At 69.1% G+C, this 50,350-nt stretch carries 46 protein-coding genes; 38 read left to right on the forward strand and 8 right to left on the reverse strand.

What is annotated here, in order from left to right:
* Positions 1-979 precede the first annotated feature (979 nt).
* Complete coding sequence (locus HCC78_RS20180; RefSeq protein ID WP_172330601.1) at positions 980-1,789, reverse strand: hypothetical protein; 810 nt, start codon at positions 1,787-1,789, stop codon at positions 980-982.
* Positions 1,786-4,089 carry a glycosyl transferase family 1 gene (locus HCC78_RS20185; protein ID WP_172330602.1) on the reverse strand — a complete coding sequence of 768 codons (2,304 nt, stop codon included), beginning with the start codon at positions 4,087-4,089 and terminating at the stop codon, positions 1,786-1,788. The genes HCC78_RS20180 and HCC78_RS20185 overlap by 4 nt, the downstream gene beginning before the upstream one ends.
* Before the next feature lie 190 nt (positions 4,090-4,279).
* On the opposite strand from HCC78_RS20185, the gene HCC78_RS20190 reads away from it, so the two are divergent.
* The 13 genes from HCC78_RS20190 (at position 4,280) to HCC78_RS20250 (ending at position 18,276) form a co-directional block, all read left to right on the forward strand.
* The gene (locus tag HCC78_RS20190; protein WP_172330603.1) at positions 4,280-5,386 is read left to right on the forward strand and encodes a glycosyltransferase family 2 protein; all 1,107 of its coding nucleotides are present in this window, start codon (positions 4,280-4,282) and stop codon (positions 5,384-5,386) included.
* Between the two features lie 92 nt (positions 5,387-5,478).
* On the forward strand, positions 5,479-6,699 hold the full coding sequence (locus HCC78_RS20195) for an NAD-dependent epimerase/dehydratase family protein (RefSeq protein ID WP_172330604.1): 1,221 nt from the start codon (positions 5,479-5,481) through the stop codon (positions 6,697-6,699).
* Positions 6,700-7,533 carry a glycosyltransferase gene (locus tag HCC78_RS20200; protein ID WP_371743870.1) on the forward strand — a complete coding sequence of 278 codons (834 nt, stop codon included), beginning with the start codon at positions 6,700-6,702 and terminating at the stop codon, positions 7,531-7,533. It begins immediately after the preceding gene.
* Positions 7,530-8,393, forward strand: coding sequence for an NAD(P)-dependent oxidoreductase (locus HCC78_RS20205; protein ID WP_172330605.1), 864 nt, complete (start codon positions 7,530-7,532; stop codon positions 8,391-8,393). Before HCC78_RS20200 ends, HCC78_RS20205 begins: the two co-directional genes overlap by 4 nt.
* A 137-nt stretch (positions 8,394-8,530) precedes the next feature.
* Entirely contained in the window at positions 8,531-9,955 is a 1,425-nt protein-coding gene (locus tag HCC78_RS20210) for an aldehyde dehydrogenase family protein (RefSeq protein ID WP_371743871.1), read from the forward strand.
* 127 nt (positions 9,956-10,082) lie between these two features.
* Positions 10,083-12,500 carry a heavy metal translocating P-type ATPase gene (locus HCC78_RS20215; RefSeq protein WP_172330607.1) on the forward strand — a complete coding sequence of 806 codons (2,418 nt, stop codon included), beginning with the start codon at positions 10,083-10,085 and terminating at the stop codon, positions 12,498-12,500.
* Between the two features lie 168 nt (positions 12,501-12,668).
* The gene (locus HCC78_RS20220; protein WP_172330608.1) at positions 12,669-13,151 is read left to right on the forward strand and encodes a nucleoside deaminase; all 483 of its coding nucleotides are present in this window, start codon (positions 12,669-12,671) and stop codon (positions 13,149-13,151) included.
* 1 nt (position 13,152) lies between these two features.
* Positions 13,153-13,395, forward strand: coding sequence for an acylphosphatase (locus HCC78_RS20225; RefSeq protein ID WP_172330609.1), 243 nt, complete (start codon positions 13,153-13,155; stop codon positions 13,393-13,395).
* A 16-nt stretch (positions 13,396-13,411) separates the two neighbouring features.
* On the forward strand, positions 13,412-14,020 hold the full coding sequence (locus HCC78_RS20230) for a Rieske (2Fe-2S) protein (RefSeq protein WP_172330610.1): 609 nt from the start codon (positions 13,412-13,414) through the stop codon (positions 14,018-14,020).
* Complete coding sequence (locus HCC78_RS20235) at positions 14,017-14,853, forward strand: aromatic ring-hydroxylating dioxygenase subunit alpha (RefSeq protein ID WP_172330611.1); 837 nt, start codon at positions 14,017-14,019, stop codon at positions 14,851-14,853. The genes HCC78_RS20230 and HCC78_RS20235 overlap by 4 nt, the downstream gene beginning before the upstream one ends.
* Entirely contained in the window at positions 14,850-15,506 is a 657-nt protein-coding gene (locus HCC78_RS20240; protein WP_172330612.1) for a glutathione S-transferase family protein, read from the forward strand. The genes HCC78_RS20235 and HCC78_RS20240 overlap by 4 nt, the downstream gene beginning before the upstream one ends.
* Positions 15,507-15,631: 125 nt before the next feature.
* On the forward strand, positions 15,632-17,263 hold the full coding sequence (locus HCC78_RS20245; RefSeq protein WP_172330613.1) for an alpha-D-glucose phosphate-specific phosphoglucomutase: 1,632 nt from the start codon (positions 15,632-15,634) through the stop codon (positions 17,261-17,263).
* Between the two features lie 137 nt (positions 17,264-17,400).
* Positions 17,401-18,276, forward strand: a complete 876-nt coding sequence (locus HCC78_RS20250; protein WP_172330614.1) for a hypothetical protein — start codon at positions 17,401-17,403, stop codon at positions 18,274-18,276.
* A 34-nt stretch (positions 18,277-18,310) separates the two neighbouring features.
* Here HCC78_RS20250 and HCC78_RS20255 read toward each other — a convergent pair whose 3' ends face one another.
* The 5 genes from HCC78_RS20255 to HCC78_RS20275 form a co-directional block, all read right to left on the reverse strand.
* Complete coding sequence (locus tag HCC78_RS20255) at positions 18,311-18,844, reverse strand: SRPBCC family protein (protein ID WP_172330615.1); 534 nt, start codon at positions 18,842-18,844, stop codon at positions 18,311-18,313.
* On the reverse strand, positions 18,841-19,206 hold the full coding sequence (locus HCC78_RS20260) for a helix-turn-helix transcriptional regulator (RefSeq protein WP_172330616.1): 366 nt from the start codon (positions 19,204-19,206) through the stop codon (positions 18,841-18,843). Before HCC78_RS20260 ends, HCC78_RS20255 begins: the two co-directional genes overlap by 4 nt.
* A gap of 100 nt (positions 19,207-19,306) precedes the next feature.
* Complete coding sequence (locus tag HCC78_RS20265) at positions 19,307-20,563, reverse strand: ABC transporter permease subunit (protein WP_172330617.1); 1,257 nt, start codon at positions 20,561-20,563, stop codon at positions 19,307-19,309.
* Positions 20,560-21,336 carry an ATP-binding cassette domain-containing protein gene (locus HCC78_RS20270; RefSeq protein WP_371743872.1) on the reverse strand — a complete coding sequence of 259 codons (777 nt, stop codon included), beginning with the start codon at positions 21,334-21,336 and terminating at the stop codon, positions 20,560-20,562. The genes HCC78_RS20265 and HCC78_RS20270 overlap by 4 nt, the downstream gene beginning before the upstream one ends.
* A 90-nt stretch (positions 21,337-21,426) precedes the next feature.
* Positions 21,427-22,419 carry an ABC transporter substrate-binding protein gene (locus HCC78_RS20275; protein WP_172330619.1) on the reverse strand — a complete coding sequence of 331 codons (993 nt, stop codon included), beginning with the start codon at positions 22,417-22,419 and terminating at the stop codon, positions 21,427-21,429.
* Between the two features lie 283 nt (positions 22,420-22,702).
* Here HCC78_RS20275 and HCC78_RS20280 point away from each other — a divergent pair, with 283 nt between their 5' ends.
* From HCC78_RS20280 to HCC78_RS20390, 23 genes are all read left to right on the forward strand, one after another.
* Positions 22,703-24,082 carry an aspartate aminotransferase family protein gene (locus HCC78_RS20280; protein ID WP_172330620.1) on the forward strand — a complete coding sequence of 460 codons (1,380 nt, stop codon included), beginning with the start codon at positions 22,703-22,705 and terminating at the stop codon, positions 24,080-24,082.
* A gap of 102 nt (positions 24,083-24,184) precedes the next feature.
* Complete coding sequence (locus tag HCC78_RS20285; protein WP_172330621.1) at positions 24,185-25,645, forward strand: PLP-dependent aminotransferase family protein; 1,461 nt, start codon at positions 24,185-24,187, stop codon at positions 25,643-25,645.
* Between the two features lie 58 nt (positions 25,646-25,703).
* The gene (locus HCC78_RS20290; RefSeq protein ID WP_172330622.1) at positions 25,704-27,029 is read left to right on the forward strand and encodes an ATP-binding protein; all 1,326 of its coding nucleotides are present in this window, start codon (positions 25,704-25,706) and stop codon (positions 27,027-27,029) included.
* Entirely contained in the window at positions 27,026-28,018 is a 993-nt protein-coding gene (locus tag HCC78_RS20295) for a HupU protein (RefSeq protein ID WP_172330623.1), read from the forward strand. The genes HCC78_RS20290 and HCC78_RS20295 overlap by 4 nt, the downstream gene beginning before the upstream one ends.
* Positions 28,015-29,442, forward strand: coding sequence for a nickel-dependent hydrogenase large subunit (locus HCC78_RS20300; RefSeq protein ID WP_172330624.1), 1,428 nt, complete (start codon positions 28,015-28,017; stop codon positions 29,440-29,442). The genes HCC78_RS20295 and HCC78_RS20300 overlap by 4 nt, the downstream gene beginning before the upstream one ends.
* Positions 29,439-31,670, forward strand: coding sequence for a carbamoyltransferase HypF (gene hypF / locus HCC78_RS20305; protein ID WP_172330600.1), 2,232 nt, complete (start codon positions 29,439-29,441; stop codon positions 31,668-31,670). The genes HCC78_RS20300 and hypF overlap by 4 nt, the downstream gene beginning before the upstream one ends.
* Positions 31,671-31,873: 203 nt before the next feature.
* On the forward strand, positions 31,874-32,962 hold the full coding sequence (locus HCC78_RS20310; protein ID WP_172330625.1) for a hydrogenase small subunit: 1,089 nt from the start codon (positions 31,874-31,876) through the stop codon (positions 32,960-32,962).
* Positions 32,963-32,965: 3 nt separating this feature from the next.
* A complete protein-coding gene (locus HCC78_RS20315; RefSeq protein WP_172330626.1) occupies positions 32,966-34,759 on the forward strand; it encodes a nickel-dependent hydrogenase large subunit in 1,794 nt (597 codons plus the stop codon).
* A 14-nt stretch (positions 34,760-34,773) separates the two neighbouring features.
* On the forward strand, positions 34,774-34,965 hold the full coding sequence (locus HCC78_RS20320) for a DUF6732 family protein (protein WP_172330627.1): 192 nt from the start codon (positions 34,774-34,776) through the stop codon (positions 34,963-34,965).
* Positions 34,958-35,713, forward strand: a complete 756-nt coding sequence (gene cybH, locus HCC78_RS20325) for a Ni/Fe-hydrogenase, b-type cytochrome subunit (RefSeq protein WP_172330628.1) — start codon at positions 34,958-34,960, stop codon at positions 35,711-35,713. The genes HCC78_RS20320 and cybH overlap by 8 nt, the downstream gene beginning before the upstream one ends.
* Positions 35,714-36,001: 288 nt before the next feature.
* Positions 36,002-36,607: a HyaD/HybD family hydrogenase maturation endopeptidase gene (locus tag HCC78_RS20330; RefSeq protein ID WP_172330629.1), complete on the forward strand. Its 606-nt coding sequence runs from the start codon at positions 36,002-36,004 to the stop codon at positions 36,605-36,607.
* A gap of 3 nt (positions 36,608-36,610) precedes the next feature.
* Positions 36,611-36,931: a HypC/HybG/HupF family hydrogenase formation chaperone gene (locus HCC78_RS20335; RefSeq protein ID WP_172330630.1), complete on the forward strand. Its 321-nt coding sequence runs from the start codon at positions 36,611-36,613 to the stop codon at positions 36,929-36,931.
* Positions 36,932-36,938: 7 nt separating this feature from the next.
* On the forward strand, positions 36,939-37,319 hold the full coding sequence (locus HCC78_RS20340) for a hydrogenase accessory protein (protein WP_172330631.1): 381 nt from the start codon (positions 36,939-36,941) through the stop codon (positions 37,317-37,319).
* An 8-nt stretch (positions 37,320-37,327) separates the two neighbouring features.
* The gene (locus HCC78_RS20345) at positions 37,328-38,164 is read left to right on the forward strand and encodes a hydrogenase expression/formation protein (protein ID WP_172330632.1); all 837 of its coding nucleotides are present in this window, start codon (positions 37,328-37,330) and stop codon (positions 38,162-38,164) included.
* Positions 38,161-38,928 carry a [NiFe]-hydrogenase assembly chaperone HybE gene (gene hybE, locus HCC78_RS20350; protein ID WP_172330633.1) on the forward strand — a complete coding sequence of 256 codons (768 nt, stop codon included), beginning with the start codon at positions 38,161-38,163 and terminating at the stop codon, positions 38,926-38,928. Before HCC78_RS20345 ends, hybE begins: the two co-directional genes overlap by 4 nt.
* A gap of 2 nt (positions 38,929-38,930) precedes the next feature.
* Positions 38,931-39,761 carry a HupK protein gene (locus tag HCC78_RS20355; RefSeq protein WP_172330634.1) on the forward strand — a complete coding sequence of 277 codons (831 nt, stop codon included), beginning with the start codon at positions 38,931-38,933 and terminating at the stop codon, positions 39,759-39,761.
* Positions 39,754-40,095 carry a hydrogenase maturation nickel metallochaperone HypA gene (gene hypA, locus HCC78_RS20360; RefSeq protein WP_172330635.1) on the forward strand — a complete coding sequence of 114 codons (342 nt, stop codon included), beginning with the start codon at positions 39,754-39,756 and terminating at the stop codon, positions 40,093-40,095. The genes HCC78_RS20355 and hypA overlap by 8 nt, the downstream gene beginning before the upstream one ends.
* Positions 40,095-40,907 carry a hydrogenase nickel incorporation protein HypB gene (gene hypB / locus HCC78_RS20365; protein WP_172330636.1) on the forward strand — a complete coding sequence of 271 codons (813 nt, stop codon included), beginning with the start codon at positions 40,095-40,097 and terminating at the stop codon, positions 40,905-40,907. The genes hypA and hypB overlap by 1 nt, the downstream gene beginning before the upstream one ends.
* Entirely contained in the window at positions 40,904-42,370 is a 1,467-nt protein-coding gene (locus tag HCC78_RS20370; RefSeq protein WP_172330637.1) for a sigma-54 dependent transcriptional regulator, read from the forward strand. Before hypB ends, HCC78_RS20370 begins: the two co-directional genes overlap by 4 nt.
* Positions 42,371-42,373: 3 nt before the next feature.
* Complete coding sequence (hypC, locus tag HCC78_RS20375) at positions 42,374-42,664, forward strand: HypC/HybG/HupF family hydrogenase formation chaperone (protein ID WP_172330638.1); 291 nt, start codon at positions 42,374-42,376, stop codon at positions 42,662-42,664.
* Positions 42,661-43,797, forward strand: coding sequence for a hydrogenase formation protein HypD (hypD, locus tag HCC78_RS20380; protein ID WP_172330639.1), 1,137 nt, complete (start codon positions 42,661-42,663; stop codon positions 43,795-43,797). The genes hypC and hypD overlap by 4 nt, the downstream gene beginning before the upstream one ends.
* Positions 43,798-43,858: 61 nt before the next feature.
* Positions 43,859-44,890 carry a hydrogenase expression/formation protein HypE gene (gene hypE, locus HCC78_RS20385; protein WP_172330640.1) on the forward strand — a complete coding sequence of 344 codons (1,032 nt, stop codon included), beginning with the start codon at positions 43,859-43,861 and terminating at the stop codon, positions 44,888-44,890.
* Between the two features lie 142 nt (positions 44,891-45,032).
* The gene (locus HCC78_RS20390; protein ID WP_172330641.1) at positions 45,033-46,289 is read left to right on the forward strand and encodes a hypothetical protein; all 1,257 of its coding nucleotides are present in this window, start codon (positions 45,033-45,035) and stop codon (positions 46,287-46,289) included.
* A 3-nt stretch (positions 46,290-46,292) separates the two neighbouring features.
* Here the strand turns inward: HCC78_RS20390 and HCC78_RS20395 are convergent, their stop codons facing one another.
* Complete coding sequence (locus tag HCC78_RS20395) at positions 46,293-47,549, reverse strand: AcvB/VirJ family lysyl-phosphatidylglycerol hydrolase (protein WP_172330642.1); 1,257 nt, start codon at positions 47,547-47,549, stop codon at positions 46,293-46,295.
* 220 nt (positions 47,550-47,769) lie between these two features.
* On the opposite strand from HCC78_RS20395, the gene HCC78_RS20400 reads away from it, so the two are divergent.
* Positions 47,770-48,810 (forward strand): enoyl-CoA hydratase/isomerase family protein, encoded by a 1,041-nt coding sequence (locus HCC78_RS20400; protein WP_172330643.1) that lies wholly within the window; start codon positions 47,770-47,772, stop codon positions 48,808-48,810.
* Positions 48,811-48,854: 44 nt separating this feature from the next.
* The gene (locus HCC78_RS20405; RefSeq protein ID WP_172330644.1) at positions 48,855-50,063 is read left to right on the forward strand and encodes an NAD(P)/FAD-dependent oxidoreductase; all 1,209 of its coding nucleotides are present in this window, start codon (positions 48,855-48,857) and stop codon (positions 50,061-50,063) included.
* Positions 50,064-50,350: the final 287 nt, after the last annotated feature.

Consider the following 50,350-nt stretch of genomic DNA (forward strand, 5'->3'; position numbering starts at 1 on the left):
CGGGCTTCTCTCGTTTGCCTGCCATCGTCGTAGTCCTCCGTGATACGGGATAAACTATCCCAAGGGGTGGACCACTTCAGTGGGGCAAGACCACGGACAGGCACGGCCGCCGGGCACGCGGGAGCAGCGAAAGTGCCCGTGGCCGGCACCTTTGGCGCGGAGGCAGCGCCGAGATCAGCCGGACCCGGATCGGCGCCTGGCAAGCAGACGGGCGCCGGCGGCCCGCAATGTTGCCCTGCGGACTGCCAAGCCGGGCTCTGCACCTGCGAGATCCGGGTCTCCATGGGCGGGCGCGGAAACTGCCATGACAGGTCCGGGGCCGAGACATTCTCCAAGACCGTCGGGGCGGAGCCGATCCGGACGGCGCCACGGCAGGCACGCGGCCGAGCGGAAAGCGCCATCGCCAAATGCATCGGCCGTTTCCGCAGCCCCGCCGGACGGCAGCCGCCGCTCGGCGACCTGACCCCGCCGCCTCCGGCCGGAATTCCCGGGACGCCAGCGGAAAGCCATCCGACAATCAAGGGAAAAGTCCAGCAGCTGCTGACCGGCTGGTCGAAGGGGCAGGTGTCGCGCGCTTCCCCGCCGTCCTTGCAGCTCTTCGCGATGGCGGTGGCCATCCTGGCCGCCGTTCCGCAAATCGCCCTCTGGCACACGGACATGCTCTGCGGCCGTTGGGAGGACGGCCAACCCCATAGGCAACAGAATTTCATCGGCCTGTGCAGGTTCGAGGGACCCGGCCGAGTCGTCGCTCCGAGGCACGCGGCGGACAACCAGCCCTCGGGAAGGACGCGCTTCCGCGGCTTGTCTCTGCCATCCGCAACTGGCCAACCTCCTGCCTTTGGACGGCCTTTTCAGGGGGGCTGCACCGGTCGGCTCTTGCAAGCTTCACGACCAGAGGGGACGCGTTCTTCAGCAGCAAGGCTGAGCTCGGCACGCGCATGCTCCGCAAATCGTGCGCGCCAGGCTCAAGAAGCCGGAGTCAGGCAGCCCGAAGGTTGTCGAAGCTGAATTCCTCGCGGATATTGTCGTTCTGCGTCTTGAACAGCGCTTCGAGCCACTTGGTCCGTTCGCCCGTGCGGCCGTGATCGGGCAGGCCGGTCGTGGCATAGGCCAGCTTGAACATGTCGCGGATCTTTCCGCGCGGCACGCCGCTCGCTATGGCTTGCGCGATGTCCTCGCAATCGGAGACCCTGAGCGACGGATTCGCGCTGGCCCGCTCAATTTCCCATCTCATGGGGAAGCTGCCGATAAGCCCTTCGAGCGTGGCCCGGATCTGCCGGTGATGCGCGATGGCAAGCGGCCTGTCCGTTGTTCTCTGCCAGGCCTTCAGCCAGCCGAGCGGGGTGATCTGGCTGCGCCGCGCAACCGCGAATTCCTCGAAGCTCTGCCCGTCATAGGCCTGTCCTGTTTCCAGCCAGCCATCGAAATTCTGCTTCATGAACTGCGAGTAGTCGCCGTAGATGAACTCGGAGAAGGGCCGGAGGAAGATGACGACCTTCAGTGCCGCATTCGCCGCGGCGCAGGCCTCCGGCAGATGCGCCATCCGCGGCCCCATGGAGATCAGGTCCTCGTGCGACAGGATCACGGTATGGGCGTTGCCGAACATCCGGTCCATCGCCTCGGGCGACATGCCGAGGACCCGCAGCCCGTTGCCCGGATGGCGCGTGTCTGGGTCGGGATAGACGATGCCCTCGGCACAGAGTGCGGCGCGGTTGGCGATCATCACCCGCTGGAGATAGGTAGAGCCGCATTTCGGCGAACCGACATGGAGGATGAGCTGCCGCGTCATGCCACGCGCCTCGTGCCGGAGCCCGCTGCCGGATCGCGCAGCAATGCCGCCGTCACGTCGTCGAGGCTTTCACCGAGCGGCGACAGGTCGATGGCGCGCATGGCCGACGGCACGGGGGTTCCGGCGTCGTCCCAGGCTGCCGCGAGGGCGCGGGCGATCGCGGCGGGTTCGGGATCCGCCGAACGAATTAGAGGCGTCAGGCGCGACAGGTCCTTGGGGCCGAAGCTGTTGGTCACGACCCGAACCCCGGCGGCCGCCATTTCCAGGGGCAGGTGGCTGGGATGCGGCGAATGCATCAGCGCCAGTCCCAGGTCGACCGTCGTCAGGAAGGCGGGATACTCGTCCATCGGCAGCTTGCCCAGGCTCTGCAGGACCAGGCCGCCGGGCAGGAGGATCGGCTCATGCGCCAGCCCGACGGAGACGATCTCCGCTTCGTCCGGGGTCAGCCCTTCCGCGGCTGCGAATTCCGCCAGCGCCTCGATGCAGACGGGGAACATGTTGCGCGGAACTTCGGGTCGGCCATAGACTGCGATCCGGCGCTTGCGGCGTCCGTCCAGCCGGTCCAGCGCGGCATAGCGGCCGATGTCGATCGACGGCCGGAAGGCAAGATGCGGCCCGCCGCCGAAATCGTGGCCCTGTCCGGCGAAATAGTCGCGCAGCAGCGTGGTGTTGAAGATCGGGATGCAGGGCATGGCGTAGGTCTCGGTGGCCGCCGCGAAATCGGTGCCCCAGGCGTAGAAATTCGGTTCGTAATCCTGGATCAGGTAGTGGAACTTGTCCGTCTGCATGCCGGGCTGTGCCAGCAGGCGCCGCGCGACATGGGCGGTCCACCAGGCGGTCGCGACGATCATCTCGCGCGGGGAAAAGGCGATCTCCCCGGAGGTCACGCCGCAGACGGTCTCGATCCGCCGCAGCGTGGCATCGCGCAGTCCCGGAGCGATGCGTTCGCCGATGAAGGCGCGGCTGGCATGCGGGCTCAGCATCGGCAGATCGGTGGCGAGGAACCGGACGCGGCAGCCGCGTTCCGCCAAGCCGATCCCGAGCTGGAGCGCGGTGGCCACCCCGGCGAAGATCTCGGTCGGGTTGAGCGTCGGGAGCAGGACCGTGCAGCCGGGGGCGGCAGACGGGACGACCTTCGCGGTCCAGCGCTGCGACTTGCGCTGGTCGACATAGGCCTGCCAGGCCCTCCCGCCCGAGCCGCCGCCCTGGGGGCGCAGCAGTGCGCCGTTGCGCGGCGCCGCGCCGGGGGCCATGCTGTAGCCGAGATCGTCGAATTCCTTCAGGCGGTTGCTGAGGTCCAAGCGGAGCATGCGGCGCAGCGCCCAGACCATCCGCCCGGTCTTGACGATGCCCTGGCTGAGCGCGTGATCGGCCAGTTCCCCGTAGCCGCGCATGGCGAAGCCCGCCGCATCGCCGAAGAAGGCGAAGCCGGGTCCGAAATGGCGCAGATAGGGGCGCAGGACCTGCATCCTGCGGCGGTCGAAGGCTCCGGGTTCGGTGATCGCGATCTGGTCGGCCCGCAGCACCAGCGACTTCGCAAGGTAGCAGGACAGCGAGAAGCTGGCGAAACGGTGCCGCAGCCAGGCGCGCCCGAGGAACCGCTGGCGCGACCGGCCGTCCGTGCAGCCCACCGCATTTCCGCCATGCTGGCGGTAGTCCACGGTCGCCTCGCGCAGGCAGCGGACCGGACCCTTGGCGGCGGCGACGAGGGCAAGCCAGAGATCGTGGTAGTAGAACACGCCGGCCTGCTGCGGAAAGGGCAGGGCATGCGCGGCCACGTCGCTGGTGAAGACGGCGGTCATGCCGGTTACGGAATTGCGGTAGAGCAGCCGCCTCAGGCCGGTGGCGGGCGCGCGCTTCTCTCGCGCGAAGAGCGAGGGCGCGATGAGCGCGCCGCTGTCGTCGACCAGGCGCGCGTCGGTATGGACCAGCTGGCAGCCCGGCGTTGCGCAGAGCGCCGCGACCGAGCGCGCCAGCTTGTCGGCATCCCACACGTCGTCCTGGTCGCAGAGCGCGAAGAAATCGCCCTTGCCGGCAGTGCGCAGCGCTTCGGACAGGCCGAATTCGAAGGCGGCGACGGCATTGAGCTTCTTCGGCGGCAGGTGCAGCTCGGCCTCCAGCCCGGCCTCCCGGGCCGCCCGCCGCACAATCGCTCCGGAGGCAAGGTCGGCGATGACCGCATGCAGGCGCAGCGCGACCCCGGTCTGGGCGGCGAGGGAGGCCAGCTGTTCCTCCAGGTGGCGCGGCTGGGGGTCGTACACGGCCATGACGACCTGCACGGCAGGCAGGCGCGCCGTCATGCAGCACCCCCGATGGCCGCGCGCGCGGCAATGGCAATGGCTGCGGCAGCAGCGGGGCGGCGGTGGACTGGCTGCACTTCTATACCCTTCCGGTTCCTGGTTCTGGCACGGGCCGCACGAACGTCGGCAGGCCGATGAAAAATGGAAAAGGCTTAATTTTCCCTTAGATATCTGCCGCTACTGCAGATTCATGAGCAAACCGCCCGATTCCGCGCCGCCGCTGCCCGCCATGTTCGGCGCCCGGCTGCGCCCCCCTGCCGACGCCACCATCGCGGTCGTGCTGGTCAACTACAATTCCGGGCCGCAGCTGGCCCGGGCCCTGGCCTCCCTTGCCGAGCAGAGCCGCGCGCCGGACGAGATCGTGGTGGTGGACAACGGATCCACCGACGGGTCGCTGGGGCTGGTCGACTGGGGGCAGCATCCCGCGCTCCGGCTGCTCTGCCTGCGCGAGAACCGCGGCTTCGCGGCGGCGACCAATGCCGCGGTGCGGGCGGCCCGCTCGCAGTGGCTGGCAATGCTGAACTGCGATGCGATGGCGGCGCCCGACTGGCTTGAGGCGCTGGTGCAGGCGGCCGGGCGCCACCCCGGCTGCGCGGTCTTCGCTTCGGCGCAGGCCTCGATGGACCGGCCCTCGGTGCTCGACGGTGCAGGCGACGTCTATTCGGTGACCGGGCTCGCCTGGCGCGGCAGCTACGGCCGCCCGCTGGCCAGCATGCCGGGGGAGGGGCGCTGCTTCGGTGCCTGCGCGGCGGGGGCCTTCGTCTCGCGCCACCTGTTCCTGGAACTGGGCGGCTTCGAGGAGAGCTTCTTCTGCTATCTCGAGGACGTGGATTTCGCCTACCGGGCGCGGCTGGCCGGGCATGACTGCGTCTTCGTTCCCTCGGCGCGCATCCTGCACCGAAGCGGCGGCTGTTCGGGCGCAAAGAGCGACTGGACCCTGCGGATCAGCAGCCGCAACCGGCTGCGGCTCTACCTGCGCAACACGCCGCTGCTGCTGCTGCTGGCGACCTGGCCGTTCTTCCTGCTGGGGGTCTGGCTGTCGCTGGCGCAGGCGATGCGGCACCGCCGGGGCCGCGCCGTGCTTGGCGGGCTGGCCGACGGCCTGCGGCAGCTGCCGGCGACGCTGGACCAGCGCAGGAGCCTCGCGCCGCCGCTGCTGCCGCCGCCGGACGTCTGCGCTCTGCTCAGCTGGAACCCACTTGCCGTCATCGGCCGCCGCCACGGCGTGCGCCGCCTGCCCGTGCCGGTGCCGGTCCCGGCGGAAACCGGCCTCCCGCCGCCGCTTCCGGCGGGGTGAGACGAAAATGTCGCGCGGGGGGCGTCGCAAAACCGTCACGCTGAGGCTACATTAGGGCGCGAAACCGGCAAGCGACTATCGGGAGAAGACTCATGCGCATTGCAGTTCTGGGCGGAGACGGGTTTGTCGGGTGGCCGACGGTGCTGCATCTCTCCGAAGCGGGCCATGACGTCCACATCATCGACAACCTGTCGCGCCGCTGGATCGACACCGAGCTGGGGGTGCAGTCGCTGACGCCGATGGACAGCGTGCAGGAACGCTGCCGCATCTGGCACGAGGTGACCGGGCGGCGCATCCGCTTCCACCTGATCGACGTCGCCAAGGATTACGAGATCTTCAAGGCCTGGCTGACCGAACACAAGCCGGAGGCGATCATCCATTTCGCCGAGCAGCGCGCCGCGCCCTATTCGATGAAGACCGACCGCCACAAGGTCTACACCGTCAACAACAACGTAAACGCGACGCATAACGTGCTGGCGGCGATGGTGGAAACCGGGGTCGATGCGCATCTGGTGCATCTCGGCACCATGGGCGTCTACGGCTATTCGACGATCGGTGCCGCGATTCCCGAGGGCTACCTGCCGGTCGACATCGCCAAGCTCGACGGCGAGAAGGTGGAGCAGGAGATCCTGTATCCCACGCGCCCGGGCTCGGTCTATCACATGACCAAGTCGCTCGATCAGATCCTGTTCCAGTTCTACGCTCAGAATGATGGGCTGCGGATCACCGACCTGCACCAGGGTATCGTCTGGGGCACCCATACCGACCAGACGCGGCGCCATGCGCAGCTGATCAACCGCTTCGACTATGACGGAGATTACGGCACGGTGCTGAACCGCTTCCTGATCCAGGCAGCGATCGGCTATCCGCTGACCGTGCACGGCACCGGCGGCCAGACCCGCGCCTTCATCCATGTACAGGATTCGGTGCGCTGCATCGAGCTGGCTCTGGGCGACGCGCCGAAATCGGGCGACCGCGTGAAGATTTTCAACCAGATGACCGAGACCCACCGGGTCCGCGACCTGGCCGAGATGATCGCCAAGATGACCGGCGCCAAGGTGGCCTACCTGCCGAACCCGCGCAAGGAAGCCGCCGAGAACGACCTGATCGTGAGGAACGACCAGTTCCTGGAGCTCGGGCTCAACCCGACCACCCTGGCCGAAGGCCTGCTGGAGGAGGTCGTCGACGTCGCGAAGAAATTCGCGCACCGCGTCGACCGCTCGCGCGTTCCGGCGGTGTCGGGCTGGACCAAGGATCTCGGGGCGCGGGTCGAGCGCGATCCCGAGGGCAAGGCGCTGCGCGAGGTGAGCTGAGTGTCGGGCCTGCTGGCAGGCACGCCCCCGCTTTCCGAACATGCCTATGTGACCCTTGTGACCAATGCCGATTACGCCCGCGGGGCGGCGGCGCTGGTCCGGTCGCTGCGGCTGACCGGCACGCAGGCGGATTGCGTCGTGCTCTTTACCGGCGGCGTCGCCGATGCCGATCTGGCGGAGCTGCGCGCGCTCGGCGCACGGCTGGTGCGCACGGACCTGCTGGACACCTCGGAGGCGTTCAACGCCGCCCATGCGCGCAAGGCGCTGCATGGCGCGGCGCCCTTCACCAAGGGAGGGAAGCCGTCCTTCCACACGCCGCTCGACAATTTCGCCAAGCTGCGGCTGTGGCAGCTGACGGAATACGATTCGGTGGTCTTCATCGATGCCGACGCGATCGCCGTGCAGAATTGCGACAAGCTGTTTGGCTATCCGGAATTCTGTGCTGCGCCGAATGTCTATGAAAGCCTCGCGGATTTCGGCCGGATGAACAGCGGCGTCTTCACCGCCCGGCCCTCGGAGGCGACCTTCGAGGAGATGATGGAGGCGCTCGACTCGCCGGGCGCCTTCTGGCGGCGCACCGACCAGACCTTCCTGCAGAGCTTCTTCCCGGACTGGCACGGGCTGCCGGTCTACTTCAACATGCTGCAATACGTCTGGTTCGCGATGCCCGAGCTCTGGGACTGGAGCCAGATCCGCATCCTGCATTTCCAGTACGAGAAGCCCTGGCAGGAGCCGCATCCGAAAGCGGCCGAGCTTTCGCCGCTGATCGGTCTCTGGCAGCGGATTGCCGCCGGAGGCGGCATGCCGCCGCTGGCCGATCTGCCCCGGCCATGACCGTCTGGGCCGTCACCGGCGGCACCGGCCTGGTGGGCCGGTTCATCGTCGAGGACCTGCTGGCAGCGGGAGAGGAGGTCGTGGTCCTGAGCCGGACCCGGCTGCCCGATCCGCCCTTTTCCCGGCCGGTCGAGGTCCGGCCAGTTGTGCTCGACCGGGCGGCGGAGGCGGATGTCACCGGGGTGGACCGGCTGGTCCATTGCGCTTTCGACCATGTTGCGGGCCGCTACCGGGGCGGTGAGGGTGCCGATCCGGACGGGTTCCGGCGGCGCAATGTCGGCGGCTCTCTGGCGCTGTTCGAAGCGGCCCGCGCTGCGGGTGCGGCGGCGGCTGTCTTCCTGTCCTCGCGCGCCGTCTACGGCGGCTACCCGCCCGGCACGCTGCTGGCCGAAGACATGGCGCCGCGGCCCGACACGCTCTATGGCGAGGCCAAGCTGGCGGTGGAGGAGGGGCTGGCTGCGCTCGCCGGGCCCGGTTTCGCCGCGGCATCGATCCGGGCCACTGGCGTCTTCGGGGCCGGGCCGGGGCAGAAATGGCAGGCGCTGCTGGCTGATCACCTGGCCCGGCGGCCGGTGGCGCCGCGGGTGGCGACCGAGCTGCACGGCGCCGACCTGGCGGCGGCGGTGCGGCTGGTTGCGGGACGCACGGGCGTCTGGAACGCCTCGGATCTGGTGCTCGACCGGCGCGACCTGCTGGCGGAGGCGAATGCCGTGCTCGGCCGCGACCTGCCGCTGCCGGAGCGGGCGGATTCAGTCCAGGTCTCGGCGATGGATTGCACCCGGCTCAGGGCGCTCGGCTGGCAGCCGCGCGGCGGCGACCGGCTGCGGCGCGACCTGCCGGAGATGCTGGCGGCGCTCTGATCGGGTCACAATTGCCGGCAATCGGGCGGCGCGGCTTGACGCCGGGATGGCAAAGTTCTTTATCGCAGCATCCCTGGCCGCCGGATTCCCTTATGGACGACACCGTGATCACAGCGCCTGCCACGACCGGATTGCCCGTGACTGCACGGCGCGGCGGCTCTGCCGTGCTGCCCGGTCCTGCCGGCTGGGCGGATCCGGAGCGGCCGCGGCTGGTGCTGGTCGATCCCGCGACAGAGGCGCCGCGGGCGCTCCTGCCGCTGTCGCGCGGGGCCGAGGTGGCCGAGGCCGTTGCCCGGGCGCGCCGCGCGGTTGGCACCGGCGACCGGCTGGCGATCCTGGAGCGGCTGATCGGCGAGATCGAGGCCCGGCGCGAGGACATGGCCCAGGCGATTTCGCAGGACATGGGCTCGCCCATCGATTTCGCGCGGAGCAAGCAGGTGGAGGCCGCCTGCGACCACCTGCGCGCCACGCTGAACGCCGCCCGGACCATGGAGACGGTCAGCGAGATCGCCCCGGGGGGGCACGAGGTCGCTTACGAGCCTGCCGGGGTGGCCGCGCTGGTCACGCCCTGGAACTGGCCGCTGAACCAGGTGGCGCTGAAAGTCGGGGGCGCGCTGGCGGCGGGCTGCTCGATGATCCTGAAACCTTCGGAGCTGTCGACCGGCGCCGCGCTGATCTTCGCCGAATGCATGCAGGCCGCAGGCGCGCCCGAGGGGCTGTTCACAGTGCTCGCGGGCGACGGCGAGACGGGGCGGCTGCTGGCATCGCATCCCGATATCGGCATTGCCAGCTTCACCGGCTCGACCTCCGTCGGGCGCCAGATCGCGGCGGCGGCCGGGGCGAACCTGGTGCCGGTGCTGCTGGAACTCGGCGGCAAGTCGGCGAACCTGCTGTTTTCCGATTGCGACCTGGCCGTGGCGGTCAAGCAGGGCGTCGCTCATTGCTTCCGCAATTCGGGGCAGTCCTGCAACGCCGCTTCGCGGATGCTGGTGGCGCGCGAGGTCTATGGCGAGGCGGTCGCGCTGGCTGCTGCCGAGGCGGCGGAGTGGCGCATGGGCGCGCCGGCGGCGGCGGGCGGCCATCTCGGGCCGCTGGTGTCGCAGGCGCAGCACGATCGCGTGCAGACCCATATCGAAGCGGCGCTGGAAGACGGCGCGCGGCTGGTTGCCGGCGGTCCGGGCCGGGCGGAGGGATTCGCGCGCGGCTGGTATCCGCGCCCGACTGTCTTTGCCGACGTGACGCCGGAGATGCGGCTGTTCCGCGAGGAAGTCTTCGGCCCGGTGCTGTCGATCACGCCCTTCGACAGCGAAGAAGAGGCGGTCCGGCTGGCCAACGAGGGCGATTACGGGCTTGCAGGCTATGTCCAGACCGCCGATCCTGCGCGGCAGCGCCGCGTGGCCGCCGGCCTCAAGGTCGGGATGGTCCAGATCAACGGCCGAAGCCGGGCCGAGGGCGCGCCTTTCGGCGGCGTGCGCCAGTCGGGCCATGGCCGCGAAGCCGGCATCTGGGGCATCCGCGCCTTCCAGACGGTCAAGTCGGTGAGCGGCCTCGACCCGCTCTGAACGGGGCGATCACGAAAAAGAGAACGACCTTCCAGCAGCTGGAGCCCGGAATTGGCACGGGAACGGCTTGGCTTGCGGTGCTATGTATGGCGCCGCCGGTCGCCCCGGTGCTGCAAGGAGTTGTCCCATGTCGCTGCACGATCCCGTCAGTTTCCGTCTTGCCGGCCTCAATTGCGGGGCCTGCGTCGGCCGTGCCGAGAAGGCGCTGGCCGCGGTGCCCGGCGTCGAAGCGGTCCAGGTCAACCTGGCCACGCACACCGCCCAGGTGAAGGGCGGCACGGTCGCGGACTGGACGAAGGCGCTGTCGGAGGCGGGCTATCCGGCCGAGACATCGCGCGTCGTGCTGGATGTCGATGAAATGCATTGCGGCATGTGCGCGGCCAAGGTCACGCGGGCGCTGGAAAAGGTGCCGGGCGTGGTGGCGGCCTCGGTCAACCTGGCGGGGGGGCGCGCGGTGGTCGAGCTGCTCGACGGCGCGGCCGAGGTGCAGACCCTTGCCGCGGCTGCAAGCGGCGCGGGCTTCCCGGCGCGCCCCGCCAGCTTCGATGCGCCCGCGCCGAAGCAGGACAGCGAGGCGGCCGAACTGCGGCGCGACCTGGCCGTCGCGGCGGCGCTGACCCTGCCGGTCTTCCTGCTGGCGATGGGCGGGCACATGGTTCCGGCAGTCCACCGCTGGATCGGCGCCACGATCGGCACCACTGCCAGCTGGGCCATCCAGTTCGTGCTGACGACCGCGGTGCTGATCGGGCCGGGCCGGCGCTTCCACAGCCGGGGCTGGCCGGGCCTCCTGAAGGGCGCGCCCGACATGAACGCGCTGGTCGCGCTGGGGACCACCGCAGCCTGGGCCTATTCGACGGTTGCGCTGCTGCTGCCGGGGCTGCTGCCCGAGGGATCGCGCGAGGTCTATTTCGAGGCGGCGGCGGTGATCGTCACGCTGATCCTGCTGGGCCGCTGGCTGGAGGCGCGGGCCAAGGGCCGCACCGGCGCGGCGATCGCCCGCCTGACCGAACTGCGCCCGGACACGGCGACGCGCATCCGGCCGGACGGCAGCGAGGACGAGCTGCCGCTGGTGCAGATCGTCACCGGCGACCTGCTGCGGGTGCGCCCGGGCGCGCGGCTGCCGGTCGATGGCGAGGTTGCCGAAGGCGGCGGGCATGTCGACGAATCCATGCTGACCGGCGAGCCGCTGCCTGTGGAGAAGGGGCCCGGATCGAAGGTCACCGGAGGCACCGTGAACGGCACCGGCACGCTGGTGGTCCGCGCCACCGCGGTGGGCGCCGACACGGTGCTGAGCCGGATCATCGGCATGGTCGAGGAGGCGCAGGGCGCGCGGCTGCCGATCCAGGCGCTGGTCAACCGGGTGACGCTGTGGTTCGTGCCGGCGATCCTCGGCATCGCGGTGCTGACGGTTGCGGGCTGGCTGCTCTTCGGGCCGGAGCCGCGGCTGAGCCACGCGCTGGTCGCTGGGGTCGCTGTGCTGATCGTCGCCTGTCCCTGCGCGATGGGGCTGGCGACGCCGGTCTCGATCATGGTGGGCACCGGCCGCGCGGCCGAGCTGGGCGTGCTGTTCCGGCGCGGCGATGCGCTGCAATCTCTGGCGGGCGCCGACATCGTCGCCTTCGACAAGACCGGCACGCTGACCGAGGGCAAGCCCGAGCTGGTCTCGGTGGCCTGCGCCGAGGGCTGGAGCCGGGAGACGCTGCTGCCCATTGTGGCTGCAGCGGAGCAGGGATCGGAGCATCCGGTGGCGGCAGCGGTGCGGCGCGCGGCGGATGGCCCGCTGCCCGTGGCTGCGGATTTCGCCGCGGTGCCGGGGCAGGGGGTGCGCGCCGCGGTCGACGGCCGCGCCGTGCTGGCCGGGAACCGGGCGCTGCTGGCGGGACTCGACCTGGGCGCCTTGTCCGGGGCGGTGTCCGAAGCGGAAGCTGCCGGGCAGACCGTGCTGCTGGTCGCGGTCGACGGCGTCGCGGCGGGCGTGCTGGCGGTGGCGGACCGGCTGAAGCCCGACACGAAGGCCGCGCTGGAGCGGCTGCGCCGCGACGGGGTGCGGCTGGCCATGGTGACCGGCGACAGCCGCGCTGCGGCGGCGGCCGTCGCGTCGGAGCTGGGGATTTCCGAAGTCCATGCCGAGGTTCAGCCCGGGGCCAAGCGCGAGGTGCTGGAGGCGCTGAAGCGCCAGGGCCGCACCGCCTTCGTCGGCGACGGGATCAACGATGCGCCGGCATTGGCGGCGGCGGATATCGGCGTCGCGCTGGGAACCGGCACGGATGTCGCGGTCGAAAGCGCCGATGTCGTGCTGATGTCCGGCAGCCTGACCGGCGTGCCCGCGGCGTTCGAGGTCAGCCGCGCGACCCTGCGCAACATCCGCCAGAACCTCGCCTGGGCCTTCGGATACAACGTGGCGCTGATCCCGGTGGCGGCGGGGCTGCTCTATCCGGTGAACGGCACGCTGCTGTCGCCGATGCTGGCGGCGGGAGCGATGGCACTGTCCTCGGTCTTCGTGCTGTCGAACGCGCTGCGTCTGCGCCGCGCGGCGGGCAAGTGAGCGAAGGCCCGACCCGGCTGCCCTTCGGGGAAGAGTCCCGGCCGCAGCCGGATCGGGCCCGCGCGCCTGCCCCGGCATGGCGCGCCGGGGGCGAGCGGGTCGCAGGCGGGGGTGCTTGACGGCGGCGGGCAGGCGCGCGAGCCTGCGGCCGAGCCGGAGGAGTGTCCCATGTCCCGCGATGCCGACCTTGCCCATCTGGGCCGAACCATGGAACTCGCCGATGAGTCGGCGGCGGAAGGCAACCATCCCTTCGGCGCGATCCTCGTGGGCGCCGACGGCACGGTGCTGGGCGAGGCGAAGAACACCCATTCCACCGATGGCGGTCCGGGCCATGCCGAAGCGAATCTCGCCCGCGATGCCGCCCGCCGCCACGGCATTGCCACGCTGCGCGGTGCCACGCTCTATACCTCGGTCGAGCCCTGCACGATGTGTGCCGGCACGATCTACTGGGCCGGGATCGGCGCGGTGGTCTACGGCATGACCGAGAAGCGGCTGGCCGAACTGACCGGAGACGATCCGGAGAACCCGACCCAGGATTTGCCCTGCACTGCGGTCTTCGCCGCCGGGCGCCGGGCCATCGAGGTCCGCGGGCCGTTTCCCGAGCTGGAAGAGCGCATCGCGGCCCAGCATGCCGCCTTCTGGAAGGCGTGAGATGGGACCGGTGCCGCTGCTGATAACCGGGGAGGTCGCCGATGACGGATACCTCGACTGGATCCGCCACCGCGCGCGCATCCTCGATCTGCCTGCGGTCATCGCGCGGCTGTCGCCGCGGGAGATCCGCGTGACCGTCGAGGGGCCCGAGCCGCTGGTCGAGGCCATGGAAGCCGCCTGCAGCCTCGGCCCATCCAGCGTCCTCGTCGACCGGATCGAGCGGGAGGAGGCCGGCCGATGCTGATCCTCGGAGAGCTGTCATGACCACCCGGCCCGTCGCCCTGTCGCGCGACCTGCCGCCCGGACGGGTGCAGCGGGCCCATGCCGGGGGACAGGATCTGGCGCTGTGGCGCTCCGCCTCGGGGCGGCCCGCGGCCTGGGCCAACCGCTGCCCGCATCGCGGCATGCGGCTGAGCCATGGCTTCGTCCGCGGCGAGACGCTCGCCTGCCTCTATCACGGCTGGCAGTACGGGGCCGAGGGCGGCTGCACGCACATGCCGGCCCATCCCGGGCTGGAGCCTCCGGCGACGATCCGCGCCACGGCCTTCGACGTCGCCGAAGAGGGCGGCGTGATCTGGGTGGCGACGGAGGGCTACGCCCGCCCGCCGGAAATGCCCGAAGCGCTGCAGCCGCTGCGCAGCCTGACCTTCCGCTGCGACCTGGCCACGCTGGCCTGGGCCTGCGGGATGGCGCCCGACCGGCTGCTGTTCCTGCCCGACCATCCCAGCCTGGTGATCGCGCCGAACCCGGTCGGCGACGGCCTGACCGAGGCGCATGTGCTGACCGCGCCGCTTCCCGTGGAGGACCGGATCGCCGCCATGCACCGCACCGAGAGCCTGCGCCGCGCGGCAGAGGAGGCCTTCGCATGAGCCGCGACCACGCGCTCGACGACTGGTATCCGGTCGGCGACACGGTGCTGCCGCAGATCCGCGCCACGCGGCTGCTCGGCTCCGATCTGAGCGTCTCCTGGGACGGCGAGACCGCCGCGGTGACCGGGACGGACGGCACCGCCTGGCCGGTGCAGGTCCGCTATGACCACATCTGGACCTGCCTTGGCCCGTCGCCGCGGCCGCTCTTCGACATTCCGGAGGCGGAGCAGCCCGGACGCCGCCGCGTGCCCTGCGGGTCGGTGCGGGTGAAATGCTCGCCATTGCGCGCGGTGGAGAACTTCCTCGACATCGCGCATTTTCCCTATGTCCATACCGGCATCCTCGGTGCCGAGCCGCATACCGAGGTCTTCCCCTACGAGGTCAAGATCCGCGAGGAGGTGGACGAGGTCTGGGCCACCAAGGTCAGCTTCCACCAGCCCAAGGCGGCGAAATCGGCCGGAACGGGCGCCGACATCCGCTATGAATACCGGGTGCCGCATCCGATGGCGGCGGTGCTCTACAAGACCTGCCCGCCGCGCCCGGCGGAATGGGACGTGATCGCGATCTTCGTGCAGCCGGTGTCCGAGACCGAGTGCATCGCCTGGCCCTGGATGGCGCTCTACGACGACACGTCGAGCCAGGCCGAGCTGGTGCAGTTCCAGCAGGAGATCTTCCTGCAGGACCGATCCATCCTCGAGAACCAGATCCCGGTGCGGCTGCCGCTGGACCCGCGGATGGAGATTCCGACCCGCGCCGACCTGACCTCGGTCGCCTACCGGCGCTGGCTGAAACGCAGGGGCGCGGTCTACGGCGCGCTGTCGGAGGCGGAATGAGCTTCACTCTCTACAACCATGTGCTGGACGCGGATTGCTACAAGGTCCGGCTGATGGCGGCGCTGCTGGGCGTGAAGCCGGATCTGGCGGCGGTCGACATCCACCCGCGGCAGGAGAACCTGTCCGACGCCTTCCTCGCGCTCAACCCTGCCGGGACGCTGCCGGTCGCGGTGGCGGGCGACCTGGTGCTGCGCGACGCGCCGTCGATCCTCGTGTGGCTGGCGCTGACCGCCGACGTGACCGAGCGCTGGCATCCGCGCGATCCCGGGCCGATGGCCGGGCTCCAGCAATGGCTGGGCTTTTCCCACAGGCTGGCCGCAACCGCCGGGGCGGCCCGGCTGGAGGCGATGCTGGGCTGGCCCGCGCCCGAGGCCGCCGCCGCCGAGGCGGAGGATTGCCTGCGGCAGCTGGAGCTGCACCTGGCGCTCGGCCATCTGGAGGGACGCGACTGGCTGGTCGGGCGCCACCCGACGGTGGCCGACATCGCCTGTTTCGCCGATGTCGCGCTGTCGCCCGATGCAGGGCTGCTGCATGACGGCCTTCCCTTCGTCCGGGGCTGGCTCTGGCGCATCCGCGCGCTGCCCGATTTCCTGCCGATGCCGGGGATCGGGCCGCTGCACGAGCTTGCCGATCCGGCGACCGGACGGCGCTGACCCCGGCCCATTGGCCGCAGGGGGAGCCGCTTGAGCCGCCGCATCGCCGCGCTATTGTTTCGCCGAACCGGCCGGCAGGGCCGCGCGTTCGTGAGTGCGACGAGTAGGAATACCGAGGAGGACCGATGCAGGTCACCACAGTCAAGACGTCCCCGATCGAGGGGCAGAAGCCCGGCACCTCGGGCCTGCGCAAGAAGACCCGTGTCTTCATGGAGCCGCATTTCCTCGAGAATTTCGTGCAGTCGATCTGGAACGGCATCGGCGGCGTCGAGGGCAGGACGCTGGTTCTGGGCGGCGACGGCCGCTATTTCAACGAGCGCGCCGCGCAGGTGATCCTGCGCATGGCGGCTGCCTCGGGCGCGGCCAAGGTGATCGTCGGGCAGAACGCGATCCTGTCGACCCCGGCAGCCTCCAACATGATCCGCAAGCGCGAAGCCTTCGGCGGCATCATCATGTCCGCGAGCCACAATCCCGGCGGCATCGACGAGGATTTCGGCGTCAAGTACAACACCGCCAATGGCGGCCCGGCCCCCGAGGGCATCACCGACAAGATTTTCGCCGCGACCAAGGAGATCGCCGAGTACAGGATCCTCGAGGCGACGGATGTCGACCTGTCGACGGTGGGCGAGACCAGCCTCGGCGGCATGGCGATCGAGGTCGTCGACCCGGTCGCGGACTATGCCGAGCTGATGGAGAGCCTGTTCGACTTCGCGGCGATCAAGGCGCTGTTCGCCGGCGGCTTCGCCATGCGCTTCGACGCGATGCACGCCGTCACCGGCCCCTATGCGGCCGAGATCCTGGTGAACCGGCTGGGCGCCCCTGCGGAGACGGTGATGAACGCCGTGCCGAGCCCCGATTTCGGCGGCGGCCATCCGGATCCGAACCCGATCTGGGCCAAGCCGCTGGTCGATCTCGTCATGTCGGATGCGGCTCCTGATTTCGCCGCGGCCTCCGACGGCGACGGCGACCGCAACATGATCCTGGGCAAGGGCATCTACATCACGCCGTCGGACTCTCTGGCCGTGCTGGCCGCCAACGCCCATTATGCCCCGGCCTATGCCGGCGGGCTGGCGGGCGTCGCGCGCTCGATGCCGACCTCGGGCGCGCTCGACCGCGTGGCAGCGGCCAAGGGGCTCGACTGCTACGAGACGCCGACCGGCTGGAAGTTCTTCGGCAACCTTCTGGACGCGGGCAAGGCGACGCTCTGCGGCGAGGAAAGCGCCGGCACCGGTGCCGACCATGTGCGCGAGAAGGACGGCCTCTGGGCGGTGCTGCTGTGGCTGAACGTGCTGGCGGGCTCCGGCAAGTCGGTGAAGGAGCTGATGGCCGCGCATTGGGCCGAGTTCGGCCGCAACTACTATTCGCGCCATGACTACGAAGGCGTCGACAGCGCTGCCGCAAACGGCCTGATGGACCATGTCCGCGGCCAGTTCGCCACGCTGCCCGGCACCGTGATCGAAGGTCTGACCGTCGCGAGCGCCGACGAGTTCGCCTATGACGATCCGGTCGACGGCTCGCGCTCCGAAGGGCAGGGGCTGCGCATCGGCTTCGAGGGCGGCTCGCGGATCGTCATCCGCCTGTCGGGCACCGGCACTGTCGGCGCAACGATCCGGGTCTACCTGGAACTGGTCGAGACCGATCCGTCCGCGATGGACAAGGACCCGCAGGAGGCGCTGGCCGCGGTGATCTCCGCTGCCGAGACCATCGCAGAGATCAAGTCGCGCACCGGCCGCGAGGCACCTGACGTGATCACCTGATCTGACCGCCGGAACCGGAAGCAAGCGGGCCCTGGGGGCCCGCTTCTGTTTTGCGCGGCGGCGCGACGGAACCGGCGGGGACGGACGTTTGTTGTCAAACGGGTTGGGGGACCCAGAAAGACGACAAGGAAGACCCGATGTCCGATACACACGCCCATGACCACGGGCTTGCCCATGACCTGCCGAAGATGCTCGGCCGCCGCCGCCTGCTGGCGCTGATCGGCGGCCTCGGGCTGGGAACCGTTCCGGCGCTGCGCGCCTCCGCCGCCTGCGTTGCGCTGCCCTGGGAGACCGCCGGTCCCTATCCGGCGGACGGCAGCAACTCGAAATCCGGCCAGGTGGTCAATGCGCTGGCGCAGGAAGGTATCCTGCGCGAAGACCTGCGTCCGTCCTTCGGCGGTTTCGGCGGCGAGGCCGAGGGCGTCCCGCTGGAGCTGGAGCTGACGCTGCTGGCCGCAGACGGCTGCACCCCGCTGGCGGGCCATGCCGTCTATGTCTGGCATTGCAACGCGACCGGGCTCTATTCGCTCTATGACGAGACCGGGGCCAACTGGCTGCGCGGGCTAGGCGTCGCCGACGAAGCCGGCAAGGTGCGGTTCACGACCATCGTGCCCGGCTGCTATGACGGGCGCTGGCCGCATATCCATTTCGAGGTCTTCGAGACGGCAGGGGCCGCGGTCTCGGGCGAGGCCTCGCTGCTGACCGCCCAGATCGCGGTCCCGGAAACGGAGGCGGCGGCGGTCTACGGCGATGACGCGCGCTATTCCAACGGCACGCGCAACCTGGGCCGGATCACGATTCCCTCGGACAATGTCTTCGGAGACAATTCGGAGGCCGAGATCGCCCAGCAGACCCTGGCGATGGCCGGCAGCCCGGCGGAGGGCTACTCGGGCACGGTGGCGATCCCGGTGGATTTCGATGCGGACCGCAGCAGCGCCATGCCCGCGCCGCCGCCCGGCGGCTTCGGCGGGGACATGCCGCCGCCTCAGGGGGCGCGGCCGCAGGCGGACTGACGGGCAGCCCCCGGCCGGGCCGGGGACCCCTGCCTCACTCCGGCAGGCGCGCGTCGTAAGCGGCGCGCAAGCTGGCCCAGCTGTCCCAGAAGGGCGCCGGCGCCTCTCCGGCAAGCCGCGCGGCGAGGATGTCCAGATGCGCGTGCCAGCCGGCGCTGACCCCCAGCCGCGACCCGCGGTCCATCAGCCGCTTGTGCACCAGCACCAGCAGCACCTCGTCGCTTTTCGGTTCCAGCGTGATCCGCACCTCGCTGCCCGTGCCCCAAGTGAAGGCCAGCACTCGGTTTTGCACCGCTTCCAGCACCGTGCAGGCCATCGAATGTTCGGCGCCGAAGCCCTCGGGCTTCTCGCCCGGCGGATCGGTCAGCTCGTCATTGCGCCAGGTCAGGGTGAATTCCCGGCCGGCCTCGGGGACCAGATCGCCCATGGCCAGCCATTTGCGGCGCAGCTCGCTGTCGGTGAGGTAGCGCCAGATCCGCTCGGCGGGGCCGGGCAGGCGGCGGCGGATGGTCAGCTCCGTGGGGCCGGTGAGGGCGCCATAGGCGCTGTCCTGGATCATGTCCTTCATTCCTCTTCTCCTTCCTGTTGCTGCTGATCGTCGTCGTCTTCCGCGCGCAGGAGCGCCTCCAGCGCGTCGAGCCGTCCGGTCCAGAACCGGGAGTACCGGTCGAGCCAGCGATGCGCCTCGCCCAGAGGGTCCGGCGCAAGGCTGCAGACATGGGTCCGCCACTGGATCTCGCGCCGGACCAGCCCGGCGCGTTCGAGAACCTTGACGTGCTTCGACACCGCGGCGAGCGAGATGTCGAAAGGTTCGGCCAGCTCGCCGACCGTGTGCGCGCCATCGGCCAGCATGGCGATCATCTGCCGCCGCGTGGCATCGCCGAGCGCATGGAAGACAGCGTCGAGATCGGGTGATTCTGATTCTACCATGAGGTTGAATGTAACCCGGACCGGGCAATCATTCAACCATATCATGAAATGAAAGGGGCCGCCCCGGAGGGCGGCCCGCTCGCTGGAAGGGCGGGGCGCGTCAGGCGCGGCCCTTCCACGGCACCAGCCATTTCTCCGCCTTGCGCATCAGGATGTCGATGCCGTAGCCGATCACGCCGATCAGGATGATCCCCATGATGACGATGTCGGTCAGCTGGAATTTCGACGCGGCGATGATCATCATGCCGGCCCCCTTCTGCGCCGCGACCAGTTCCGCGGCGACGACCGTGCCCCAGCAGACCCCCATTGCCACCCGCGCGCCGGTGAAGATTTCCGGCAGCGAGTTCGGGATGATGACATGGCGCAGGATCTGCCAGCGCGAGGCGCCCAGGCTGTAGGCCGCGTGGATCTTGGTGATGTTCACCCCCGAGACGCCGGCCCGCGCCGCGATGGTCATGATCCAGAGCGCGGCAAGGAACAGCAGCACGATCTTGCCGGTCTCCCATATGCCGAACCAGATGATGACGAGCGGGATCAGCGCCAGCGGCGGCACCGGGCGCATGAATTCGACGATCGGGTCGAACCAGCCGCGGAACCATCCCGAAAGCCCCATCGCGTAGCCCAGCGGAATGCCCACCAGCGAGCCCAGCACGAAGCCCGCAATCACCCGCCAGAGCGACCAGCCCAGATGCTGCCACAGCGTGAAGTTCTGGTAGCCGTTGGTGGCGATCTCGACGAAGCGCTCGGCAACGGCCTCGGGGGAGGGCAGCCAGATCGGCTCCATCTGCCAGCCTTTCGAGGGCTCGAAGGACAGCGAGCCCTTGGGCGTCATGCTGACCGTGCCGTCGGCGACCTTCACCGGCGTGTCCGGGCTGATCGGCTTGCCGTCGACGGCGGTGACGGTCACGTCCTCGCCCTCGTCATTGCCGGTCACCTTGATCAGCGTGCTGCGCCAGGCGCCGACCGTGTCTGCGTCGTCCTTGGCGAAGCCGTCGCCCGGCATCGCCGCGGGCGCGTCCGGGCTGTCCTCCGGCGGGTGGACCAGCACGGTGACCGTGGCGGTATCCGTCGCGCCGCTGGCATCGGTGGCGGTGTAGGTGAATTGCGTGGTGCCGGTGAACGGCCCCGGGACATGCAGCGGCGAGATCACCGAGCCGGTGAAGGCGCCCCAGATCAGGAAGATGGTCGCGACCGAAATGATCGAGGCGACACGGTCGGGGCGCACGGCGCTTTCGTCGCCGAAGGTCACGGTCTTCAGCGAGGTGAAATCGTGCCGCGCCGCCATGTGCCGGCGGATGAAATGCACGATGGCCATCGCCGCGACGAAGAGCAGGACGTAGAAGAGAAGGACGATCACGACGCCTCCTCCGTCCGGCCCATGATCTCTTCCTCCATCTCCCAGATCATCGACAGGATCTCCTCGCGGGTCTCGGCGAAGCCCTCGGACTTCTTCACCTCGCGCAGGTCCATGGCGGTGCCGCGCTCGGCGAAGGGCAGGCGGTATTCCTTGAAGATCCGTCCCGGCCGCGGCGCCATGACCAAGAGCCGCTCGCCCAGCAGCAGCGCTTCCTCGACCGAATGGGTGATCAGGATGATGGTCTTGTGCGTCTCCTTCCAGAGCTGCAGGACGAGGCCCTGCATCTTCTCCCGCGTCAGCGCGTCGAGCGCGCCCAGCGGTTCGTCCATCAGGATGACTTCGGGATCATTGGCGAGGCAGCGCGCCAGCGCCACCCGCTGCTGCATGCCGCCCGACAGTTCGTAGACTGCCTTGTCCTTGAAATCCTTGAGCCCGACGGTTTCGAGCAGCCTGTTCGAGGCCCATTGACGTTCGCGCTGGCTGACGCCCTTCATGCGCGGGCCGAATTCGACGTTCTCGCGGACATTCATCCATTCGAAGAGCGCGCCCTTCTGGAAAACCATGCCGCGCTCCGGTCCCGGTCCGGCGACGCGCTTGCCCCCGAGCGAGATCGTTCCCGAGGTTGGGGCGAGGAAGCCCGCGACGATGTTGAGGAGGGTGGTCTTGCCGCAGCCGGAGGGGCCGAGAACGGACAGGAGCTCGCCCTGCTTGAGGTCGAGCGATACGTCCTTCAGCGCCTGGACCGAGCCGCCATCCGGCAGGTCGAAGCGCATCGAGACATCGGAAATGACGAGATCGGACAAGGGACTGCCTTTCACGTCCCGGCGCGATGATTTGTGATCGCGCCGGGACGGCTGATGTGATCACATGGAGGGAACGGAGCCGAGCGGGCCGGTGTTGACCGCGTTCTCGTAGCTGTCGAGCGCCGCGTCGATATTGCCGGACTCCAGGAAGACCTGCGCCACGCCCTTCATGAATTCCTGTGCGCCGCCGCCCAGCCATTTCGGCGAAAGCTGCTCTTCCACCGAGGGGAAGACGAAGGTTGCCAGCGTCTCCGCCGTGGCCTGCTCCTCCATGCCGGCATCCTGGGCGATGACGGGCAGCATCTCGTCCGTGTGCTCGCCGGATTTCCACATCTCGTTCATCTCGGCGGTGACCTTCAGGAAGCCCGCGACCAGTTCCGGATTCCCGGCGATGAAATCGGCCGGGCCGGAGGTCACGTCGAAGACGAGAATGCCCAGCTCTTCCTTCTCGGGGCCGGTCAGCAGCACGTTGCCGTGCTCTTTCATCCGGCGCAGCGCGCCGCCCCAGCCGCAGACCATGTCGAGGGATCCCTGGGCGAAGGCCGCCGCGCCGTCGGCGGGGGCCATGTCGACGATTTCCATGGTGGAGATGTCCACGCCGAAATGGTCCATCTGCTTGAGGAAGCCGTAATGCGCAGCGGTGCCGATCGGCACGCCGACGCGCTTGCCTTCCAGTTCGCCCGCCGAGTCCTTGTCGATTTCCAGCGCCTCGGCCACGACGCAGTTGTCGTTCTCGGCATAGCTGACCGCGACATCGACCGCCTGCAGGTCCTGGCCCGCGGAGGTGGCGACGACGAAGGGCGGCACGCCCTGACTGACCGAAAGCTGGACATCGCCCGCCGCCATCGCCGCCGACATGGCGGTGCCGGCATCGAAGCTGACCCAGTTGATCTTGACGCCCATCTCTTCCTCGTAGAGCCCCTTCGCCTTGGCGTATTGGAAGGGCATCGGCCATTCCAGGAAGTAGCCGACGGTGATTTCGTCCATGGCGCGGGCCGCGCCTGCAGAGACGAGCGCCGCGAGCGCGGCGCCGACCATGAGGGTTTTCGTCATCTCTCTCTCCTGTTGCTCCCCTCGGCATCCTCTTGCCGGGACGCCTAATTGCGCGTCGAGCTTGCTGAACCGTGCGCAGGAAAGTGAAGGTGAAGTTTTAGGCATTCAGCAAACAGGGGGTGCTCAATAGATTGAAGTTTAACATGTTTTCATGGTGGAGCCGCACTGGACCTAAAGCGCGGGGTCCTCTGGCCCTATTCGCGCGCACAGGAAATAGGCAGGAAAATCGGCAATCCCGCCGCGGCGCCAGATGTCCCGCGCGATTCCCGCTTTGGAGCATGCCATGAACAAGTCGGTACAGCCGAACGATCTTTCCGCCGTCATCGAGGCCGACCGCGCCCATCTGTGGCACCACCTGCTGCAGCACAAGACGCTGGAGACGAAGGATCCGAAGATCATCGTCGAGGGCAAGGGCATGCGCGTCTGGGACCAGACCGGCAAGGAGCATCTCGATGCGGTCTCGGGCGGCGTCTGGACCGTGAACGTCGGCTATGGCCGCGAGCGGATCGCCAATGCCGTGCGCGACCAGCTGATCAAGATGAACTACTTCGCCCAGTCGGCAGGCTCGATCCCGGGCAGCCAGTTCGCGGAGATGCTGCTGGCGAAGATGCCGGGCATGAGCCGCGTCTACTACGTGAACTCCGGCTCCGAGGCCAACGAGAAGGCCTTCAAGATGGTCCGCCAGATCGCGCACAAGCGCTACGGCGGCAAAAAGCACAAGATCCTCTACCGCGAGCGCGACTATCACGGATCGACCATCGCCTGCATCTCGGCCGGCGGCCAGCCCGAGCGCAACATGCAGTACGGTCCCTACACGCCGGGCTTCGTCGAGGTGCCGCATTGCATGGAATACCGCGCCCAGTGGGAGTGCGAGAACTACGGCGAGCGCGCGGCTGACGCCATCGAGGAAGTCATCCTGCGCGAGGGCCCCGACACCGTCGGCGCGATCTGCCTGGAGCCGGTGACCGCAGGCGGCGGCGTGATCACGCCCCCCGAGGGCTACTGGCAGCGCGTGCAGGAGATCTGCGCCAAGTACGACATCCTGCTGCATATCGACGAGGTGGTCTGCGGCATGGGCCGGACCGGCACCTGGTTCGGCTACCAGCAATACGGCATCAAGCCGGATTTCGTGACCATGGCGAAGGGCGTGGCCTCGGGCTATGCCGCCATCGCCTGCCTGGTGACGACCGAGAAGGTCTTCGACCTGTTCAAGACCGACATGGAAGATCCGATGGACTACTTCCGCGACATCTCCACCTTCGGCGGCTGCACGGCCGGCCCGGCGGCAGCGATCGAGAACATGAAGATCCTCGAGGAAGAGAACCTGCTGGAGAACACCAACGCCATGGGCGCGCGCTTCATGGCGAATCTCGGCGCGCTGATGGAGAAGCACAAGGTCATCGGCGACGTGCGCGGCAAGGGCCTGTTCTGCGGTGCCGAGCTGGTCGCCGACCGCGCCACCAAGGAACCGGCGCACGAGAAGATGGTGCAGGCCGTGGTCGCCGACTGCATGGCGCAGGGCGTCATCATCGGCGCGACCAACCGCAGCTTCACCGGCTTCAACAACACGCTGTGCTTCAGCCCGGCGCTGATCGCGACGGCCGATGACATCGACCAGATCACCGATGCGGTCGACGGCGCCCTGACCCGCGTCTTCGGCTGACCCCTTTCCGGACGGCGGGGGTCCCCGCGCCGTCCGGACTTGCCGCTCCCGGAAATTGGACCTAACAAGGTCGCGCTTTCTAGGTCCAGTGCGGGGGCGGCCATGTCGATTTCCGAGGAGCTGTTCTTCCTCGATCCGTCCTTCGACGGCACGCTGCAGAAACAGCTGCAGCATATCGTGGCCGAGGGCGTGCTCTCGGGCCGCTTCCCGGTCGGCGCCAAGCTGCCCTCCAGCCGCAGGCTCGCGCAGCATCTGGGCGTCAGCCGCATCACCGTCACGCTGGCCTATACCGAGCTCGTCGCCTCCGACTACCTGACCTCGCGCGGGCGGTCCGGCTATTTCGTCTCGGAAACCGCGCCGCGCCTGCCGGATTTCGGCGATGCGCCCGCGCGCGAGGACCGGGTCGACTGGGGCGCGCATATCGCGCACAGCCATTCCCGCGCGGCGCGGGTGGCGCGGCCCGAGGACTGGCGCGCCTATCCCTATCCGTTCATCTACGGCCAGACCGACAAGCGGCTGTTCGACCATGCCAACTGGCGGCAATGCGCGCTGATGGCTCTGGGACAGCGGGATTTCGCCTCGCTGACCGAGGATTACTACGACCGCGACGACGACAAGCTGGTCGAGTTCATCGCCCGCCACTCGCTGCCGCGCCGCGGGATCCGGGCGCGCAGGGAAGAGATACTGGTGACGCTGGGCGCGCAGAACGCCCTGTGGATCGCGAGCCAGGTGCTGTTGGGCGAGGGCCGCCGCGCGGTGCGGGAAAATCCCGGCTATCCGCAGCTGCGGGACATCCTCTCGCAGTCCCGCGCCGAGGTGCTGACCGTGCCGGTTGACGGCAGGGGGCTGATCCCGGACGCGGTGCCGAAGGGCGCCGACGTGGTCTTCGCCACGCCCTCGCATCAATGCCCGACCGCCGCGACCATGCCGATGGACCGCCGCCGCCGCCTGCTGGAACGCGCCTCTGCCGAGGATTTCCTGGTGGTCGAGGACGACTACGAATTCGAGATGTCCTTCCTCACGCCGCCGACGCCCGCGCTAAAGTCGCTGGACCAGGAGGGCCGCGTGATCTATGTCGGCTCCTTTTCCAAGTCGCTCTTTCCGGGGCTGCGCCTGGGCTATCTGGTGGGCAGCGAGGCGTTCATCCGCGAGGCCCGGGCGATGCGCGCGCTGATGCTGCGCCACCCGCCCGGCCACATCCAGCGCACCGTCGCCTATTTCCTGTCGCTCGGCCATTACGACGCCCTGATCCGGCGCATGTCCTCGGCCTTCCAGCAGCGCCGCGCGGTGATGGAGGAGGCCATCGCCCAGCACGGCCTGTCCGTGGCGGGGCGCGACGCGCTCGGCGGATCCAGCCTGTGGTTGCAGGCGCCGCCGCATGTCGATACCGAGGCGCTGGCGCTCGGCCTGCGCCCCGAGGGGGTGCTGATCGAACCGGGCGCGGCCTTCTTCGACGACCGGGACCGGCCGCGCAACTTCTACCGGCTTGCCTATTCCTCGATCCCGCGCACCGCCATTCCCGAGGGCATTGCCCGGATCGCCCGCGCGATTGCGCGGGCCTGAGCGCGGCGGGCTTTCCATGCTCCCGATGCCTGCCTATGCTGTGCCGCGGAGGTGGCGCATGGACCGGGACACGACATTGCCGGGGGAGACGGGCGAGCTGGGCGAGCATGTCTGGGCCGACGTGCTCAGCGCCGTCGACCGCACCTATGCCGAACTGATCGAGTACCAGGAGAAGCTGGAGGCGCGGAACATCGAGCTGCAGGCGCTGCAGGATTTCCTGGCCTCGGTTCTGGCTTCGATCAGCGATGTCCTCGTCGTGGTCTCGCGCGACGGGCTGATCGAGAATGCCAGCCGCTCCTTCTGCGAGGCGGTCGGCCAGCAGATCGGCGCGCTGACCGGCAAGACGATGGAGGGCTTCTTCGCCGAGCCGGCCCGCACCCAGGTCAAGGCCGCCATCGCCGCCGCGATCCGCGAACGCCGCGAGACCGTGCTGGAGGTGGAACTGTGCGGCGCCGAGGAACCGGTGCCGCTGGAATTTTCGGTGGCGCCGCGCATCGACCGCCGCCGCCGCGCCACCGGCGCCGTGCTGGCGGGTCGTCCTCTGGGCGAGCTGCGCCGTGCCTATGGCGAGCTTGAGGCCAGCCACGAGGCGCTGAAACAGGCGCAGAGCCAGCTGGTGCGCAACGAGAAGATGGCCTCGCTCGGCCGGCTGCTGGCCGGTGTCGCCCACGAGCTGAACAACCCGATCAGCTTCGTCTACGCCAATTCCCACGCGCTGGAGAAATATGCCGGGCGGTTCGAGCAGTATTTCGACCGCGTGCAGGAGGGCGCCAGCCGCGAGGAGCTGATCGAACTGCGCCAGAAGCTCCGGCTCGACCGCGACATCCGCAACATGCGCCACGCGATCGAGGGCGCACGCGACGGCGCCGAGCGGGTGCGCGACATCGTAGAGGATCTGCGCCGCCTCTCGGCCGAGGGGGCGGGCGAGATGGGCGTTTTCGACCTCGCCGATTGCGCCCGCACGGCGCTGCGATGGGTGGAGCGCGGCGCGGAGCGCGACGTGGACGTGATCTGGACGGGTCCGGAACAGCTTCCCGCGGTCGGCCGCATGGGGCATATCCAGCAGGTGATCATGAATCTCGTGCAGAATGCCATGGATGCCGTTGCCGGCACGCCCGAGCCGCGGCTGGAGATGGACCTGGCCAATGATGGCGGCCGCGCCGTGCTGACCGTGCGCGACAACGGCCCCGGCATCGCGCCCGAACACCGCTCCACCATCTTCGACCCGTTCTTCACCACGAAACCGGTCGGGCAGGGGACCGGGCTCGGCCTGTCGATCTCGGCCAAGATCGCCGAGGAGCACGGCGGTGCGCTGACTCTCTGCGAGGAGGGCGGGGGCGCCTGTTTCCGGCTGATCCTGAAGGCGGCGGAGGGCGCGGCATGAACATCCTCTGGCTGCAGGCGGCCGGCTGCGGCGGCTGCACCATGTCGCTGCTCTGCGCCGAAAGCCCCGGCGTTTTTGACCTTTTCGAAGGCGCCGGGCTGGAATTCCTGTGGCATCCGACGCTGAGCGAGGCGACCGGGGCCGAGGTCCGCGCCCTGCTGGAGCGCGTAGAATCCGGCGCGCAGCCGCTCGACATCCTCTGCGTCGAGGGCGCCGTGCTGACCGGGCCGAAGGGCACCGGGCGCTACCAGATGCTGGCGGGCACCGGGCGGTCCCTGCTGGACTGGGTCCGCCGCCTCGCGCCGTGCGCGGCCCATGTGGTGGCGGTCGGGACCTGCGCGACCTATGGCGGGGTCTCCTCGGCCGGCGAGAACATGACCGAGGCGACGGGCCTGCAATTCGAGGGCCATCACCGCGGCGGCATCCTGGGCGAGGATTTCCGCGATCCCGCGGGCCTGCCGGTGGTCAACGTCGCGGGCTGCCCGACCCATCCCGACTGGGTGACCGAAACCCTGATGATGCTGTCGGCCGGCGAATTGCGCGCGGAGGCGCTCGATGCGCTCGGCCGTCCGCGCTTCTATGCCGACACTCTGATCCACCATGGCTGCCCGAAGAACGAGTTCTACGAATACAAGGCCAGCGCCGAGCATCTGTCCGAGATCGGCTGCATGATGGAGCATCTGGGCTGCATCGGCACGCAGGCGGTGGGCGACTGCAACATCCGCGGCTGGAACGGCGGCGAAAGCTGCACGCGCGCGGGCTATCCCTGCATCGCCTGCACCGCGCCCGAATTCGAGGAGCCCGGCCACGGCTTTGCCGAGACGCCGAAATTCGCGGGCATCCCGGTGGGGCTGCCGACCGACATGCCCAAGGCCTGGTTCATGGCGCTGGCCTCCCTGTCCAAGGCCGCGACCCCCGCCCGCGTGGCGCGGAACGCCGTCGCCGACCGGGTCGAAGTTCCCCCCACGCTGAGGAAGCCGCGCGGATGAACGGAAAATCCCTGCTGGTCGGGCCGTTCAACCGGGTCGAGGGCGATCTGGAGATCCGTCTCGACATCGCAGGGGGACGCGTGACGCGGGCCGAGGCCAACTCGCCGCTGTTCCGCGGCTTCGAGCGGATCATGCTGGGCAAGCGGCCCGAGGATGCGCTGACCATCACGCCGCGGATCTGCGGCATCTGCTCGATCAGCCAGTCGATGGCGGCTGTTCTGGCGCTGGCCGACCTGGCGGGCGCCGAGATGCCGCCCGAGGCGATGCGCGCCGCCGCGATCCTGCACGGGGTGGAAAATCTCTGCGACCACCTCACCCATTTCTACCTGTTCTTCATGCCGGATTTCGCCCGCCCCGCCTATGCCGGGCGCGGCTGGCACGGACAGATGGCCGAGCGCTTCACCGCCGCCGAGGGCTCTGGCCTGCGCGCGGCACTGGAGGCGCGGGCGCGGCTTTTCCACATCGTCGGGCTCTTGGGCGGGAAATGGCCGCACACGCTGGCGATCCAGCCGGGCGGCGTGACGCGGGCGCCGAGCGCGCGCGACCGGATCCGCATGCAGGCCGACCTGCGCCAGTCTCGCGCCTTCCTCGAACGCCAGCTCTTCGGCGCGCCGCTGGAAAGCTTCGCGGCGCTGGAAACGGCGGAGGCCATGGCGGCATGGGAGACCGGCGATGCCGGGCTGTTCCTGCGGGCCGCCGATGATCTGGGGCTGGCCGCGATGGGGCGCGGGCCCGGACGCTTCCTCAGCTGGGGCGCCTATCCGCTGCCGGGTGGTCCGGGATGGTCCGGCGGGCTTTGGGACGGCGCGCTGCATCCCGCCGATCCGGCCATGGTGGCCGAGGATCTCAGCCATTCCTGGATGCTGGGCGGCGCGGCGCATCCGATGCAGGGCGAGACCCTGCCGGACGAGGACATGCGCGAGACCGCCTATAGCTGGTGCAAGGCGCCGCGCTATGGCGGCCTTGCGATCGAGACCGGCGCACTGGCCCGGCAGGCGGTGGCTGGCCATCCCCTCGCGCGCGAGCTTGCCGAACAGGCAGGTGTGACCGCGCGTGTCGGCGGCCGCTTGCTGGAGATCGCGCGGCTGCAACTGCTCTTGGAGGACACGCTTGCCGCGCTCAGGCCGGAGTCACGCTTCATGGAACGCGCCGAGCTTCCGCGCGAGGGCGAGGGCGTCGGGCTCTCCGAGGCGGCGCGCGGCTCGCTCGGCCACTGGATCCGTGTCGAGGGCGGGCGCATCGCGGGCTACCAGATCATCGCGCCGACCACATGGAATTTCAGCCCGCGCGATGCCTCCGGCACGCCCGGGCCGGTCGAGGCCGCCCTTGTCGGCGCGCCGGTGGCCGAGGGCGAGGAAACGCCGCTTTCGGTCCAGCACATCGTGCGAAGCTTCGATCCCTGCATGAACTGCACCGTCCATTGATCGACGGCCTGCAGATCCGCGTCCGCGGACAGGTCCAGGGGGTGGGGTTCCGCCCCTACGTCTGGCAGCTGGCGCGGCGCTTCGGTCTCCGCGGCGAAGTGCTGAACGATGCCGAGGGCGTGCTGATCCGGGCGGCCGGCGGCGACATGGCCGGGTTCCTCGCGGCCCTGGAGGCCGAGGCGCCCCCCTTGGCCCGGATCGACGCGGTGGAGACGGCGACTTGCGTGTTCGCCGCGCCGGAAGGCTTCGCCATCGCCGCCTCCGGCGGGGCGGGGGCGGAGACGCGGGTGACGCCGGATGCCGCCACCTGTCCGGCCTGCCTGGCCGAGATCATGGACCCGTCGGACCGCCGCCACGGCTATCCCTTCGCCAACTGCACCCATTGCGGGCCGCGCTTCGCCATCCTGACCGGGCTGCCCTATGACCGGGCGCAGACCACGATGGCGGCCTTTCCGATGTGCGGGGCCTGCGCCGCCGAATATGCCGATCCCGCCGACCGCCGCTTCCACGCCCAGCCGGTCGCCTGTCCGGATTGCGGGCCGCGGCTCTGGATCGAGCCTGCCGCGCCAGACCCGGTCCGCGCGGCTGCGGCGCGGCTGAAGGCCGGCGAGACGGTCGCCATCAAGGGGCTGGGCGGGTTCCATTTGGCGGTGGACGCGACGCAGGGCGCGGCGGTGCAGCGTCTGCGCACCCGCAAGCGCCGCCCGTCGAAGCCCTTCGCGCTGATGGGCACGATGGAGATGATCCGCGCGCTCTGCCATGTCTCAGCAGAAGAGGAGGCGCTGCTTGCCGATCCGGCCGCGCCGGTCGTGCTGCTGGCACGCCAGGGCTGCGCGCTGCCCGAGCCTGTCGCGCCGGGCCAGCCGCGGCTTGGCTTCATGCTGCCATCGACGCCGCTGCACCACCTGCTGCTCGCCGCTGTCGGCCGTCCGCTGGTGATGACCTCGGGCAATCTTTCGGGCGAGCCGCAGGTCATCGGCAATTGCGAGGCGCGGGAGAAGCTTGCCGGCTTCGCCGATGCTTTGCTCATGCATGACCGCGGCATTGCCCGGCGGCTCGATGACGGCGTCGAGCGGATCACGCCGCAGGGGCCGATGGTGCTGCGTCGCGCCCGGGGCCGGGTGCCGGGAACGCTGCCCCTGCCGCCGGGTTTCGGCGCCGCGCCGCAGGTTGCGGCGTTCGGCGGGCAGATGAAGGGGGCGATCTGCCTCCTGAAGAACGATCAGGCGCTGCTCGGCCATCATCTGGGCGATCTCGACGACGCGCTGGCGGCGGAAGCGTTCGAGGCGGCTTGCCGCGACTATGCGGAGCTTTTCGATCACCGCCCCGAGCTTGCTGCCTGCGACCTGCATCCCGAGTATCGTGCCAGCCGACATGCGGAGGCCACGGGCCTGCCCGTGAGCAGGGTCCAGCACCATCACGCCCATCTGGCCGCGTGCATGGGCGAAAATCTCTGGCCCATTGATGGCGGCCCTGTCGCCGGGATCGTGCTCGACGGGCTGGGGCTGGGCGCGGACGGCACGGTCTGGGGCGGCGAGCTGCTGCTGGGCGGTTACCGCGGCTTCGAACGCACGGCGCATCTGCGGCCCGCGGCGCTGCCCGGCGGCGACATGGCGGGACGGGAGCCCTGGCGCAACCTGCTGGCACGGCTCGACCAGGCCGGGCTGGCCGGTCTGGCCGACGAGATGCTGCCGGGAAAGCCGCTGCCGCCGCTGCGGATGGCGGTGGAGAAGGGGCTGAATGCGCCCCTGTGCTCCTCTGCGGGCCGACTTTTCGACGCATTCGCCGCCGCCTGCGGGCTGGCGCCGGAGCGGCAGAGCTACGAGGGCGAGGCGGCGATGGCGCTGGAGGCGGCTGCGCTCGCCGCGCCCGCGGCAGTCGCCGATCCCTATCCGCTCCCGGCGCTCGACCCGGCACCGCTGTTCCTGGCCTGGGCCGGGGACCGCCGCAACGGCGTTCCGGCCGCGGTCATGGCCGCGCGGTTCCATGCCGGGCTGGCGCAGGCCTTTGCCGCCGCGGCGCGCGCGCTGGTGGACGGGGGCAGGGCCGGGGCGGTGGCGCTGTCGGGCGGCTGCTTCCAGAACGCGCTGCTGCTCGAGCTGACCGTGAAGGCGCTCGGCGACGTGCCGGTTCTGCTCCATCGCCGGACCCCGGCCAATGACGGATCGCTGGCGCTGGGACAGGCACTGGTGGCGGCGGCCCGAGTCATCGCCCCGGAAGGTTCCTGACCACAGCTCTGGTCGGTTGGTCGCCGCCTGACCGGGCGCGGCTGCGGAAAATTGGCCGCAACGCATTGGAAAGGCGTCATTTCCGGGGCTGTTGCACTTCCTGCGGCTTTCCTTTGTTCCGCGCCCCTGCCTGCGCTTTGCTGCGGCGGACGCTCTGCATGCCATGGCATCCGGAGCCCGCGACCACCAGAGGGAGGGCCAGCGTGAGCCAGATCGAGACCTTCTACGATGTCATGCGGCGGCAGGGGATCACCCGGCGCAGCTTCATGAAATACTGCTCGCTGACGGCGGCGGCTTTGGGGCTCGCGCCCTCCTTCGTGCCGAAGATCGCCCATGCGATGGAGACCAAGCCGCGCACCCCGGTGATCTGGGTCCATGGCCTCGAATGCACCTGCTGCTCGGAGTCGTTCATCCGCTCGGCGCATCCGCTGGCCAAGGACGTCGTCCTGTCGATGATCTCGCTCGACTATGACGACACGCTGATGGCGGCGGCGGGCCACCAGGCCGAGGCCGCGCTGCAGGAGACGATCGAGAAGTACAAGGGCAACTACATCCTCGCGGTCGAGGGCAACCCGCCCCTGAACGAGGACGGCATGTTCTGCATCGTCGGCGGCAAGCCCTTCGTCGAGCAGCTGCGCCATGCCGCCAAGGACGCCAAGGCGATCATCAGCTGGGGCGCCTGCGCCTCCTACGGCTGCGTGCAGGCGGCGAAGCCGAACCCGACCCGCGCCACGCCGGTCCACAAGGTCATCACCGACAAGCCGATCATCAAGGTGCCGGGCTGCCCGCCAATCGCCGAGGTGATGACCGGCGTGATCACCTACATGCTGACCTTCGACCGCCTGCCCGAGCTCGACCGCCAGGGCCGCCCGGCGATGTTCTACGGCCAGCGCATCCACGACAAGTGCTACCGCCGCCCGCATTTCGACGCCGGCCAGTTCGTCGAGCAGTGGGACGACGAGAACGCGCGCAAGGGCTACTGTCTCTACAAGATGGGCTGCAAGGGCCCGACCACCTACAATGCCTGCTCCACCGTGCGCTGGAACGAGGGCGTCAGCTTCCCGATCCAGTCGGGCCATGGCTGCATCGGCTGTTCCGAGGACGGATTCTGGGACCAGGGCACCTTCTATGACCGGGTGACCGACCTGACCCAGTTCGGGGTCGAGTCGAATGCCGACCGCATCGGCGCCACCGCCGCCGGCGTCGTCGGCGCGGGCGTCGCCGCCCATGCCGCGATCTCCGCGCTGAAATCCGCGCAGCGCAAGTCCCAGACCAAGAACGAGGACGCATAAGCCATGGTCGTGCAGACTCCGAACGGCTTCGAGCTGGACAATTCAGGCAAGCGCATCGTCGTGGACCCGGTCACCCGGATCGAGGGCCACATGCGCTGCGAGGTCAATGTCGACGAGAACGGCGTGATCCGCAACGCGGTCTCGACCGGCACCATGTGGCGCGGGCTGGAGGTCATCCTCAAGGGCCGCGATCCGCGCGACGCCTGGGCCTTCACCGAGCGAATCTGCGGCGTTTGCACCGGCACCCACGCGCTGACCTCGGTCCGTTCGGTTGAGGACGCGCTGGGGATCCAGATCCCGGACAACGCCAACTCGATCCGGAACCTGATGCAGCTGGCGCTGCAGATCCACGACCACATCGTGCATTTCTACCACCTGCACGCGCTCGACTGGGTGAACCCGGTGAATGCGCTGCGCGCCGATCCCAAGGCGACCAGCGAGCTGCAGCAGATGGTCAGCCCGTCGCATCCGCTGTCCTCTCCCGGCTATTTCCGCGACGTGCAGAACCGGCTGAAGCAGTTCGTGGAATCGGGCCAGCTCGGCCTGTTCAAGAACGGCTACTGGGACAACCCCGCCTACAAGCTGCCGCCCGAGGCGGACCTGATGGCGACGACCCACTATCTCGAGGCGCTTGACCTGCAGAAGGAGATCGTCAAGGTCCACACCATCTTCGGCGGCAAGAACCCGCATCCGAACTGGCTGGTCGGCGGCGTGCCCTGTCCGATCAACGTGCATTCCACGGGCGCGGTCGGCGCGATCAACATGGAACGGCTGAACCTGGTCCAGTCGATCATCCAGCAGGGCCTGGAATTCAACCGCAACGTCTACATCCCGGACGTCATCGCCATCGGCGGCTTCTACCGCAACTGGCTCTATGGCGGCGGGCTCAGCTCGCAGGCTTGCCTGGCCTATGGCGACATCCCCGAGCACCCGAACGATTTCAGCCCCGAGCAGCTGCACCTGCCGCGCGGCGCTATCATCAGCGGCAACCTGAACGAGGTGCATGACGTCGATCCGCGCGATCCCGAGCAGGTCCAGGAATTCGTCGACCACAGCTGGTACACCTATGGCGAGCCGGGCAAGGGGCTGCATCCCTGGGATGGCGTCACCGAGGCGAAATACGAGCTGGGGCCGAATGCCAAGGGCACGCGGACCAATATCGAGGAGCTCGACGAGGCCGCGAAATATTCCTGGATCAAGGCGCCGCGCTGGAAGGGCCACGCGATGGAGGTGGGCCCGCTCGCCCGCTACATCGTCGGCTATGCCAAGGGGCACGAGGACATCAAGTCCCAGGTCGACGGGCTCCTGCGCACCATGGACCTGCCCTTCGAGGCGGTGTTCTCCACGCTGGGCCGGACCGCGGCACGGGCGCTGGAATCCGAGTACTGCTCGCGCCTGCAGCAGCATTTCATGGACAAGCTCATCGCCAACATCAGGAACGGCGACGAGAGCACGGCGAATGTCGAGAAATGGGATCCGTCCACCTGGCCGAAGGAAGCCAAGGGCGTCGGCATGACCGAGGCGCCCCGCGGCGCGCTCGGCCACTGGATCAAGATCAAGGACGGCCGGATCGAGAACTACCAGTGCGTGGTGCCGACGACCTGGAACGGCTCGCCGCGCGACACGGCCGGGAATATCGGCGCCTTCGAGGCCAGCCTGATGAACACGCCGATGGAGCGCCCCGAGGAGCCGGTCGAGATCCTGCGCACGCTGCACAGCTTCGATCCGTGCCTCGCCTGTTCCACCCATGTCATGTCGCCCGAGGGCGAGGAGATGGCCACCGTCAAGGTCCGCTGAGGGAGGAGACCAAGATGAAGACCGTTCTGACTATCCTGCTTGCCCTGGTTCCGGCGGCCGTCCTGGCCCATCCGGGCCACGGGGCGGAACCGGGCAGCCACTGGCTGTCCCAGCCGGACCACCTGGCCGCGACCGTCCTCGCCGCCTTCGCGGCGGGGGAGGTCCTGCGCCGGATCGTCCGCCGGAGGGAGCGGCGCGATGCGTGACGATGCCGATCACGGCCCCGCCGGGGCAAGGATCGCCGGGGATGCGACCGCGGCCGATCTGGAGTCGCTGCGCAAGCACAGCTCGGTCTATGTCTACGAGGCGCCGGTGCGGATCTGGCACTGGGTCAACGCCGCCTGCATCATGGTGCTGATCTTCACCGGCTGGTTCATCGGCTCGCCGCCGCCCTCGATGCAGATCGCCGAGGCGACGCACCAGTTCGTCTTCGGCTACATCCGCTTCGCCCATTTCGCGGCGGGGCAGATCCTGGCCATAGGCTTCCTCGGGCGGATCTACTGGGCCTTCGTCGGCAACCACCATGCGCGGCAGCTCTTCGTCCTGCCGGTCTGGAGCGCGCATTGGTGGAAGGAAATCCTGTTCGAGCTGCGCTGGTACCTGTTCCTGGAAAGGGAGCCGAAGAAATACGTCGGCCACAACCCGCTGGCTCAGACGGCGATGTTCTTCTTCATGACGCTGGGGCTGAGCTTCATGATCGTCACCGGCTTCGCGCTCTATTCCGAGGGGCTGGGGCAGGGCAGCTGGATGTCGTTCTTCTTCGGCTGGGTGCTGACCTGGGGCGGCAACAGCCAGATCATCCACTCGCTGCACCACCTCGGCATGTGGGCGATCGTGGTCTTCATGATCATCCACATCTACGCGGCGATCCGCGAGGACATCATGTCCCGCCAGTCCATGGTCTCGACCATGATCTCGGGGACGCGGACCTTCAAGGACGACCGCCGCGGGTGACAACCGCATTGGCATCCGGGCAGTGAATCGAAAGGGGAGCGTGCAAGCCGCTCCCCTTTCTGCTTTCCACGTGACCGGTATTGAGAAATAGTGGAAAGAAAGTTTCCATTCGGCTGGCCGCGCGAGAACCTGCTTCCTGGAGAAACCATTTATATTTCAGAACATTAAGTTTTCCGGGGCCGGGGGAAGTGGAAACTTATATTGCGCAGCCCCCGGCGATAGCTTTCCGGAACGTGCCAGATGGCAAGCGGCTTGCCGCCTTGCCGCAAGCTTGGGAGGGCTCCGCACATGACGAGGGTACTGGTCCTTGGGATCGGCAACGTGCTCTGGGCCGACGAGGGCTTCGGGGTGCGCTGCGTCGAGCGGCTCTGCGAGCGCTGGCGCTTCGGCCCGGAGGTGACGGTGCTCGACGGCGGCACGCAGGGGCTCTACCTGCTGCCCTTCCTCGAGGAGGCAGATATCCTCGTGGTCTTCGATGCGGTGGATTACGGGCTGGAGCCCGGCATGCTGAAGATCGTCGAGGATGCAGAGGTGCCGCAATTCATGGGCGCCAAGAAGATGAGTCTGCACCAGACCGGTTTCCAGGAGGTGATCTCCACCGCGACGCTGATGGGCTACTGCCCGGGACGCCTGATCCTGATCGGCTGCCAGCCCGAGGAGCTGGAGGATTACGGCGGCGGGCTGCGCGCCCCGGTGGCCGCGCAGATCGATCCGGCCATCTGCATCGCGCTGGAGATGCTGGCGCGCGAGGGCGTCTGCGCCGAGCCGGGGCCAGGCGACACTTCGATGCTTGCCGACCGCGCCATCCTGCGCAGCGCCTACGAGGAGGGCCGGCCCTCCGAGGACGAGGCCTGCCGCACCGGCGACGACCGCTTCTTTCCGGCGGAGGGCTGATCCATGTGCCTTGGCGTCCCGATGCAGATCCTCGAATGCGACGGCATTGCCGCCCGCGCCACCGACGGCCGCGACGAAGAGCTGATCGACCTGTCGCTCACCGGCTGGGTCGCGCCGGGCACCTGGGTGCTGACCTTCCTCGGCGCCGCGCGCGAGGTGATTTCCGAGGCGGAAGCCCTGAAGATCTCCGACGCGCTCGACGGGTTGCGCAGCCTGATGTCGGGCGGCGGCCTGGGCTCTGCCTTCGCCGATCTCGAAGCGCGCGAGCCGCAGCTCCCCCCCCATCTGCAGGCCGCGCATGCCGCTGGCCGGAAAACCGCCTGAGGACGCCATGATCCATCCGCTGATCGACCGCCTGACCACCGAGTTCCGCTGGCCGCGCCTCGAAACCCCCGAAGATGTCGCTGCCTACACCTCCGGCCCCGGCTGGCACGTTGTCTTCGTGCCGGGCGATCCCAAGCGCAACCTGGAGAGTGCCGACGTGGCGGTGATCCTCCCCGAGCTGCACATGGTCTTCCAGCGCGCCTTCGACTGCGCCGTGGCCTCGGATGCGGTGGAAAGCGCGCTGCGCCAGGACACCGGGGTGCTGAAGGCCCCCAGCCTGCTGTTCTGGCGCGACGGCTCCTTCGTCTCGGGCATCGCCAAGGTGCGCGACTGGGACGACTACATCCGCCGCATCCAGTCCATCCTGTCCCAGCCAGCCGCCGCGTGAGGTAAGCCATGGTCTCGAATTTCCACATGCCGCCGATCGGCTTCGGCCCGGGATCGCAGCCCGCCGCCGAGGACGGGCAGGAACTGGCCTACATGGAACTGCCGCAGAACATGCGGTCCTATTCCATGCATGTTCCGGATGCGCCCGAGGAAGACGTTTCCGCCGCGCTGGAGCTTCTGGGCAGGATCGCCGATGCCGCCGGCCTGGTGGCGATCGACGGCGGCAAGGCACGCTTCGACCTGTCGCGGCTCGACCCGGCCGGCCGCCGCCTGATGGCCGAGACGCTGGGCCATGGCGAAGTCGCGATGCGGCTCCATGGCGTGCCGGCCATGGCGGTGCAGGAAAGCGTCTTCGCCGGCGTCTGGGCGCTGAAGGGCGAGGGCCTGGATTGCGTCGAGGTCGGCGCCGTGCCCGCCGCCGCGCAGGACCGCGCCTTCGCGCCGCGCCGCGCTGCCACGGGGCCGAAGACGCCGCTGGCGCCGGGCGTGGTCAATGCGCCGCCGCTTGCCGTGGAGCTCTTCGACCGCTCGGCATGCTGGACGCCGGGGACCGGGCTGCATGTCGTCAACCTGACGCTGCTGCCGCATACCGAGGAGGACCTCGCCTGGCTCGATGCCGCGCTGGGGCTGGGCTCGTCCGAGATCCTGTCGCGCGGCTACGGCAACTGCCGGATCACCGCGACCGGCCTGCCGCAGGTCTGGCGCGTGCAGTTCTACAACTCGATGGACACGCTGATCCTCGACACGTTCGAAGTCACCGCCATGCCCGAGACCGCCATCGCCGCGCCCGAGGATCTGGCCGACAGCGCGCGCCGCATCCGCGACGTGATCGAGGCGATCCGATGAGCGGCTTCGAGGGCTCCTACCTGGGAGCGAACGACAAGATCAGCCCGCTGGCGATCATGGAATGCAAGATCTGCTGGACCCCCTACGATCCGGCCGAGGGCGACGACACGCGGCAGGTGCTGGAGGGCACGCCCTTCATGGCGCTGCCCGAGGACTGGTCCTGCCCGAATTGCGGCGCGCCGAAGGAGCAGTTCATCGTCCAGGAAGACCCCGGCGCCGAGGCCGTGCTGGAGGCGCAGCGCCTGGCGCCGCTGATGCAGCGGCTTGAGGACGAGTTCAGCGAGATCTGGCATGGCAAGATGCGCGACGTGCCGATGGTCAACAAGCTCCTGCGGGTCGAGGCCGTGGGCTTCCGATATTGCGACGGCCGTCCTCTCGGCGTGCTGATCTCGCCCTGGTTCATGAACCTGGTGCTGCTGCCAGCCGAGGGCGAGGACTGGTCCGGTCTGGCGGCGGGCGAGAAGGAGGTCATCTCTTTCCCTTCGGGCGAGTACGAATTCATCCACAACACCCGCGGGATCCTCGGCGGCTACAAAGCCTGCTCGCTGTTTTCGCCGATGGGGGACTTCCCCAGCCATGCCCATGCCGTCGAGGTCGCCCGCGCGGTGATGGTCGCGCTCTTCCAGGAGGAGCACCGCGCCGAAACCGACCGCAGCGCCGAGATCCGTGCCGCCCGCGAGGCCGAGCTGGCCGCGACCGAGGCGCCGGACCTGCCCGGGGAGCCGACGCGCCGCCGGGTGATCACCGCCGGACTGGGAGAGTGACCATGTCCGCGGCAGCCCTCGGCTTCGAGACCCCGGCGCCCCTGCCGGTGGACCGGCTCCTGACCGGGAAACCGGTGGAGGAGGCGGCCGAGCTGCTGCCGCGGATCTTCTCGCTCTGCCGCGCCTCTCAGCGGATCGCCATCCGCCTGGCGCTGGACCTGCCCGTGAGCGCAGGCGACCTAGAGGCGCTGTCCCGTGACATCGCCCGCGACCACGCGCTGCATCTGGGGGTGATCCTGCCGCGGGCGCTCGGCCTGCCGGTGCATCCCGACCCGATGGGGCTGGCCGGCGCGCTTCAACTATTCGTCAGGAACTGTCCGGAATTCGGGGATTTCCTGGCCGGTTCCTGCCCGGTTTCCGTCATCCTGAGGGAAATTTCCCTCAGGTTTCCGGAAGGCGCCGCAGCAGCAGGGGAACTGCCCTTGCCCTCGGCGGCCGGAATGACCACCTCTGGCCGACTTGAGAATACCGTGGCTGCGCAGCACCTCTCCTCCCCGCTGATGCGCCACGTTTCCGCCCGCTACGGGCGGGGTCCGCTCTGGCGCGTGCTGGCGCGTGTGCTCGCTCTCTCCTCCCCTTTGCCTGCACATGTCCGGCCGCGTCAGGGCGTGGCCATCGTGCCCGCGTCGCGCGGGCTCTATGCCGTCGAGGCCGCCCATGAGGCCGGCCGCGTGACCCGGTTCCGGCGCTGGACGCCGACCGACCACCTGCTGGCGCCCGGCGGCATCCTGGAGCGGTCGCTTGCCACCTGTCCGCCGGGGCAGGAGCAGGTCTTGCTCGCCGTGCTCGACCCGTGCCAGCCTGTGACCCTCAAGGAGGAAATCCATGCATGAGATGTCGCTCTGCGAAGGCATCTGCAACGTGATCGAGGAACAGGCCCGAATCCATGCGATCGGCCATGTGCGCCGCGTCCGGGTGGAACTGGGCAAGTTCGCCGGCGTCGAGAAGCCCGCGCTGGAATTCGCCTTCGAGGTGGTGATGCGCGGCACCGTCGCCGAGGGCGCGGTGCTGGAGATGATCGACCTGCCTGGCAAGGCGATGTGCTTCGACTGCATGATCGAAGTGGAGATCGCGGACCGCCTGGATCCCTGCCCGCGCTGCGGCGGGGGCAAGCTGATGCCGGTCGGCGGGGACGAAATGCGGATCAAGGATCTGGAGGTAGCCTGATGTGCACGGTTTGCGGATGCGGGGACGCCACGGTCGAGGGCCATCACGATCATGGCCACGGGCATCGCCATCATCATGATCACGGCCATGGCGACCTGCATTTCGGCGAAGGCGCCGCCGGCGTGGCCGTCGCGGGCATGACGCAGGAGCGGATCATCGAGGTCGAGACCTCGATCCTCGCCAAGAACGACGGCTATGCCGCGGTGAACCGCGCGTTCTTCGCCGGGCGCGGCGTGCTTGCGCTGAATCTCGTCTCCTCGCCGGGCTCGGGCAAGACGACGCTGCTCTGCAAGACCATCGAGGCGCTGGGGGACCAGCCGCTGGCGGTGATCGAGGGCGACCAGCAGACCGCCAACGATGCCGAGCGCATCCGCGCCACCGGCGCGCAGGCGGTGCAGGTCAATACCGGCAAGGGCTGCCACCTGGACGGCCACATGGTCGGCCATGCGCTGGAGCACCTGAAGCTGAAGCCGGGCAGCCTGCTTTTCATCGAGAATGTCGGCAATCTGGTCTGCCCGGCGGCCTTCGATCTGGGCGAGGATGCCAAGGTGGCGATCCTCTCGGTGACCGAGGGCGAGGACAAGCCGCTGAAATATCCCGACATGTTCACCGCTGCGCGGCTCGCCGTCCTGAACAAGACCGACCTTGCCCCGCATTGCGACGTCGATCTCGGCCTCTACGAGGAGAACCTGCGCCGGGTGAATCCGGGGATCGAGGTCCTGCGGGTCTCGGCGCGCACCGGCGAGGGCATGGCGGGTTGGCTGGGCTGGCTGCGGGAACGCCTTGCCGAGAAGGCGGAGCTGGCGGGATGACCAGCCTGCCCACCATCCTGCTTGTCGATGACGAGGACCACGCGCTGCATTCGATGCGGATGGCGCTGGAGGACGAGTTCGACTGCTTCACCGCGCCCAACGCCGCCGAGGCGATGAAGGTGATGGAGGAGCAGTTCGTCCAGGTCATCCTCTGTGACCAGCGGATGCCGGGCCAGACCGGGGTCGAGTTCCTCTCGGAGGTGCGCGACCGCTGGCCGGACGTGATCCGCATCATCATCACCGGCTATACCGAGACCGCCGACATGATCGCCGCGATCAACGAGGCCGGGATCTACCAGATCGTCACCAAGCCCTGGCATCCCGACCAGCTGATCATGGTGGCAAAGAACGCCGCGCAGCTGTTCCGGCTGAACCGCGAGCACGAGCAGCTTTCGCTGGAAATGCGCTATCTCAGCCGCTCGGTGGAAACCAAGCTCGAGGAACAGCGCAAGGCGCTGCGCGAAGGGCTGGGCTTCGAGAAGGTGCTGCGCGGCCCGGACAGTCCGATGAACGCGGTGGTGGAGCAGGCGAGGCAATTCGCCAGCTTCGACGTTCCGGTGCTGATCGCGGGCGAGCCGGGGACCGGCAAGGCGGCACTGGCCCGTGCCATGCATTACGCCTCGCTGAGATCGGACCGGCCCTGCCACGAGATCACGCTGGTCGGCGTCGAGGACGACCTTCTGGAGCTGGAGCTGTTCGGCGCGCGCCGCGGGGCGCTGCCGGGGCTGCAGGTCAACAAGATCGGCCTGATCCAGAAGGCCGAGCGCGGGACGCTGATCCTCAACGGCGTCGAGAGCCTGAGCCCCTTGATGCAGCTGAAGCTACTGCCGGTCGCGCTCAACCAGCAGTTCCGCCCGATCGGTGCGGCGGAGATGCAGCGCTGCGACGTGCGGCTGATCGCGTGCAGCCACCGCGACCTGCGGGCCGCCGTCGGCGAGGGGGAGTTCCGCGAGGATCTGTATTACGCGCTGGCAGCGGCCTCGCTGTCGGTGCCGCCGCTCCGTTCGCGGCTGAAGGATCTGGGCATGCTGGCTCATGAGGCGCTGTTCGACGCGGCCTCGCGGCACGGCAAGATCGTGCACGGGCTGTCGGATGACGCGCTGGCCTTCCTCGGAAACCATGACTGGCCCGGCAACCTGCGCGAGCTGGAAAACGAGATGCTGCGGATGCTGATCTTCAGCCAGGACACGGTGCTGGGTCCCGAGCTGATCTCGCGCCATATCCTGCAGGCGACGCCGTCGCGGGAGGGCTCGGATCCGTCGTTCGACCGGGTGCTGGCCGGGACCGGCACGCTGAAGGACCGGGTCGAGGAAATCGAGATGCGCATCCTGCGCGAGACGCTGACCCGGCTGAAATGGAACAAGAGCCGTGCGGCGGCCGAGCTGGGCCTGTCGCGCGTGGGCCTCAGGGCGAAGATCGAGCGCTATGGCATCCCGGAACCGAACCGGGTCGAGGAGGACTGAGAGATGTGCCTTGGAATTCCCGGCCGGATCGTCGCGGTGACCGACGAAGCGCGACAGATGGCGATGGCCGAAGTCTCGGGCGTGCGCCGCGAGGTCAATGTCGCCTGCGTGGCGAGCGGTCCGCTGGAGACGCTGGTGGGCCGCTGGGCGCTGATCCATGTCGGTTTTGCCATGGCGCTGATCGACGAGGACGAGGCCGCCGCGACGCTGGAGGCGCTGCGCGAGCTCGGCGAGGCGCAGGAAGCGCTGGAGGCGATGGCGGCCGGCGACGCGGCGCTGGGGGAACGCGCATGAGATACATGGACGAATTCCGCGACCCGAAGGCGGCCAAGGCAGTTCTGGCGAAGATCGCGGAGGTCGTGGTCCAGATCGGCGCGACGGCGGAAAAGCCCCTGCACATCATGGAAATCTGCGGCGGGCACACGCATGCGATCTTCCGCTACGGGCTCGACAAGCTGACCCATCCCGGAATCGAGTTCATCCACGGCCCCGGCTGCCCGGTCTGCGTGCTGCCGCGCGCCCGGGTCGACGACTGCATCGCCATTGCGGAACGGCCCGAGGTGATCTTCACTACCTTCGGCGACGCGATGCGGGTGCCGGGGACGGAGAAATCGCTGATCCAGGCGAAGGCGGAGGGCGCGGATATCCGCATGGTCTATTCGCCGCTCGACGCGCTGGAACTGGCGCGGAGGAACCCGGATCGCGAAGTGGTGTTCTTCGGGCTGGGCTTCGAGACCACGGCGCCTTCGACCGCGCTGTCGATACAGCAGGCGGCGCGCGAAGGGCTGGGGAATTTCTCGGTCTTCTGCAACCACATCACCGTTCCGCCGCCCCTGCGCGCCTTGCTGTCGGACCCCGACATGCTGCTCGACGGCTTCGTCGGGCCCGGCCATGTCAGCATGGTGATCGGCATCCATCCCTACGACTTCATCGCCCATGACTTCGGCAAGCCGATCGTCGTCGCCGGGTTCGAACCCCTGGACCTGCTTCAGTCCGTGCTGATGGTGGTCGAGCAGATCCGCGACGGCCGCACCGAAGTGGAAAACCAGTATGCCCGCGTCGTGCCCGAGCATGGCAACCCGGTCAGCCTTGCGGCGATCGACGATGTCTACGAGATGCGGCCGAGCTTCGAATGGCGGGGCCTCGGCGAGATCGACGAAAGCGGGCTGCGCATCCGGGCGGCCTATCGCGGCTACGACGCCGAAGCGAAATTCGGCATCGGCTACGGTGCGGCGTCCCGCGTGGTCGAGGAGCCCGGGGGCTGTGCCTGCGGCCAGGTGATGACGGGGCGGCTGAAGCCCACGGCCTGTCCGCATTTCGGCAAGGGCTGCACGCCGGAGATGCCCTTGGGCGCGCTGATGGTGTCGAGCGAGGGCGCCTGCGCGGCCTATTACCAGTACGGAGGCGCGCGGGCGGCGGCAGAATAGGGGAGGGGGCATGCCCCCTCCCCGGATCCCTCCCCCGGCCCAGCGGCAGAGGAAGAAAGCAATGCCCAAGGATACAGCCTTTCTCGGCGAGCGCGTCACGCTGGCCCATGGCGGCGGCGGCAAGGCGATGCGCGACCTGATCGAGAGCGTCTTCACGTCCGTCTTCGAGCCGATGGGCATGGAGGACCAGGCGCGCCTGACCTGCGCGGCGCTGCAGGCCCCCGGCGCGCGGCTGGCCTTCACCACCGACAGTTTCGTGGTCGATCCGGTGGAATTTCCGGGCGGCGACATCGGCAGGATCGCGGTCTGCGGCACGGTGAACGACCTGGCCGTCGGCGGGGCGCAGCCCCTGTGGCTGTCCGCGGCCTTCATCATCGAGGAGGGCACGGAGATCGCGTTGCTGCGCCGGATCGTGGCTTCGATGGCGGCAGAGGCGGAGAAGGCAGGGGTGCGGATCGTCACCGGCGACACCAAGGTGGTCGGGCGCGGCTCTGCGGACAAGGTGTTCGTCACCACGTCGGGCGTCGGCGTCATCCCGCCGGGGCGCGAGCTGGCGGCGGAGCGGATCCGTCCGGGCGATGTCGCCATCGTCAACGGCGTGCTCGGCGATCACGGCGCGGCGATTCTGGCGGCGCGGGGCGAGATGATGCTGTCCGCGGATATCGTCTCGGATTGCCGGGGGCTTGGCCATCTGATGGAGGCAGTGCTGCAGGTTGCCGACGTGCGCGCGGCGCGCGACGCGACCCGGGGCGGGCTGGCCTCGGCGCTGAACGAACTGGCAGCGGCTGCCGGCGTCGGCATCGAGATCGGCGAGACCGGCCTGCCGCTGCGCCCGGAGGTGAAGGGCATGTGCGAGATCCTCGGGCTCGATCCCCTGTATCTCGCCAATGAAGGGACGCTGGTGCTGTTCGTGCCGGAGGCGCAGGCCGGGGCGGCGCTGGCCGCGATGCGCGCGACGGAAGCGGGACAGGGCGCGGCGGTCATCGGCAGTGCGGTCGAGGGCGGCCCCGGCCGGGTGACGATGCGCACCCTCTTCGGCGGCGCGCGCATCGTCGACATGCTGGTCGGCGAACAGCTGCCCCGGATCTGCTGAGGCGCCTGCCCGATCCAAAGGCATTTGCCGAAAATCCGGGCCGGAATCCGCGCCCGCGCGGTTTGGACCGCTTGTCCCGGCGGCGGAACGGGGCCATCAAAATGGAACGGTCCGCGCAGACGGTCCGCGGCCGGAGCAGGTGATGCAGGCAATCAAGGACGAACTCGACAGGCGCGCGATCCAGATCATGCGCGACAACGACCGGGGCGGCTACACGATACCGACCCATGGTCTCTATCCCTATCAATGGAACTGGGACAGCGCCTTCGCCGCGCTCGGCTTTGCCGCCTTCGATCCGGCGCGGGCCTGGCGGGAGCTGGAGATCCTCTATTCCGGCCAGTGGATGGACGGGATGGTGCCGCATATCCTGTTCCACCGCCCCGATCCCGGCTATTTCCCCGGTCCCGATGTCTGGCAGTGCCGCGGGCCGCTGCCGTCGTCGGGGATCACCCAGCCGCCGGTGTCGCTGAGCTTCGCGCGGCGGCTCTACGAGGCGAACCCGGCGATGGGAGCGGTGCCGGTGCGGATGCTCTTCGATCCGATGCGCCGCTGGGTGCAGTGGTTCATGGCCTGGCGCCAGCACGAGGGCGCGATCTGCATCGCCCATCCCTGGGAATCCGGACGCGACAATGCCGCCGACTGGGACAAGGCGATGGCGGCGATCGACCCGCATGACGTCGGCCATTACGTGCGTCGCGACCTCGACCATGTCCATGCCGCGATGCGCCCGACCAAGGACGATTACGACCGCTATATCTGGCTGGTGCAGCGCGGCCGGCGGCTGGGCTGGCACGCGCCCAGCATGGCGGTGGACCAGCCCTTCTTCGTCGCCGATCCGACCATGACCTTCACGCTGATGCGCGGCGTGCGCGACCTGATCTGGCTGGGCGAGCAGCAGGGGCTGCCGACGGCGAGCCTGTGGAACGACCTGCAGATGCTGGAGCAGGGCGCGGAGACGCTGTGGAACCCGGAGATCGGCGCCTACGACTCGAAGAACGCGCTGGACGGCGCATTCTCCGGGACGCTGTCGAATGCGTCCTTTCTCGCCTGGTATGGCGGGATCGACCGGCCGGACCTGGCCGAGACGCTGATGCAGGTGCTGCGGCCCTTGCCCTATGGCGTGCCGAGCCTCGCGCTGCAGGACGAGCGCTTCGATCCCAAGCGGTACTGGCGCGGGCCGGTCTGGGGCGTGCTCAACATGCTGGTCGGCATGGGGCTGGAGGATTTCGGCTATCCGCAGGGTCCGGCGCTCCGGCAGATGACCGGGCGGCTGATCGCCAGCCATGGGTTCGCCGAGTATTTCGATCCGCGCGACGGCGCGCCAGCGGGCGGCGGCTCCTTCACCTGGACTGCCGCGGTCTGGCTGGCCTGGGCCGGGGTGGACGTGCAGCTGGCCTGAACGTCAGGGATCCAGGAAGCCGGCGATCCGCGCCGCCAGCCCGGCATGGTCGTTTTCCATGTGATGCCCGCCCGGCAAGGTGGCCTTTTCCAAGGTCGGGCCAGAGGCATGCGGACAGGCGCTGGCCTTGTCGGCGTCGCCATGGAGGCAGAGCACGCGGATCTGCGGCGGCAGCGCATCGAGCGCGGCGACCACGTCGGAGCTGCCGGTCTGCCTGCCGAGCCAGCCGCCGATCACGATCTCGAACCCGGTGCGTTCCTCGGGCGACAGCAGGATGACGCCGTCCAGCCGCCGGGCCAGATCGGGCGGCAGGTGGGGCAGGGCGAAGGGCAGGACGCTCGCTCCCATCGAAAAGCCGATGAGCACCACCCGGTCGCGGCCCAGCCGTCCGGCGGCCGCGCGGTCGAGCCGGGCGAGATCGGCAGCGATTCCTTCGGGGGTCTTTGCCGTCCAGAGGTATTTCAGCGACGAGATGCCCAGCACCGGCATGCCGTCCCCGGCCAGCAGGTCGGAGATCCTGTCGTCGAATCGCGCCCAGCCGCCGTCGCCGGAAAGGAATATCGCGTACCGGCTGCCGCCCTTGCCCGGCGGGGCGGGATGCAGGGTGACGGGCAGGTCGGTGGCGATGCCGCCGTTGCCGCCTGCGTCATAGGCATGGTCCATGCCCGCGAGCGCCAGATATGCGGGGATCAGCGGATCGGGATCCTGCTCTGTCGGCTCGTAGCGGCGGGTGCCGGGAATGCCGTCGCCGTAGGAGGCCGCCCCTGCCGGTCCGGCCAGATGCCAGCGCACCGGTGCCTTTGCGCCGGCTGCGGTCGCGCCGCAGCCGACGGGCGGGGCCGCGGCCAGCGTGACCAGCCCCTTGACCCGGTCGGGATGGCGCCGCGCGAGCTCGTGCGCCGACCCGGCTGCCGCGCCGAAGCCGATTACGACCGGCGCGCGCGGCAGCGCCCCGGCCTCGGACTGCCGCGCGGCGGCGGCATCGAGAATCGCTGCGAATTCCGCGCCGCAATCGGCGCTGGTCCCGGGCGGAGGCAATTCCGCCGCAAGCACCAGCGCATGCATCCGTGCCAGCGGCGCGAGGCGGGGCAGTGCAGCCTCCGACCCGCCGGGCGGCAGCAGCACCAGCGCGGTGGACCGGGCGGGAGCGTCCTCGGACGGAAGCACCGTGAAGTCCGGCTCGGCCATCGCGGCCAGGCTCCAGAAAACGGGACACAGGAGCAGCGCGGCGCGCCGCAGCGCCGCTTTCGGATCGCGCATCGGGGCCGGCCTCCTCCGTCCGGCCATGTCCGGATAGCGCCCAGATCCTGCCATAAGGTGAAGCCGGACGGCTCCGCGGGGCTTTCTGCCCTGCGGCGTGGCTGCATTTGAATCCCGTCCCGCTTTCGGCCAATGTCCCGCCAGAAACTGGAGATGCGCATGTTCACGGACGCAAACCGGCCGGCTACCGGCGCAGCGGGCGAGGGCCCGGGACCGGCCCATGGCTGACATCATCCTGCGGGTTGACGGCGCGGCGGGGCGGATCACGCTGAACCGACCGGACAAGCTGAATGCGCTGACCCATGCCATGTGCCTCGAGATCGAACGCGCGCTCGACGACTGGAGCCGCGACGACGGCGTGGCGCTGGTGCTGATCGATGCCGAGGGCGACAAGGCCTTCTCTGCCGGGGGCGACCTGCGCTTCATGCACGACGCGGCCAGGGCGGGCGACTTTGCCGCCCCGCGCAATTTCTGGCGCGACGAATACCGGCTGAACCTGAAGATTGCCGAATATCCCAAGCCGGTGGTCAGCCTGATGCAGGGCTTCACCATGGGCGGCGGCGTCGGCATTGGCTGCCATGCCTCGCACCGGGTTGTCTGCGAAACCTCGCGGCTGGCCATGCCGGAATGCTCGATCGGGCTGATCCCGGATGTCGGCGGCACATGGCTGCTGTCCCAGGCGCCGGGCCATCTGGGCGAATTCCTGGCGCTGGCCGCCGAGCGGATGGGACCGGGCGACGCGGTCCTTGCCGGCTTTGCCGATCACTACCTGCCGCGGGAGCGCTGGCCGGACCTGGTGAAGAAGCTGTCCAAGGGCACGGTCTCGGCGGTGGCCGACCTGGCGGAGCCCGCGCCGCAGAGCAGCCTCGCCGAGGACCGTGGCTGGATCGACAGCGCCTTCGCGCTCGGCGGCACCGGCCGCATCCTGGAGGCGCTGGACGAGATGGAGTTCGACGCCCCGCGCAAGGCGGCGGCCGCGATCCGTCGCAATGCGCCGCTGTCGATGGCGGCTTCGCTGGCGATGATCCGCAACCTGCGCAGCGGCGGCGGACTGGCCCTGGCGCTGGCCCAGGAATTCCGATTCGGCTACCGCGCGCTGACCCTCGGCGATCTGGTGGAGGGCATCCGCGCCCGCATCATCGACCGCGACGAGTCGCCGGCCTGGCGGCACGGCGCGCCGGGCGAGGTGCCGCCGGCCGATGTCGCGGAAATGCTCGCGCCGCTCGGCGAGGAAGAGCTGAAGCTGGGCCGGGTCTACTGAAGGAAGAAAGCGGGCAGCGGCCCGCGGAAGGAACGGAAGACGCCATGGAGCATGTGGTCGTGATCGGGGCGGGCCAGGCCGGGTTCAGCCTGACATCGAAGCTCAGGAACGAGGGGTTCGCAGGCAGGATCACGCTGATCGGCGACGAGCCCGAGCCGCCCTACCAGCGGCCGCCGCTGTCGAAGAAGTACCTGCTGGGCGAGATGGAGAAGGAACGGCTCTATTTCCGCCCGCGCTCCTTCTACGAGGAGCAGGGCATCGCGCTGAAGCTCGGTGCGCCGGTGACCGCGATCGACCCGGCCGCGCGCACGGTGGCGCTGGAGGGCGAGAATATCGGCTGGGACGTGCTGGCGATCTGCACCGGTGCCGACCCGGTCCGCGTGCCGGCGGAGCAGGGCGGCAATCTCGGCGGCGTCTATGCAATCCGCAAGCTGGCCGACATCGATGCCTGCGAAGGCGAATTCGTCCCGGGCCGGCGGCTGGTGGTGATCGGCGGCGGCTATGTCGGGCTGGAAGCTGCTGCGGTGGCGCGCTCGAAGGGGCTGGAGGTCGTGCTGCTGCAGCGTTCGGACCGCATCCTGCGGCGGGTGGCGTCAGAAGAGACCGCGGCCTATATCCATGCGCTGCACGAAAGCCGCGGCGTGGAGATCCGCGTGAACGCGCCGATCGCCCGGCTGACCGGCACGGACCGGGTCGACGGCGTCGAGCTGGCCGACGGCACCCATCTTCCGGCGGATTTCGTGATCGCCGGAATCGGCGCGAATTGCGTCCCGCATCTGGCCGTCGCGGCGGGGCTGTCGGTTGCCGGCGGCATCCTGGTCGACGAATTCGGGCGGAGCTCGGCGCCGGGCATCTGGGCGGCCGGGGATTGCGCCGAATTTTCCTTCCGCGGGGCGCCGACCCTGCTGGAGAGCGTGCAGAACGCCGTCGACCAGGCGGAGACCGTGGCGCGCAACATTCTCGGGGCGCAGGCGCCCTATGTTCCGGCGCCGTGGTTCTGGTCGGACCAGTACGACCTGGCGCTGCAGATCGCGGGGCTCAGCCGCGGCCATGACCGCGTGGTGCTCCGTCCGGGCGTGCGCGAGGGCTCGCAGTCGCACTGGTACTACAAGGGCGGAACGCTTCTGGCGTGCGATGCGATGAACGATCCGCGCGCCTACATGACCGCAAAGCGGCTGCTCGAGGCAGGCAAGAGCCCCGATCCGGCGCTGGTGGCGGACGGGTCGCTGGAGCTGAAGAGCTTCCTGCGCTGAACTCGCCTTCCCTCGTCTTCCTGCGCGACGGGCCCTGGGTCATCTAGCTCGGGGTCTTTTTCCACATTTGGTGTCTTCTTCATTTTTCTGTACATATTTTGTGTTTGTTCTGATCTTTCCGTTGGGTCACGGGATTTTTTTGGGGTTTTGTGCGAGAATCGAGTTGCGGGGGTCGGGGGGTTTCTCTAGAAGGCCCTTCACCGACGGGGCGGCGACGCACCGGGGCGCTTGAGGGTCTGCGGATGCAGTCCGGAGGGCGGACAGATCAGGAAGGTGTTGCGATCAGG

It is taken from the genome of Mangrovicoccus sp. HB161399 (assembly GCF_013184745.1).
GTDB lineage: Bacteria > Pseudomonadota > Alphaproteobacteria > Rhodobacterales > Rhodobacteraceae > Mangrovicoccus.

Coding starts and splice junctions, on each gene's coding strand:
- HCC78_RS20180 (WP_172330601.1), bottom strand. CDS start 1,789: ATGACGCGGCAGCTCATCCTCCATGTCGGTTCGCCGAAATGCGGCTCT.
- HCC78_RS20185 (WP_172330602.1), bottom strand. CDS start 4,089: ATGACGGCGCGCCTGCCTGCCGTGCAGGTCGTCATGGCCGTGTACGAC.
- HCC78_RS20190 (WP_172330603.1), top strand. CDS start 4,280: ATGAGCAAACCGCCCGATTCCGCGCCGCCGCTGCCCGCCATGTTCGGC.
- HCC78_RS20195 (WP_172330604.1), top strand. CDS start 5,479: ATGCGCATTGCAGTTCTGGGCGGAGACGGGTTTGTCGGGTGGCCGACG.
- HCC78_RS20205 (WP_172330605.1), top strand. CDS start 7,530: ATGACCGTCTGGGCCGTCACCGGCGGCACCGGCCTGGTGGGCCGGTTC.
- HCC78_RS20215 (WP_172330607.1), top strand. CDS start 10,083: ATGTCGCTGCACGATCCCGTCAGTTTCCGTCTTGCCGGCCTCAATTGC.
- HCC78_RS20220 (WP_172330608.1), top strand. CDS start 12,669: ATGTCCCGCGATGCCGACCTTGCCCATCTGGGCCGAACCATGGAACTC.
- HCC78_RS20225 (WP_172330609.1), top strand. CDS start 13,153: ATGGGACCGGTGCCGCTGCTGATAACCGGGGAGGTCGCCGATGACGGA.
- HCC78_RS20230 (WP_172330610.1), top strand. CDS start 13,412: ATGACCACCCGGCCCGTCGCCCTGTCGCGCGACCTGCCGCCCGGACGG.
- HCC78_RS20235 (WP_172330611.1), top strand. CDS start 14,017: ATGAGCCGCGACCACGCGCTCGACGACTGGTATCCGGTCGGCGACACG.
- HCC78_RS20240 (WP_172330612.1), top strand. CDS start 14,850: ATGAGCTTCACTCTCTACAACCATGTGCTGGACGCGGATTGCTACAAG.
- HCC78_RS20245 (WP_172330613.1), top strand. CDS start 15,632: ATGCAGGTCACCACAGTCAAGACGTCCCCGATCGAGGGGCAGAAGCCC.
- HCC78_RS20250 (WP_172330614.1), top strand. CDS start 17,401: ATGTCCGATACACACGCCCATGACCACGGGCTTGCCCATGACCTGCCG.
- HCC78_RS20255 (WP_172330615.1), bottom strand. CDS start 18,844: ATGAAGGACATGATCCAGGACAGCGCCTATGGCGCCCTCACCGGCCCC.
- HCC78_RS20260 (WP_172330616.1), bottom strand. CDS start 19,206: ATGGTAGAATCAGAATCACCCGATCTCGACGCTGTCTTCCATGCGCTC.
- HCC78_RS20270 (WP_371743872.1), bottom strand. CDS start 21,336: ATGCGCTTCGACCTGCCGGATGGCGGCTCGGTCCAGGCGCTGAAGGAC.
- HCC78_RS20275 (WP_172330619.1), bottom strand. CDS start 22,419: ATGACGAAAACCCTCATGGTCGGCGCCGCGCTCGCGGCGCTCGTCTCT.
- HCC78_RS20280 (WP_172330620.1), top strand. CDS start 22,703: ATGAACAAGTCGGTACAGCCGAACGATCTTTCCGCCGTCATCGAGGCC.
- HCC78_RS20285 (WP_172330621.1), top strand. CDS start 24,185: ATGTCGATTTCCGAGGAGCTGTTCTTCCTCGATCCGTCCTTCGACGGC.
- HCC78_RS20290 (WP_172330622.1), top strand. CDS start 25,704: ATGGACCGGGACACGACATTGCCGGGGGAGACGGGCGAGCTGGGCGAG.
- HCC78_RS20295 (WP_172330623.1), top strand. CDS start 27,026: ATGAACATCCTCTGGCTGCAGGCGGCCGGCTGCGGCGGCTGCACCATG.
- HCC78_RS20300 (WP_172330624.1), top strand. CDS start 28,015: ATGAACGGAAAATCCCTGCTGGTCGGGCCGTTCAACCGGGTCGAGGGC.
- HCC78_RS20315 (WP_172330626.1), top strand. CDS start 32,966: ATGGTCGTGCAGACTCCGAACGGCTTCGAGCTGGACAATTCAGGCAAG.
- HCC78_RS20320 (WP_172330627.1), top strand. CDS start 34,774: ATGAAGACCGTTCTGACTATCCTGCTTGCCCTGGTTCCGGCGGCCGTC.
- cybH (WP_172330628.1), top strand. CDS start 34,958: ATGCGTGACGATGCCGATCACGGCCCCGCCGGGGCAAGGATCGCCGGG.
- HCC78_RS20330 (WP_172330629.1), top strand. CDS start 36,002: ATGACGAGGGTACTGGTCCTTGGGATCGGCAACGTGCTCTGGGCCGAC.
- HCC78_RS20335 (WP_172330630.1), top strand. CDS start 36,611: ATGTGCCTTGGCGTCCCGATGCAGATCCTCGAATGCGACGGCATTGCC.
- HCC78_RS20340 (WP_172330631.1), top strand. CDS start 36,939: ATGATCCATCCGCTGATCGACCGCCTGACCACCGAGTTCCGCTGGCCG.
- HCC78_RS20345 (WP_172330632.1), top strand. CDS start 37,328: ATGGTCTCGAATTTCCACATGCCGCCGATCGGCTTCGGCCCGGGATCG.
- hybE (WP_172330633.1), top strand. CDS start 38,161: ATGAGCGGCTTCGAGGGCTCCTACCTGGGAGCGAACGACAAGATCAGC.
- HCC78_RS20355 (WP_172330634.1), top strand. CDS start 38,931: ATGTCCGCGGCAGCCCTCGGCTTCGAGACCCCGGCGCCCCTGCCGGTG.
- hypA (WP_172330635.1), top strand. CDS start 39,754: ATGCATGAGATGTCGCTCTGCGAAGGCATCTGCAACGTGATCGAGGAA.
- hypB (WP_172330636.1), top strand. CDS start 40,095: ATGTGCACGGTTTGCGGATGCGGGGACGCCACGGTCGAGGGCCATCAC.
- HCC78_RS20370 (WP_172330637.1), top strand. CDS start 40,904: ATGACCAGCCTGCCCACCATCCTGCTTGTCGATGACGAGGACCACGCG.
- hypC (WP_172330638.1), top strand. CDS start 42,374: ATGTGCCTTGGAATTCCCGGCCGGATCGTCGCGGTGACCGACGAAGCG.
- hypD (WP_172330639.1), top strand. CDS start 42,661: ATGAGATACATGGACGAATTCCGCGACCCGAAGGCGGCCAAGGCAGTT.
- hypE (WP_172330640.1), top strand. CDS start 43,859: ATGCCCAAGGATACAGCCTTTCTCGGCGAGCGCGTCACGCTGGCCCAT.
- HCC78_RS20390 (WP_172330641.1), top strand. CDS start 45,033: ATGCAGGCAATCAAGGACGAACTCGACAGGCGCGCGATCCAGATCATG.
- HCC78_RS20395 (WP_172330642.1), bottom strand. CDS start 47,549: ATGCGCGATCCGAAAGCGGCGCTGCGGCGCGCCGCGCTGCTCCTGTGT.
- HCC78_RS20400 (WP_172330643.1), top strand. CDS start 47,770: ATGGCTGACATCATCCTGCGGGTTGACGGCGCGGCGGGGCGGATCACG.
- HCC78_RS20405 (WP_172330644.1), top strand. CDS start 48,855: ATGGAGCATGTGGTCGTGATCGGGGCGGGCCAGGCCGGGTTCAGCCTG.